This window comes from Microbispora sp. NPDC049125 (assembly GCF_040802045.1).
Taxonomy (GTDB): Bacteria; Actinomycetota; Actinomycetes; order Streptosporangiales; family Streptosporangiaceae; genus Microbispora.
This window is the reverse complement of the sequence record NZ_JBEZDW010000023.1, coordinates 1-57,302: the sequence shown is the minus strand read 5'-3', so window position 1 is coordinate 57,302 and position 57,302 is coordinate 1. Positions and strand designations below refer to the sequence as shown.

Sequence of the window (57,302 nt, the reverse complement as noted above, 5' to 3'; positions counted from 1 at the left end):
TGTTGCTGGCCACCGGCCGGTCCCGCTACGCCGACGAGATGGAACGGCTCCTCTACAACGGCATCGCCGTCAGCACCGCCATCCACGGCACCGCCTTCTTCTACTCCAACCCGCTGCAGCTGCGCACCGGCCACAACGGATCCGGCGAGGACGCGCCCGCGCAGCGGCTGCCGTGGTACTCCTGCGCGTGCTGCCCGCCCAACCTCGCCCGGCTGATGGCGTCGCTGCACACCTACACGGCCACCGGAGGATCGGACGGCCTGCAGGTGCATCTGTACGCCTCGGGCACGGTCACCGCCGGCGGGCACACCGTCGACGTCACCACCGCCTACCCATGGGACGAGACCGTCGCCATCACGGTCACCGAGACCACGCAGGCGCCGTGGACCCTGACCCTGCGGGTGCCCGCCTGGTGCACGGACGCCCGGTTGACACTGAACGGGGCGCCGGCCGGCGTCACCTCCCCTCACCAGGGCTACCTCGATCTGACCCGCACCTGGCAGCCGGGCGACCAGGTCCAACTCGTCCTGACCATGCCGCCGCGGCTGGTCACCGCCCATCACCGCGTCGACGCGGTACGCGGCAGCGTCGCACTCATGCGTGGCCCGCTCGTGTACTGCCTGGAACAGGCCGACCTGCCCCGCAGCCTGAGCGGCAACGTGCTCGAAGATCTGGAACTGGACCCCGGCAGGCCGATCGACGTCGTCACCGGCGCCCACCCGATCGCGCCGGTGACGCTGCTGACCCCGGTGCACGTGCGATCCGGCCCGGACGACGAGCTGTACAGGCCGCTCGCTCCAGACGCCCTCGCGCCACCACCGACGACGTCGCCGGCCGCGGTCCCGGCGATTCCCTACTTCCTGTGGGCCAACCGGTCCGCCGGAGCAATGCGGGTCTGGATCCCGCTCGCACCCCAGAAGCGGTGACCGGGCGGCGGACCGTCCGTCGCCTCACGCCCCCACGCACAGGGCGCTCCGGGACAGCTCGCCACTGTCCCCGTCCTGGCGGAGAACCGGCATGTCCCCACGACAGACCGACGCCGTCTGCCGGGCCCCTGGCTGTTAACGCTGACAAGCCGGGCTGACCCATGCCCAGCCGACTCTGCGGTCCTCCGGGGCGACGCACGTCCCGGGAGTGTGAACGCCCGCTTCGCTCACCGAACACAAAGGAGTTTTCACGCATGTCCCGAACAGCATCAGCCAGGGAAAGGGCAGCAGCCCTTCGCCCGGGCATGAACCGGCTCCGGGGCCGCTCCCGCCGCACAGCGGCCGTGATCGCCGCGCTGACGATCACGGCCACGGGAACCGCCCTCGTCGCTCCGCCCGCGTCCGCCGCCCCCGCATCCACGCTCGTTGTGAGCGCCGACAAGCCCTTCCGCCCGGTCTCGTACGTCGCGACGGGGTCCCTGTACGGCCTCGCCGACGACTCGACCCCCTCCGACGCCCTCGTCAAGGCCATCAAGCCGAACACGTTCGTTCAGATGGCCGTGGGGGGCAAGCAGCAGGCGAAGGGCGACGTGCTGGTGGTCGCCGGCAAGGCGGCAAGGGCGGGCGCGAAGGTCGTCAACCGCCTCTCGGACTACTACGCGGGCTGGCCGTACAAGTTCAGCTGGGACACCTGGCCGGGCGTGGTGGAGCAGCAGGTCAAGGCCGTCCAGGCGTCCGGAGCGACGAACATGGCGGCATGGGAGCTGTGGAACGAGTCGGACAACACGTGGCTCGCGTCCAACGGCACCTACGAGGACTTCTGGACGAAGACCTTCCGTCAGGTGCGATCGCTCGACCCCACCACGCCGATCCAGGGCCCGAGCTTCTCCGACAACATCAACGACATGGAGAACTTCCTGGAGAACGCCGTCGCGACCGACACGGTCCCCGACATCATCTCCTGGCACGAGCTGATCAACTCGGGCAAGATCGTGGGTGACCTCGACAAGGTCGACGCCATCATGAAGAAGCTCGGCATCAGCCCCCGCCCGATCTCGATCGAGGAGTACGCGGCGCCCTCCGAGGTCGGCATCCCGGGCTCCCTGGTCGGGTACATCGCGAAGTTCGAGCGATACGGCATCCACGACGCGGAGCTCGCGTTCTGGAACGGCTACGGCGCGCTCGGCGACCTGCTGACCGGCACCGGCGGGAGCCCCAACGGCGCCTACTGGCTCTACAAGTGGTACGCCGACATGAGCGGGGACATGGTCGCGACCACCCCGCCCAGCGCCACGACCGGCCTCGACGGCGCCGCCGCCGTGCCCGCCGACAAGAAGCAGGTCAGCGTGATCTTCGGTGGCGGCAGCGGCTCCACCGCCGTCCGGGTCGACGGACTGGACAAGCTCGACCTGGGCGGCACCGTCCACGCCAAGCTCGAGTACACCCCGTCGTACGGGCGGACCAACCCCGTCGCCGGCCCGATCACCATCTCCGACACCGTCTACCAGGTGACCGACGGCTCCATCAGCGTGCCGGTGGCGATGAACTCCGCCAACGCCTACCACCTGGTGATCAGCGGCGCCGGCACGGCGACCGCCCTTGAGAACACCTACCGGATCACCAACCTCAACAGCGGGCTCGCGCTCGCCGGCCAGGGCGCGGGGACTTCGGGAACGCTCGTCGAACAGGCCGCGGTCTCCGATGCGGCCACCCAGAGATGGACGCTGGTCTCCAGCCGCCCGGATCTGTACAAGGTGGTCAACGCGGCCGGTGACCTGGTGCTCGGGGTGAAGGACGCCGCGTCCGGCAACGGCGCGTCCGCGGTGGTGGAGACCGACACCGGCGCCGACTCCCAGCTCTGGCAGATCGTGCCGGACGGGAAGGGCCACCACAAGCTCGTGAACTACGACAACGGCCTGGTGCTGGGCGTCGAAGGCATGAGCAAGGAGCCGGGCGCCCAGGTCGTCCAGTGGAACGACACCACCGTCACGTCGTCCGGCACCGGCGGCACCCGGGTCGCCGGCAAGCTCGGCAAGGCCCTCGCGCTGTCCGGCAGCAACCAGTACGTCAACGTCCCGCGGGGCGTGGTGAGCGGCGTCACGGGCGACTTCACGATCTCGGCGTGGGTCAACCCGGCCAAGAACTCGACGTGGTCGCGCCTGTTCGACTTCGGCACCGGCACGTCGAACTACATGTTCCTCACGGTCAACAGGGGCACGGGGCTCAGGTTCGCCATCACGACCAGTGGTGGCGGCGGCGAGCAGCAGATCAGCTCCGCCTCGACGCTCCCGCTGAACACCTGGTCGCTGGTGACGGTGACCGTGTCCGGCACCACCGGCACCCTCTACGTCAACGGCCAGGTCGCGGGCACCAACGCCAACCTCACGCTGCGTCCGTCCAGTCTCGGCAACACGACCCAGAACTGGATCGGCCGCTCCGAGTACTCGGGCGACCCCTACCTGGCCGCCGCGGTGGACGACTTCAACGTGTACGGCCGCGCGCTGACCGCGGCCGAGGTGTCCGCCCTCGCGGGCGGAGATGCCGGCGCGGGCGACGTCCTGCGCTACACCTTCGACGAGAGCTCCGGAGCGGCGGTCGCCGACTCGTCCGGCAACGGACGCAACGCGACCGTCGTCGCGAGCCCGGCGCCCGCGTCCGGCGACGCCTCCATCGCGGACCACTTCTGGACCCTGACCCCCTACCTGGCCATCACGGGCGTCTCCGTCGAGGACGGCGCCAAGGTCTCCGGCACGCCGACCATCACCGTCGACCTCGGCGGCGCGGCGTCCGACGTGTCCTACACCTACATCGAGCTCAACCGCGGCGGCGTCTGGCTGACCGACAACACCAAGGCGCCCGGCAGCCACAACGACGGTCTCCACCCCAACCTCGTCGTGGACACCACCGCGTACCCGAACGGCGCCTACCAGCTCAAGATCGACGCGGTCGGCACGAACGGGCTGACCACCGAGCGGACCGTCTCCATCCAGATCGACAACCCTCCGGCGTGGGCCGCCACCAAGGTCTACAACACCGGTGACCAGGCGTCCTACCACGGGTCCGTGTGGCGCGCCCTGTGGTGGACGCAGAACCAGGCCCCCGGCGACCCGTACGGGGCATGGGAGCAGATCGTGACCACGGCGGACGGCTCCGCGGTGTGGACCCCGTCACGGATCTTCGTCGCCGGCGACCGGGCGGAATACCAGGGCGTCGTCTACCAGGCGCAATGGTGGACTCGCAACCAGACACCAGGTGCCGCCAACGGCCCCTGGAAGCGAGTCTGATGACTCCGGCCGGCTGACATGGCGGGCCGGGCGTCCATCGGGCGCCCGGCCCGCCGCTCGTCCATCACGGCATTCTCAGCCCGAGGCGGTCGTCACGGCGGGATCTCGACGTAACCGTCGCTTCCGTGTACGCGGATCCGCTGTCCGTCGGGGATCAGCCGGGTGGCGTCCACCACACTGACGACAGCCGGCAGGCCGTCCTTCACCGACGGCGGCACCGGGCTACGCGACGGACTCGGCATCGCGGTGTCATTCGTCAGCCGACCCCCGGCCCGATCCCGCCGTCGCCCGTGATCAGATCTTGCGCCGCACCGACGACGAGGAACGGCCCGCCGGCGAACGGCCTTCACGCCAGAGCGCTGGGATGTCCGCCGGGCTTGCTCCTCGATGAGTGAGGAGTGTTGTCCGGCACACCCATAGCGGCGAGTTCGGCGCGGCCTTCCGCGGCGCGATGAGGGATGAGGAGCAACGTACAGGCGCGCTCGAACCGGGCGCCGATGCGTTCCCATCCGTCGACCGATTCGATGAGCGCGTCCTGGTCGTCGTGGAGGCGACCGCCGGCGCGGGCTATGCACGCGGTGGCCCAGTAGTTCTCCGTGGTCGCGGCCGTCGCGGCCGACAGCCGTTCGGCGGCGTCCGGGAGCCCGGCGAGCACAGCCAGTTCGGCGCCTGCGGCAAGCGCGTAGGCTTCGTAGCGTCCGCGGGGGAAATCGGCGGACGCTCGCCGCACCGTCGCCGCGGCGCCCTCGGGATCACGCAGCTCGATCGCCACCCGCGCGTCCACAAAGGCGCCGAACGAAGACAGCCGGACCTGGGCGGCGTGGGCCGCACCGGCGACCTCATCGATCCGCGAGCGCCACAACCGGAACCGCCCGACGTCGCCGCGTAGCCCGTATGCGAGGGCGACTGAGGCGACGGCGGGGGAGAGCCAGCCGGCAGCCGGACGGCCGAGCCGTTCCCAGCCGTCCCACATCCGGGTGGCGTTGCGCAGCGCCTGATCGAACTCCCCGATCAGTACGAACGTGGGGATCAGCCGGCTGGCTCCCAGATAGGGGTGGTCGCCGATGAGGTCGTCGTCCTGGATCAGCCTGGCGGCCGACAACGCCGCGCGAAGGTCGCCGACGGCGATCGCGTCGGTGGTCGCGACGTGGAGAGCGTCGATGATCTCGACTGCTGAGTGCGGGTCGTCGCGGTCCATCCTGGCGACGAGTTCCAGGCGTTGGCGAGTCAGGTGGTGGGCTTTGCGGCGATGGCCCGCGAGGGAAGCGGCGGTGCCGACGGCGTCGAGGCTGGCGCTGATGAGGACGGGGTCGCCTGTGGCCCGTGCGGCGGCCTCCGCGACGTCGGCCAGGGCGGGGTCGGGGTTGAACTTGTCCTCGTTGGCGATCCACGCCGCCGCGGCGGCGACGGCGGCCGCGACAACCGGTTGCCGTGGGTCCGCGACGGCGATCGCGTCGTCGAGCAGATGGCGCAGCTGATGGTGCGCGATGTCCTCAGGAAACGACGCCGGGAACCGGCCGGCCATCTCGACCGCGCGGGCGGTGGCGACGGCCTGGCCGTTCACGTCTCCCGCTGCCGCCGCGCGTTCGGCCGACGCCAGCAGCAGCCGGAACACCTGAAGCCCGGAAATGGTGTCCAGCGAGCACTCCGCCGCGCTGCGCAGGTCTCGGGCCGCGTCGAGGGGAGTCGGGGCGAGGTCAGCCGCGAGCTGATAGTGGGCCAACGACTCCGCCAGGAATCTCCGCGCATAACTGAGGTGTCCCAGGCTGCGCGCCAGCCGGTGCGCGACCGGTGCGCAACCCGCCGGTGCGTCGGCCACGGCCGCGCGCAGATCGTCCGCGACGGCATCGAACTGCGAGCGCCACTGACCGCCCAGACGCGCTTCCAGGTCGGCAGCCGCCGTCGCGGCCCAACGCAGGTGCCGTTCGCGCACGTCGGCTCGTTCGCCGCGTGCCTCGAGCTGATCGGCGGCGAACGCCCTTACCGTTTGCAGCATGCGCCACCGGCTCACGTCTCCACGTAAGTGGACGATCAGGCTCTTGTCGACCAGGTGGCCGAGGACATCGGCGACGGCGCCGTGGCTGAGGTCGCCGGCGACCGCCTGGGCCCCGGCGAGGTCGAACGGGCCGAGGAAGATGGACAGCCGGCGGAACAGCCGTTGCTCCTCTTCGGTGAGCAGCTGGTGGCTCCAGCCGATGACGGCGCCGAGGGAGCGGTGGCGCTCGTCGCCGCCGCGCCCGCCCGTCAGCAACCGCAGTGTGTCCTGCAGTCCCGCGGTCAGGCCGGTCGCGCCGAGCGAGGCGATCCGGGCGGCGGCGAGTTCGATCGCCAGCGGCATGCCGTCGAGCCGGGCGCAGATTTCCGTCACGGTCGCCGGATCGGCGGTGAACTCGGGATCGGCCGCCGCGGCCCGATCGCGGAAGAGCGCTTCGGCGTCGGACGCCAACGGCAGTGGCGCCACAGCCACCACCTGCTCGCCGGCCACCCCGAGGCGTTCGCGGCTGGTCGCGAGCAGCCGTAGTCCCGGACAGGCTGCCAGTATCCGTTCGGCGAAGCCGGCCACCGCATCGGGCAGGTGCTCGCAGTTGTCCAGAACCATGAGGATTCGTTCCCGGCCAAGGCGCTCGAAGACGACATCTTCGAGGGCCTCGCCGGGACGCTCGGTCGCCCCGCACGCCGCGGCAACGGCCTGAGCGACGAAACCGTCACGGACGGGGACGAGGTCGACGAACGCGCAGCCGGCCGGAAACGATGGTGCGGCGGCCTCCGCGATGACCGCGGCCAGGCGGGTCTTGCCGACACCGCCCGGGCCGAGGAGCGTGACCAGGCGTTTGTCGACCAGCGACCGGAGAACGGCGGCACGTTCGCGACCTCGCCCGATGAAGGTGGTCTCCGCCGGCGGCGGTCCGGCCGTCCGGCCGGTCGCCGACGCGGGTTCGACCCGCGCGGTCCTGGTCTGCTGGGCGAAAGTCACCAGGTCGCGGCGGGTCTTTGCGCCGAGTTTGCGTAGGAGTGACGAGACGTGGCTCTCCACTGTGCGCACGGAGAGGTGAAGGTTGCCCGCTATCTCGGCGTTCGGGAGCCGATCTGCGAGCGCGTCGAGGATCTCGGCTTCACGCCGGGTTATGCCCGTGGGATATGGCCTCTTCACGGGATCATCATGGCTGAACTCGTCCGGCGGCGGCACCGCGGCGCGCGCCGGGCGCGGACCCGCGTGCCGCGCCCTCCGCCCGGTGGCGTCGCGTACCTGAACCGTGCCCGGACCGGGACGGCCCGGCGGTGGTCGAGGTGGACCAGAGGTGGTGTCCGCCGGCGGCTCAGGCGGCGAAGAACTCGGCCAACGCAGGTGCTATCGCGGCCGCGTCGACGTTATGGGGCTGACCGGGCAGGGTGACGCGCCGCGCGTCGGGGACGACGTCCGCCACGGCACGCGCGGCAGCGGTGAGCCACGGCGTGGTCCCGCCGTCGAGGACCAGCGTCGGCACGGGCACCGCCGCGATGCGCTTCGCGGGCAGGGAGAAGTCGCCGGTGATCATCGCGTCGTAGATCAGGGTGTGCGCGACCGCCTCGTTGTCCTTCCAGAACGGCATGTCACGCATCGGGGCGACGAACTCGGCCGGCATGCCCACCGCTGTCGTGAGGAACAGTTCGACCATGTCGCCGCGACGGTCCTCGGCCAGCAGGTCGGCCAGCTGTCGCCGGTATGTCGCGGGCACCGGCGCTCGGCTGTCGTCCACGATGTACGGCGGCTCCCACACGGCCAGCCTGCCGACCGGCAGACCGCGGGCAGCCGCCTCCAGCGCGATCATGCCGCCACCGGACGTGCCGTACAGGCAGACCGGCTGGTCAGCCTCCGCGATCACCGCTTCGAGGTCTTCGAACTCCCGGTTGACCGCGTACGGTGCGGTGTCGCCGCTGTCACCGTGCCCGCGCCGGTCGTAGTTGTAGACGGTGAAGGTCGCGGCCAGCAACTCGACCAGCGCGTCGTTGGCGGACCGGTCGATCGGCCCCCCGCCCACGAGGACGAGCGCCGGGCCCTGTCCCACCCGGTCGAAGGCGATGCTGGTTCCGTCGGCTGAGATCGTCTTGTTCATGTGTGGTGCCTCCTTGGCATCGACCCGCTTGCCACAACCCTGAACCTCCACACGACCGCCGGCATCCGTGGTCACCACGGATATCGCCACGGACCTTCGGGGGGATCCGCGGGCGCGAAAGGTTCCGTGCTCGGCACGGATGTCCCAGGTGGAGCGCCGAGGCAGGCTCAAGGCGTACCCCGGATCACCCTGACGACGACCCCGGCCGACGATCGTCCCGGCCGGCATGGCGAACAGAACACAGGAGCATTCCATGACCCAGACCCATGCGGCCGCCCCGGCTCAGGCGGTCCGCCCCGCACCCTCGAACGGCACGCACGTCCTGCTGCGGTACGGCGCCCTGGCCGGTCCCCTGTACATCGCCGTCGCCACGGCCCAGGCGGTCCTCCGTGAGGGCTTCGACATTCGCCGGCACGCCGTCAGCCTGTTGAGCAACGGCGACCTCGGCTGGATCCAGATCACGAACTTCCTGCTCACCGGTGTGCTCACCATCGTCGCGGCGGCCGGTGTCCGCGGCGCCCTGCGCGGCCGGCCGGGCGGGACGTGGGCGCCGCGTCTGATCGCCTTGTACGGCGTGAGCCTCATCGGAGCCGCCGTCTTCAGGGCCGACCCCTCCTTCGGGTTCCCGGCCGGCACACCCGCCGGCCCTGGTCCGGTGAGCTGGCACGGCCTGTTGCACCTGCTCTGCGGCAGCATCGGCTTCGCCGGTTTCGTCGCCGCCTGCCTCGTCATCGCCCGCTACTTCGGCCGGACCGGCCGGCGGGGCTGGGCCGTCTCCAGCCGTGTCACCGGCATCTTCTTCCTCGCCGCCTTCATCGGGATCGCTTCCGGCGCCGGCAAGGCCCCGATCAACATCGCCTTCACCGTCGCGATCGGCCTCGGCTGGATCTGGCTGACCGCCGTCACCGTACTCCTGCGACGAGCCGGCGCCTGAGGGTCCGAACCCTCATCCGCGTCGCCCGGAAGCCGGTTGGTGCACGCCGGCTTCCGGGCTTTCGCGCGTCCCTGTCACGGTCCCGGTGCTGCTGACGCCGGGTCCTGCCCCGTGCCGTCCTGGCGCCGTTTGAGGCCGGCGGCAATTCCGTCGATGAGGATCCGCAGGCCGTCCTCGAAGGTCTCGTCGCTGTCGCCGCTGTCCCGGATGGCCGCCGCCAGTGTCGGGGTGGCCTGGAAGACGTCCGCGGGTTGATCACTGACCGGCTGCTTGTCTGCGGGTTCGTCAGGTTCGGCGCGGCGCCGCGGCAACGCTTGTTCGTCGAGGACGAATCCGTTGACGTAGCGGCTGAGTGTCCCGATCGCCCGCAGTGCCTGCGCCGCGGTGAACCCGTTCGCGACGAGGGCCGCGAGTTCCGCCTCGAATCTCAGGAGCAGGTCGGGCCCGGGGCGGGTGCCGGCCACCAGCCGGGCTCCGTCCCGATGCGACAGCAGGATCCGGCGTCGCTCCCGGCCTCGCCTCGTGAGCCAGAGCTGCCAGGACTCGCCTGGGTGCGGCGGTCCGAAGTCCTGTCGCGCCTGCAACACCTGGGCCATCTCGTCGAGAAGTGCCTGCTTGTTCGGGAAATGCCAGTAGAGGGCCGGGTTCTGCACACCCAGGTCGGCGGCGAGCCGGCGCACCGTCACCCCCTCCAGGCCCACTTCGTTCAGCAGCTCCAGCGCCGCGTTGACGATGGTCGTTCGATCCACGAAGCCCTCCCGATCCCGCCCCATTGACGACTTAGCAACGCTAAGGCTACCGTGATGACACAGGCATTTAGCAACGCTAAGGAGACTCCATGTCGGACACCGATCACCGCGCGATCACCGCGAGGTACCTGCTGGCCGGCGGCCTGGCCGCCCCGCTCTTCGTCGTGGTGGCGCTCGTCGAGAGCGCCCTGCGTGCCGGCTACGTGTGGCAGGACCGGTTCGTCAGCGAACTCAGCCTCGGGGATTCGGGCTGGATCCAGGTCACCAACTTCCTCGTCACGGGAGTGTGCCTGCTGGCTTTCGCAGCGGGCCTCCGGCGAGTCCTGCCCACCGGCAAAGGGCGGCGAGCCGCGCCCGTCCTTGCCGCCGTATGCGGCGCGGGGCTCATAGTCGCCGGGCTGTTCACGATGGATCCGTCGCCCGGCTATCCCGTCGGCGGCACGGTGCCCGCGCACCCCACCGTGCACGGCCAGATTCACGGCTACGCGCCCTTCGCCGTCTTCCTCTCGCTCGCCGCGCTCAGTTTCGTCCTGGCTCGCCGGTTCGCGGGGGAGGCGGCGCCGCGAGTATGGATGTGGTACAGCATCGCCACCGGCATTCTCGTGCCGGCGACCTTCATGGCGGGCGCCGCGACGTACGACTTCGTCACCCAGACCGGCCATAACCACGGCGTGTGGCAGCGGATCAGTCTGGCCATCGGTTTCGCCTGGCTCGGCGTGCTGGCCGTGCGGCTCATGCGTGAGCACGCCGGCTCCCGGCGCGAAACCCCCTCGCCGGTCGCGGGCGGCGTGAAGCCGAACCGGTAGGCGAGGACCGGCAGGTGGCGACGCGCGCCGCGTGGCGTCGCCCGCGGCCGTTCGGGTCAGTGCCGGCTGAAGGGGCCCCACCGCTTGACGGCATAGGAGTCGGCACGCCGCTCGATCTCCAGGGCCGATCGGCCGCTGAAGTGCGCGGGCAGTACCAAGGCGGTGGTGTCGGCGGCCCAGTCGAGCAGGCCTCGCCGAGTGGCACGGGCCTGGGCCGGGTTCTCGCAGAAGCAGCTGTCATGGCCGTGGTGGTGCAGCTGCAACGGGGTGTGGATGATGTCGCCGGCGAACAGGGCCCGGTCGCCACCGGACTCCAGCTTGATCACGGAGTGGCCCGGCGTGTGCCCGGGTGCGGCCTCCAGGCGCAGGTTCCCGTCGATGGTGTGCGTGCCCTCCCACAGAAGTGCCTGTCCGGCGGCGTGCACCGGGGCGATGCTGTCCTCGAAGGCGTACTCGTTGACGCTGCCGGAGATGCCCGGGTTGTTGTCCGGGTTCCAGTGGTGGAAGTCGACGGCCGGCATCAGATAGGCGGCGTTCGGGAAGGTCGGCACCCACTGGCCGTCGACCAGGCGGGTGTTCCAGCCGACGTGGTCGAGGTGCAGGTGTGTGTTGACGACCAGGTCGACGTCTTCGGGCCGGACTCCGGCCGCGGCGAGCCGGTCGAGGTAGTCCAGCCGCTGCTGGTGCCAGGGCTCGACGGCGGGACGGTTCTTGTCGTTGCCGATGCCGGTGTCGATCAGGATGACGCGGCCCTCGCTGCGCAGCACCCAGGTTTGCATGGCGACGTGCACCATGTCGTCGTCGGCGCCGAGGTGGTCGGGAACGAGCAGGTCGCGGTGCTCTTGCCAGGCTTCGTCCGGCATGGTGGGGAAGAACGCCCGGGTGGGCATGATCGGGCCGTGTGTCTCCTCGACGCGGGTGACGGTGACGTCGCCGAGCTTGATCTCATGCATGGTGTGTGTGTCTCCAAAGGTCAGCGGCGCGGCAGGGTGGCCGGCGCGCCTGGGAAAGCAGGGGAGGGAGTCAGCCGGTCATTTCCGCGCCGGCGCGTCGGGCTGGTGGTCCTGGGCGGCGCTGGCCCGTCCGGCGGCCGCGCTGTGAACGAGCAGCGTCATCGCGGCGTGCGAGGGCGAACCGGGCTCAGTGGTGGCGACGACCACGGTTTGGTCGTCGGCGGTCCACAGCGTCTGCTGGGTCACCCGCATGGTGCCCACCAGCGGATGCCGCATCTCGTAGACCGCGTCGCCGCCGGCCTTGACCCGGTGGTCGGCCCACATGGCGGCGAACTCCGGGCTCTTGACCGTCAGCTCCCCGAGCAGCGCGGCCAGCAGCGGGTCGTCCGGGTGGCGCCCGGAGACCATCCGCAGGGTCGCCACCACGGCACGCGCCTTGGCGGCCCAGCCGGCGTACAGGTCACGTGTGTGTGCGTCCAGAAACACCAGTCGCGCCATGTTGGGCCGCTGCCGCGGTGCATCCGGACTGTCCGGGGCCAGATGACCCGCGTACAGGGCGTGTCCCGGCGTGTTCCAGGCCAGTACGTCGCCGCGCCGGCCGAGCACCACCACGGGCACGTCGCCCAGCGTCGCGATCAGCTGACGCGTCGCGGGGCTGACCCGTTCGGGCCCGGGCCGCCGCCCGGCGCCCCGGCGGCGGCCGCCGGAGGCCAGCTCGTGCAGGTGCCGGCGTTCCGCGTCGTCCAGCCGCAGCGCGCCGGCCAGCGCGTCCAGCACCTCGGGCGAGGCGTTGGACGCCTGGCCCTGCTCCAGCCGCGAGTAGTACGACGCGCTCACCCCGGCCAGCAGGGCCAGCTCCTCCCGGCGCAGCCCGGGGACCCGGCGCCGGTCGCCGTAGGTGGCGACCCCCACGTCCTCGGGCCGCAGCTGTGAGCGCCTGGTCTGCAGGAACTCGCCGAGCTGTCGTCTCGTGTCCATGGCTCACAGTATTCGTGGCCGGTTCGCGACCCAGCCACACCTTGCCAGGGATAGGCAGAACGACGCGGACCGCCGGCCGGACCCGTCGGCCACGAGCGGCTTCACGAACCGGTCGTGACCGAGGGGCGGGCGGGGGTGCGCGTCGGGGCGGCCAGGTACAGGCCGAGCACGATGAGACCGGTGCCGCTCATCGCGAGGATCGCCGCCAGGGTGAGAAGACCCGTGACGATGCCGCCGAGCGCCGGCACGATCGCGCCGGCCTCGACGTCGGCGCTGACGCCGGGCGAGCCGTCGGCGTTCATGAGGACGACCGTCCACTGGCCGGGCTCGGCGTTCCAGACGAGGGTGGCGCCGTCCGACTCGGCCGTCCAGAACGCCTGGCCGAGCGGCGCGGCGGGTGCCCGGGTCCCGGCGGACCGCGAGTAGTGCGGGCCGGCGCTCCGGTCGAGTCGCCGCACCTGGTCGTGGGCGACGTCCGCGAGGTAGGCGTCGGCCGCGGACGACGGGGCGACGCCGATGAAGAGGGGTTCGTCGCCGTGTGCGATGACGCGGACCCGGCCGAGGGAGTCGTGCAGGAAGCGCACGCCCTGCGCGGTCAGGGTCACGTCGTCTGATGTGATGGCGTACGCGTCGGTGGTGAGGCGCCCGGCGTTCACGGAGACGAAACCGTCGGGACCACGAGCGGCGTTGAGCGTGGCGGCACCGATCCCGGCGAACAGGGTGCCGATCGCGGCCAGCGCCAGGACGGAACCCGACAGGACGGCCGTGATCGCGCCGCCGGTCCAGCGGTTGGCGGGCGCGTGCGGCGACTCCACCGGCGGGGCGCCCTCGGTGGCCGGTTCGCGTTCGCCGGCGTCGAAGCGGAACGGCGGGTAGGCGTCGGTCATGAGGGCCGCGTACGCGGCGACGCGCAGTGCCCAGCGGTTCATGCCGAGCACCACGTCGAAGATGCCCCGCGGGTAGCGGCCGGTGAACAGCAGGGCGACGGCGGCGATGAGGACCAGGAGGCCGATGAGCCCGCCGAAGTCGAACTGCCAGGACGGGGCGTACCGGTCGCCGACGAGCACGCCGCCGCTGACGAACAGCGCGACGACCAGGTAGTGGGGCAGGGCCAGCAGCCACTTGACGAGCCACAGGCCGCGGCTCAGCGGGGTGTCGAGCCGGCCCTCCACACGTACGGGATGGTTCCGCACGATTCTCAACCTCCCGGCATCGGGAATCGGCTGCTTCCAGCGCACCACCTGGCGCGCCGCGTGCTAAGGCGGCGAACGGCCCGGCCCTGGTGGCGATCGGCCTCATGTCGTCCGGACCTTCGCCGCCCGCCGCGGGCCGTCCGGCCCTGATCCGGGCGCCTCCCCGGTGCGCAGACTGGACGTCTTCGGAGGTGAGAGCCATGACCGTCGTGGTCGTGCGGCTCACGGCGTCCCACGTCCCGTGGTGGTCGTGCCCGCCACGCGGCGCGATGAGGATCCGTCGACCCAGTGAGAGGAGATGAGCGCTCATGCGCGCGCTCGTCGTGTACGAATCGATGTTCGGCAACACCAGGACGATCGCCGAGGAGGTGGCGGCCGGGCTGAAGGCCCACATGCCCGTCGAGGTCGTGGAGGTCGGCGCCGCCACCGCCGATCTCGCGGACGACGTCGGCCTGCTCGTCGTGGGCGGGCCCACGCACGCGTTCGGCATGTCCCGGGCGAGCACCCGCAAGTCGGCGGCCGACCAGGCCGATGGCGTGCTGGTGTCACGTGGCGACGGCGTCAGGGAGTGGCTCGACGCGCTGCGCGTGAGCGCTCCCGTCGTGGCCGCGGCGTTCGACACGCGGGTCCGGGTGGCGTTCATGTCAGGGTCGGCCGCACGGAGGATGCACAAGATCCTGCGCCGGCGCCACCTGCGCATGGCGTGCCCGCCGGAGAGCTTCTACGTGACGGGGACCAAGGGCCCTCTGGAGGACGGCGAACGCGTGCGGGCTCGCGATTGGGCGAGCGCCCTCGCCGAGGCCGTCACATCCCAAGTCGCCTGACGGGCGAAGACCGGGCGTCACGTCCTTCACGCCGGCCGGCATCGTCGCGTGTCTGCCCGGCGATCGCCGGCCGAGCTCCGCGAGCGGGAGGACCTGACCCCGATCGACACATGAGGAGGTCAACGATGACCAGATGGAAGGCGCTGTCCGACCGGCAGCGCACCGTGTTCCTGATTCTCGCCTCGACCGAGATGGCCCTCACCGCCACCGCCGTGGTGGATCTCTGGTGCCGGCCACAGGCGGCCGTTCGCGGTTCGAAGGCGCTTTGGTGGCCGGTGATCTTCGTGCAGCCCTTCGGCCCGGTCGTCTACCTGTGGAGGGGACGCCGTTGCGACTGAGGCATCCGCCGGGGCGGAGACCCTCCCTCGATCGGGCCCCTCGGCCCTGCCCGGCCGACGATGGAGCAGAAGGTCCCACGTGTCAGGGACGTTCGGTACCGGCGCGCGGCGCCCACGTGAGCTGCGATGGGAGGAGGCACATCGAAGGAGGGGAAGACGATGGCAGGACACATCGTGGTCGGTGTCGACGGATCCGTCCCGGCGACGGCGGCCGCGGAGTACGCCGCTGAGGCCGCTGCTCGCGGCCATGCCACCTTGAGGATCGTGCACGTCCGTGAGCCGTTGGCCGGAACCCAGGCATGGCAGGACGTGGACGGACTCGACGCGGCGATCCAGCAGTACGGCGAGGGAGTCCTCGCCGCGGCCGAGCGGCATGCCCGCGAGAGGGCTCCCGAAGTCGAGGTGTCGACCCGGCTGGTATCCGGAGACGTGATCGAGCGACTCAAGGACGAGGCCGTCGACGCCGACGAGCTGGTGATCGGCAGCAGGGGCATGGGCGGCTTCGCCGGCCTGATCCTCGGCTCGGTGAGCCTCGGCGTCGCCGGTCACGTGCCAGGTCCGATCGTCGTGGTCCGCGAGCCCGCGCGGCGCGCGTACGGCGAGATCGTGGTGGGGTTCGACGGCGGCCCGCGGGCGGAGGCGGCCCTGGTCTACGCGTTCGCCGAGGCCGGGCGGCGGTCCGCGCGGCTCAAGGTGGTCTACGCCTGGCAGATGCCGGCGTTCTACCCCTTCGCGGCCGGCTACAACGACCTGCTGCGAGGCGTGTTCGACGAACGAGCCGCCGTCGTCAGCGAGCAGCTCACGCCCTGGCGTGACAAGCACCCGGACGTCCTGGTGGAAGAAGAGGCGGTCTGCGGCCACGCGACCCACGCCCTCGCCGAGGCGTCGCGCACCGCCGACCTGGTGGTCGTGGGCTCGCGGGGACTCGGCCCGATGGGCGCCGCGTTCCTCGGATCGGTCGGGCACGGACTGCTGCACCGGGCGCACTGCCCGGTCGCCGTCGTGCGCTCGGGGAAGGAGGAGCGATGAGCGTTCTGACCGCGGGCGACGTGATGAGCCGGATCGTCGTCACCGTGACGCCGCAGGAGTCGCCGCTCATGGCGTGGGAACTGATGCGGCGTGCGGGCGTCCACCACATCCCCGTCGTCGACGACCACCGGCGCCTCCACGGCATCCTGACCTTCCAGGACCTGGCCATGGGCTGGTCGGGCGCGCTGTCCGATCTCGCCCGCCGGGAGGTCCGCGACTTCCTCAAGGCCGGCCGCCTGCCCCGCGTCGGCCTGGACCGGCCGATGGACGTGGTCGCGTCCGTCATGCTCGACGCGGGCGTGGACGCGGTCCCCGTGGTCGACGGCCATGGACGCACCGTCGGCCTGATCACCGTGGTCGACATGCTGCGCGTGGTGGCCGGGCGGGTGAAGAAGGCGGCGGGCGAAGGAGAGGTGGGTCCGGCGCTGTTCCGCCTCGAACCCGTCCTGGGCCGATGACCCGCGGGTGACGCCGGGAGACCTCGCAGTGGGTCTCCCGGCGTTCCTGTTCCGGCGTTCCTGTTCCGGGGCGTCTCCGGGGCGTCTCCGGGGCGTCGTGAAGCCGGCCCCGCAGCGGGCGGGGCCCGGCGGCCCCGCCCGCTTTCGCCATGGGTCAGTGGGCCTGCCACGCCGGCAGGTCGTCCTCGTCCCAGCCGAGCTCGTCGACGACCTTCACCACGCCGTTCACCCGCTGGGTCATGCGGACGGCCAGCTCCGCCTCGCTGCGGTTCGGCGTGCGCCCGGCGAGGGTGACGACGCCATCGGCCACGGTGACGGTCAGGCGGTCGGTGGTGATCCACCTGGCCGGCTTCAGCACCTCGTCCATGACCTCGGTGACGATGTCGTCGTCGTCCCTGACGAACACGCGGAGCAGGTCGCCGCGGCTGACGATGCCGGCCGGACGGCCGTCGTCGTCGAGGACGAGGAGCCGTTTGACGTTCTGCTCGTCCATGACGCGCACGGCGCGAACCACGGAGACGCCGGCGCGCACGGTGGCGGCGGGAGTCGTCATGAGGTCGCCTGCCGTCGTCGCCTCGGCCTTGCGGCGGGCGTCGTATCCCGTGGTGCGGTCGGCGCGGGTGCGGCTGGGCGACTCGTAGCACTCGCGGTAGTACAGGTCGCGGAACTCCTCCTTGCGCAGCAGGTCCGCCTCCGAGATCACCCCGGCGACGCGGCCCTCGGCGTCCAGGACGGGCACCGCGCTGATCTTGTTGTCGACGAGCGTGCGGGCCACCTCCTTGAACGGCATCGTGGCGGGCACGGCCGTCACCTCGCGGGTCATGACGTCTCTCACGTTCACGCGCATGGTCTTCTCCTTGTCACGCGTCGGCCGACAACGCCGCCCGGCCCGCCTCAAGGCGGGCCACCGGCACTCGGTAGGGGGAGCAGGACACGTAGTCGAGTCCCGCGTCGTGGAAGAACCGGACGGAGGCGGGGTCGCCTCCGTGCTCGCCGCAGACGCCGATCCGCAGGCCGGGCCGGGCCTGCCGGCCCTCGTCGACGGCCAGGCGCACCAGGCGTCCGACGCCGCGCCGGTCGAGCGTCTCGAACGGCGACTCGTCGAAGATTCCCAGCCGCAGATAGGCGGGGAAGACGGATCCTTCGACGTCGTCACGGGAGAAGCCCCACGTCATCTGCGTCAGGTCGTTGGTGCCGAAGGAGAAGAAGTCGGCCTCGGCGGCGATGTCCGCGGCGGTCAGCGCCGCGCGGGGCACCTCGATCATCGTTCCGACGGGCACGCCTCGATGGACGTCCCGCAGGACCCGTACGGCTTCCGCCTTCACGGCGGCCAGCTCGCGGACGTCGCCGACCAGCGGCACCATGATCTCTGGCCGGGGGTCGCCGCCGGCGGCGGCGCGTTCGGCCGCGGCCTCGGCGATGGCGCGGACCTGCATCGCGAACAGGCCGGGGACCAGCAGCCCGAGGCGCACGCCACGCAGGCCGAGCATCGGGTTGCTCTCGCGCAGGCGGCGCACCGCGGCCAGGAGCCGCCGGTCGTGCTCGCCCGTCGCGCCGAGCAGGTCCTCCAGCGCGGGGAGGAACTCGTGCAGCGGCGGGTCGATGAGCCGTATGGTCACCGGCCGGCCGTCCATCTCGGCCAGGATGCGGGTGAAGTCGGCCCGCTGGAGCGGCAGCAGCGCGTCCAGCGCCGCGCGCACCTCGTCGTCTCCCTCGGCGACGATGAGCCGCTCGATGAGGGCGCGCCGCTCGCCGAGGAACATGTGCTCGGTGCGGCACAGCCCGATTCCGGCGGCGCCGAAGCGGCGGGCGCGGGCGGCGTCGCCGGGGGTGTCGGCGTTGGCGAGCACGTCGAGGCGGCGCAGGGCGTCCGCGTGCGAGATCAGGCGGTGCACCGCGGCGACGAGGGGTCCCGAGGCGGCGTCGAGCTCGCCTTCGAAGTACTGGACGACGGGGGAGGGGCGCACGGGCAGCTCGCCCGCGTAGACCCGTCCGGTGGTGCCGTCGACGGAGACGAGGTCGCCTTCGCGGACCACGACGTCGCCGGCGCGGAATTCGCGCCGTTCCTCATCGACCTCGATGGGTGCGCCGCATACGCAGGTGCGGCCCATGCCGCGGGCGACGACGGCGGCGTGGGAGGTCTTGCCGCCGTGGCTGGTGACGATGCCGCGCGCGGCGAGCATGCCGGGCAGGTCGTCGGGGTTGGTCTCGCGGCGCACGAGGATGACGGGGTCGCGGGCCTCGGCGGCGCGGCGGGAGTCGAAGACGGCCCGGCCGCAGGCCGCGCCGGGGGAGGCGGGGACCCCGGTGACCAGGGGCCGGGGGGCGCCGGTCAGGTCGAAGCGGGGGAACATCAGCTGGGCCAGCCGGTTGCCGTCGACGCGGCGAAGGGCCTCGTTGAGGCTGATCACGCCCTCGTCGACGAGCTGGACGGCGATGGTGAAGGCCGCGGCGGCGGTGCGCTTGCCGACGCGGGTCTGGAGCATCCAGAGCGTGCCCTCTTCGATGGTGAACTCGATGTCGCACAGGTCGCGGTAACGGGCCTCCAGCATTCCCATCGCAGCGGTGAGCCGCTTGAACGAGCGCGGGTCCAGCGTCGCCAGCTCCTGGAGCGGCAGCGTGTCGCGGATGCCGGCGACGACGTCCTCACCCTGGGCGTTCGGCAGGTAGTCGCCGTAGACGCCGCGGGCGCCGGTGGCCGGGTCGCGGGTGAAGGCGACACCCGTCCCGGACGAGGGGCCGCGGTTGCCGTAAACCATGGCCATGACGTTCACCGCGGTGCCGAGGTCGTCGGGGATGTGCTCGGCACGGCGGTAGACGCCCGCGCGTTCGGTGTTCCAGGACCGGAAGACGGCCAGGACGGCGCCTTCGAGCTGCTCACGCGGGTCCTGGGGGAACGGCGTGCCCGTCTGGTCCTGGTAGATCAGCTTGTGGTCGCGCACGATCGCCCGCAGATCGGCCGCGCCGAGCTCCGGGTCGGTTCGAACCCCGGCCGCGTCACGATGCGCGGTCAGCGCCCGCTCGAACAGGTCGTGCGCGATGCCGGCGACGGTGGAGCCGTACATCGAGATGAGCCTGCGGTAGCAGTCCCAGGCGAACCGTTCGTCGCCGGAGGCGGCGGCCAGGCCGATGACGGTGGTGTCGTTGAGGCCGATGTCGAGGATCGTCTCCATCATCCCGGGCATGGAGAACTTGCCGCCGGAGCGGACCGACAGCAGCAGCGGGTCACCGGGGTCGCCGAGCCGGCGGCCCATGGTCTCCTCCACGCGCCGCAGGTGGTCGCCGATCTCGGACAGCAGGCCGTCGGGGATCTCGTTCAGCTTGAGGTAGGCGCGGCAGGCCTCGGTGGTGATCGTGAATCCCGGCGGGACGGGCAGGCCCATGCGGGTCATCTCGGCCAGGTTGGCCCCCTTGCCGCCGAGCAGGTCCTTCAGGTCCTTGCCGCCGTCGGCGAAGTCGTAGACGTAGGTCATGTCGGTTACTCCTCACTGGGAGAGGCGCTTGGGAGGCCGTAGTAGGCGGCGCGCATGAGCTCACGCATGTCGCCGAGCATCGGCATCCGGGGGTTGGCGGGGGCGCACTGGTCCTCGTAGGCGTTGCGCGCCTGTCGGGGGAGCTGGGCGAGGAACTCCTCCTCGTCGACGCCGAGCGCCTGGAACGACGGCTCGATGCCGACGGCGTCCCGCAGGCGTTCGACGGCGGCGGCGAGCTCGTCGGCGCCGCCGTCGATGCCGATCGCGTGGGCGATCTCGGCGAACCGCTCGGGGGCCCGGTAGCTTTCGTATTTGGGCCATCCGGTCGGTTTGGCCGGGACCGTGCCGTTGTAGCGGATGACATGGGGGAGAAGGACGGCGTTGGTCCGCCCGTGCGCCACGTGGAAGGTCGCGCCGAGGGTGTGCGACATGGCGTGGACGATGCCGAGGAAGGCGTTGCCGAACGCCATGCCGGCGATGGTGCCGGCGTTGTGCATGTGCTCGCGCGCCCGCGGGTCGGCGGCGCCGTACTGTACGGCCCGCTCCAGGTTGGCGAAGATGAGCTTGACGGCGTGCAGCGCGAGCCCGTCGGTGAAGTCGCTGGCGTAGACCGACACGTACGCCTCGATGGCGTGGGTGAGGGCGTCGAAGCCGCTGTCGGCGGTGACGACCGGCGGCAGGCCGGCCGCCAGGACCGGGTCGATGATCGCGACGGTCGGGGTGAGCGCGTAGTCGGCGAGGGGGTACTTCTTGCCGGTCGCGGTGTCGGTGATGACGGCGAACGGGGTGACCTCGGCGCCGGTGCCCGACGTGGTCGGCACGCAGACCAGGCGGGCCAGGGCGCCGAGCGGCGGGAACTTGAAGGCGCGCTTGCGGATGTCGAAGAACTTCTGCCGCATGTCGGCGAAGACGACCTCGGGGTGCTCGTAGCGCAGCCACATGACCTTGGCGGCGTCCATGGCCGATCCGCCGCCCAGGGCGATGACGGTGTCGGGTTTGAAGGCGCGCATCAGCTCGGCGCCCCGGTCGACGGTGGCGACGCTCGGCTCGGGCTCGACGTCGTCGATGATCTGCAGCGCGACGCGTTCCGGACGGCGTTGCAGGACGGTGATGATCTGGTCGACGTAGCCCAGGCGGGTCATGGTGGCGTCGGTCACCACGGTGACGCGGTGCACGTCCGGCATGTCGGCGAGGTAGCGGATGGCGTGCGGCTCGAAGTAGATCTTGGCCGGCACCTTGAACCACTGGAGGTTGTTGGTGCGCCGCCCGATCCGCTTGATGTTGAGCAGGTCGATCGCCGACACGTTGTGCGAGACGGAGTTGCGGCCGTAGCTGCCGCAGCCGAGCGTCAGCGACGGGATGAACGCGTTGTACATGTCGCCGATGCCGCCCTGCGAGGAGGGTGCGTTCCAGATGATCCGCACCGCCTTGACCCGCTGTCCGAACTCCTCGGCGAGCAGCTCGTCGCGGGTGTGGATCGCGGCGCTGTGGCCGAGCCCGCCGAACTCGACCATCCGCTCGGCCAGCACGATGCCCTCCTCGCGGCTGTCCGCCCTGAGCACGGCGAGCACCGGGCAGAGCTTCTCCCGGGTCAGCGGCTCGGCCGGGCCGACCCCGCCGGCCTCGGCCAGGATGATCGAGGTGCCGTCCGGGACCGTGAAGCCGGCCTGCTCGGCGATCCACGCGGCGGGCCTGCCGACGACGTCCGGGTTCAGCACGCCGCCGGGGAACAGCAGCTCCTCCAGCTTGCGCTTCTCCTCGGGCGTCGCCCGGTGGGCGTGCAGGCGGGCGAACTCCGCCAGGGCGTCCTCGTACAGGGAGGCGTCGATGATCACCGCTTGCTCGCTGGCGCACACCATGCCGTTGTCGAAGGCCTTGCTCAGCACGACGTCGTTGACCGCGCGCGGCAGGTCGGCGCTGCTCTCGATGTAGGCGGGCACGTTGCCCGCGCCGACTCCCAGAGCGGGCTTGCCCGCCGAGTAGGCGGCCCGGACCATGCCGTTGCCGCCGGTGGCCAGGATGGTGGCGACGCCGTCGTGGCGCATCAGCGCGGTGGTCGCCTCCAGCGACGGCTCGGTGATCCACTGCACGCAGTGCTCGGGCGCGCCCGCCGCGACCGCCGCGTCCTGTACGGCCCGCGCGGCGGCGGCGCTGCACTCCTGCGCGGCCGGGTGGAAGGCGAAGATGATCGGGTTGCGCGTCTTCAGCGCGATCAGCGCCTTGAAGACGGTGGTCGAGGTCGGGTTGGTGACCGGGGTGATCCCGGCGATCACGCCGACCGGTTCGGCGATCTCCACGATGCCGCTGATGTCGTCGCGGCCGATCACCCCGACCGTCTTCAGCTCCGCCATGCTGTTGGTCACGTGCTCGCAGGCGAAGATGTTCTTGACCGCCTTGTCCTCGAACACGCCGCGCCCGGTCTCACGGACCGCCAGCTCGGCCAGCTCGGCGTGCTCGTCCAGGGCCGCCACGGACGCCTTCTTGACGATGTGGTCGATCCCCTCCTGCGTGAAGCTCGCGTACTCGTCCAGAGCCTTGAGTGCGTTTCCCACCAGTAGGTCGATCATTGCCGCTCACCTCGGGCGCGTGTCGTGTCCTGCCGTCGCGTCCAGCATTTCGATCAGCGGAGGACGGCGCCGGAGCCCAAAGCCCCCACCCCGTAGGACCTTCGGCACATGCCGGGTCTCCGGCGGGATTGCGACGGTTGAGGCGCCCGACGAAGGAGGCCTCCGATGCGCGTCGTCAACGCCGTGGTGCGCTGGTTGCTGCTGTCCCCGCTGCACGATCTGCTGTCCCGGGGAGTGGCCCTGCTGCTGATCACCGGCCGCCGTACCGGCCGCACCATCGCCGTTCCCGTCCAGTACGCCGAGGACGGCGACGTCCTCACGATCGTCAGCAGGCGCGAGCGGCTGTGGTGGCGCAACCTCGTCGGCGGCACCTCCGTGCGGGTGGTCCTGCGGGGGCGCGTCCACGAGGCCTACGGCTCGGCGTCCCCGGACGCCGGGGCGGTGCGGGCCGCACTTACCCAGATCGGGCAGCCGCCGGCGCGCTTCCTGGACGACGGCGTGGCCGTCACGATGGTCGTCGGCCGCGCCGAGCCGCGTCCGGCACCCGGTGGCCTGTGGCGGCGCTGGTTCACGGTGGTCACGCTGGGCGAGCTGGCGGGCTTCGCGATCCCCGCCGTGGTGGCCGCGTCGGTCGCGTCGGCGGGATCGGCACTGCTGCAGGCACTGGCCATCGTGGCCGCGGGTGTGGCGGAGGGGACGATCCTGGGCCTCGCCCAGGCGTACGCGCTGCGGTCGGCGTTGCCCTGGGTGCCCACGACGGCGTGGGTGCGGGCCACGGCCGGAGGAGCCGCGATCTCGTGGACGATCGGAGCCGTCCCCGTCGTCTTGGGCGACCGGTTCCTCGATCTGCCGCCGCTCGGGCTCATCGTGCTGGGTGTCGCTCTGCTGACCGCCATGGGCGGGCTGCAATGGCGGGTGCTGGCCGGCCGGCTGCCGCGTTCGGGGTGGTGGGTCGCGGCGACGGCGGGCGCGTGGCTGACGGCGCTGGGAGTCTTCCTGGCGGTGACGACGCCGCTGTGGCGGGAAGGCCGGCCGGGCTGGCTGATCTCCGCGATCGGCGTACTGGGCGGCGGCGCCATGGCCGTGACCGTGGCGGCGCTCACCGGGCTGGCGTTCACGAGGCTGGCGGCCTCGGAACACGAAGACCGCGCGCCCGTCCACGCGGCCTGAATGCAGCCCTGACACCTTCACTGCCCGCTGCAGCTGCTCGATGAGGAAGTCTCGGCGGTCCCGCTCGCGCTGGGCGTCGAGCTGTCGCTGAAGGTTCTCGGTGGCGGCCTGACGTTCCTCGGCGAGGCGGCGGTCGGCGTCCTCGCGGTCCTGCTGGCGCTGCACGACACCCTGCTCGCGTTCACGCTTCGCGGCCCTGATGGTGACGACGAGGCCGGCGACCGCGACGCAGGTGGCCAGGAGTGTGCCCCATCCCTGGAGCTGGTCGGTGAGCTTGGTGTCGTCGCGGGCCTTGCGTGCGGTCTCGTCCGTTCGGTCGTGGACGCGGTGGCCGCAGGAGCAGCGGAAGGTGGCGTAACCGGTGGTTCCCGTTCGACGAACCAGCTGTCGCCGGCCGTTCCCGATCGTGCACGACGAACTCCCGCCGCTCGGCCGCGACGATGACGCCGGTGATCACGGCATCGGAGGAGCGCTCACCGACGAAGTGCGACGCTGTGGCCGCGATCAATGGCGGCTCACCTAGATGGAACGGAGGCCGTGCGCGCGGAGCTGCGCGTGGACCCTTTCGAGCAGTGCCGCGTCGGGAGCGGGCACGTCGGCGAGCGGGAACTCCAGCCCGAGCTTGTGGTACTTCTCCGCCGCCATCCGGTGGAACGGCAGGACGTCCACGTGTTCGACGTTCCCCAGCGTGGCGACGAACCGGGCGAGGGCGTCGACGTCGTCCGGGGCGTCCGTCAGGCCGGGGACGAGCACGAAGCGGATCCACGCCGGCCGCCCGAGTTCCGACAGGCGGCGGGCGAAGCGCAGCGTCGGTTCGAGGTCGACGCCGGTGAGGGCGCGGTAGCCGTCCGGGTCGGCGGACTTGATGTCCAGCAGGACGAGGTCGGTGTCGGCCAGGAGGGCGTCGGAGGCGCGGTCACCCAGGTAGCCGGATGTGTCCAGCGCGGTGTGCAGGCCCAGCTCGCGGCTGCGTCGCAGCAGGCCGGCGGTGAAGCGGTGCTGGAGGAGTGGTTCGCCGCCGCTGACGGTGACGCCGCCGCCGGCGACGGTGATGAAGCGGCGGTACTTGCCGACTTCGGCCATCACCTCCTCGACGGTCACGCGGCGGCCGTCGCGCATGCGCCATGTCTCGGGGTTCTGGCAGTACAGGCAGCGCAGCGCGCATCCGCCGGTGAAGACCACGAAGCGGGTGCCGGGGCCGTCCACGCCGACCGACAGGTCCCAGGAGCTGATCACGCCGGTCCCGGCCGGGGGAGGCGGCGGGCGCAGTTCGCCCGCCGCCTCGGCCAGGGTGGCCTCCCTGGCGTCCATCACAGGGAGCCGTGGAAGGTGCGGTCGACGACGTCCTGCTGCTGTTCCCGCGTCAGGCGGACGAAGTTCACCGCGTAGCCGGACACGCGGATCGTCAGCTGCGGGTAGTTCTCCGGGTGCTCCATCGCGTCCAGGAGGACGGCGCGGGTGAGGACGTTGACGTTCATGTGGAAGCCGCCCGCGTCGATGTACCCGTCCAGCACGCCGACGAGGTTGGTGATCCGTTCGGTCGAGGTGCGGCCGAGTCCTTCGGGTGTCACCGTGTTGGTCAGGGAGATGCCGTCGCGCGCCTCGGCGTACGGCAGCTTGGCGACCGACAGCGCCGAGGCGATCATGCCGTGGCGGTCGCGGCCGTTCATGGGGTTGGCGCCGGGGGCGAACGGCTCGCCGGCGCGGCGGCCGTCGGGGGTGTTGCCGGTGTGCTTGCCGTACACGACGTTCGAGGTGATCGTCAGGACCGACTGGGTGTGCTCGGCGTCCCGGTACGACGGGTGCTCGCGCACCTTGGCCATGAACGAGCGCACCAGTTCGACGGCGATGGCGTCCACGCGGTCGTCGTTGTTGCCGAACGCGGGGTAGTCGCCCTCGACCACGTAGTCGACCGCCAGCCCGGACGCGTCGCGGATGACGCGCACACGTGCGTGCTTGATGGCCGACAGGCTGTCGGCGGCCACGGACAGACCGGCGATGCCGCACGCCAGGGTGCGTTTGACCGGGTAGCTGTGCAGCGCCATCTCGACGCGCTCGTAGGCGTACTTGTCGTGCATGTAGTGGATGACGTTCAGCGCGTTCACGTATGTGCGGGCCAGCCAGTCCATCATCCGGTCGAAGGCGGGGGCGACCTCGTCGTAGGACAGGTAGTCGCCCTCCAGCGCCGGGACCGCGGGGGCGACCTGCTCGCCGGTCATCTCGTCGCGGCCGCCGTTGACGGCGTACAGCAGCGTCTTGGCGAGGTTGACGCGGGCGCCGAAGAACTGCATCTGCCTGCCGACGGGGGCGGCCGACACGCAGCAGGCGATGGCGGTGTCGTCGCCGTAGGCCGGGCGCATCAGGTCGTCGCTCTCGTACTGGATGGAGCTCGTCTCGATCGACAGGGCGGCGCAGAACCGTTTGAACGGCTCGGGCAGCCGCGGCGACCAGAACACGGTCAGGTTCGGCTCCGGCGCGGGGCCCAGATTGCGCAGCGTCTGCAGGTAGCGGAAGCTCGTGCGGGTCACCAGCGGCCTGCCGTCGGCGCCGATGCCGCCGATCGACTCGGTCACCCAGGTGGGGTCGCCGGAGAACAGCTGGTCGTATTCGGGGGTGCGCAGGAACCGCACGATCCGCAGCTTGATCACGAAGTCGTCGATCAGCTCCTGGGCCTGCTCCTCGGTGAGCAGCCCTTCGGCGAGGTCGCGCTGGATGTAGATGTCGAGGAAGGTCGAGGTGCGGCCCAGCGACATCGCGGCGCCGTTCTGCTCCTTGACCGCGGCCAGGTAGGCGAAATACGTCCACTGGACGGCCTCGCGGGCGGTGGCCGCCGGGCGGGAGACGTCGTACCCGTAGGCGGCGGCCATCTGGCGCAGCTCGCCCAGGGCGCGGATCTGCTCGCTCAGCTCCTCCCGGTCGCGGATCACCGCGTCGCTCGCGAAGGCGTCGTCCAGGCCGTGCAGCTCGTCCTTCTTGGCGTCGACGAGGCGGGTGATCCCGTACAGGGCGACGCGGCGGTAGTCGCCGACGATGCGGCCGCGGCCGTAGGCGTCGGGCAGGCCGGTGACGACCCCCGAGCGGCGGGCGGCGCGGATCTCGGGGGTGTAGGCGTCGAAGACGCCGTCGTTGTGGGTCTTGCGGTGCTTGGTGAAGATCTCCTTCACCAGCGGGTCGAGCGTGTAGCCGTAGGCGGCCAGGCCGCTGGCGACCATGCGCAGCCCGCCCTGCGGCATGATCGCCCGCTTGAGCGGCGCGTCGGTCTGCAGGCCGACGATCAGCTCCCGGTCCCGGTCGATGTACCCGGGGGCGTGCGCGGTGATCGACGAGGGCGTCGAGGTGTCCACGTCGTACACGCCGCGCTCGCGCTCCCGCGGCAGGAGGGCGGCGATCGCGTCCCAGACGGCCCGGGTCCGCTCGGTCGGCCCGGCGAGGAACGTCTCGTCGCCGGTGTACGGCGTGTAGTTGGCCTGGATGAACGCCCGGACGTCGATGTCCGCACGCCACCCGGTCCCGCGGAAACCGTGCCACGCGGTGATCGGGGCCATGTGCTCGCGATCCATGGTGACCGTCATCGGAAACCCCCTCCTATCGGCCTCTGAGGCCACCCTGGCCCCGGGGCGTGTGTTCCACAGGGAGCGGAGGTCACCGATCAGTGGGACGAAGGTCCTTCCGCGGAGACCGCTCATGACGTCGCGGACCGGCATCACGGGGGACTCCGTCACTTCATCGGCTCATGACGGCGGCGATGACGACGAGGGCCGGAAGTCCCCCTCTGCCGTGCCTGTTCGCCCCTACGGCCGCCGCCCGCCGCGCCGGACGATCGGGTCAGCGACGGTCTGGGAGGAATCATGATGAAGATCGGTATCAACGGGTTCGGGCGGATCGGCCGCGCGGTGCTCCGGGCCGGCCTGGCGCAGGGGCTCGACGTGGTCGCGATCAACGACCTCGCCGACCCGGAGGCGCTGGCCCACCTGCTGAAGCACGACTCGACGTACGGAACCTACGACAAGCCCGTCGAGGTCGCGCCGGGCGCGCTGATCGTCGACGGCCGGCGCATCCCCGTCACCGGCCACCCCGAGCCCGCCGGCATCGACTGGGAGGCGTACGGCGTGGACCTCGTGATCGAGGCGACCGGCCGCTTCCGCACCCGCGCCGACGCCGAGATCCACCTGAAGAACGGGGCCCGCAAGGTCCTCGTCAGCGCGCCCGGCAAGGGGATGGACGTCACCGTCGTCCCCGGCGTCAACGACGCCGCCTACAGCCCCGGGCTGCACCAGATCATCTCGATGGCGTCCTGCACGACGAACTGCGTCGCCCCCATGGTCAAGGTCCTCCATGAGTCGTTCGGCCTGGTGAAGGGCTTCATGACGACCGTTCACGCGTACACGGGGGACCAGCGGCTGCTCGACGCGCCGCACAAGGACCCGCGCCGCGCGCGTTCGGCGGCCGTGAACATCGTCCCGACGACCACCGGGGCGGCGCGCATGGTCGGCGAGGTCATGCCCGAACTGAGCGGCCGGCTCGACGGCATCGCGCTGCGCGTCCCCGTGGCCGACGGGTCGCTGACCGACCTGTCGGCCGTCGTCGCCCGCCAGACCAGCGTCGAGGAGGTCAACCACGCCTTCGCCGAGGCGGGACAGAGCCGCATGGCGGGCGTGCTGCGCTACAGCACCGCGCCCCTGGTCTCCAGCGACGTCGTCGGCGACCCCGCGTCCTGTGTCTTCGACTCGCCCCTGACGCAGGTCGACGGCACGCTCGTGAAGGTCTTCGGCTGGTACGACAACGAGTGGGGGTACGCCTCCCGTCTCACGGAGATGGCCGCCCGCATCGCCGCCGAACGCTAGCCGCGCACAACGGCCCGGCGGGCGGCCCGGCGCCCGCCGGGCTCCGCCGTGTCGTCCCCGCGGCTCCGCCGTGTCGTCCCAGCGGCTCCGCCGCGTCGTCCGCGCCGCTCTGCCGCCGGACACGTCCGATGGGCCCGGCGTGCTGGGACCTTCGGCCCTGGGGCTCCGGGCCGGCGCGCGGTGCCATGGAGGAGACGAAGGAGGAGTCATGAAGGATGTCATCGTCGTCGCCGTCGACGGCTCCCCGGCCTCACTGGCGGCCGTCGAATGGGCGGTCGACGACGCGGTGCGCGTCCGCGCACCCCTGCGCATCGTCCACGTGGTGGACCGGTTCCCGTACGAGATCACGAAGTTCCCCGATCCCGGCCTCGGCGATCATCTCGCGCGCACGGCCGCCCGGATCCTGCAGAAGGGGCGGGAGACGGCGCTGGACCGCAATCCGGGGGTGGCCGTCACGACGGCGATCCTCGAGGGCAGGCCCGCCCGTGCGCTGTGCCAACAGGCCGGAGAGGCGGCCGAGCTCGTGCTCGGAACCCGGGGCATGGGCGGCTTCGCCGGAGCCGTCGTCGGGTCGGTCAGCATGCACGTGGCGGGTCACGCCCCTGGACCGGTGGTCGTGGTGCGGCACCTGCCCGAGCCGGCCCGCGGTGAAATCGTGGTCGGTCTCGACGACTCGCCCGCGTGCCGGCCCGCGCTCGCCTACGCCTTCGAGCAGGCCCGGCGGCGCGCGAGCTCGATGCGGGCCCTGCACGCGTGGCAGATGCCCGTGCACGTCTACGCGCCCGAGATCCCCTACGACATGGACGAGATCCGCACCGCGCAGCACGCGGTGGCGGCCGGGCTGCTCGGCGAATGGCGCGAGGAGTATCCCGACGTCAAGGTCATCGAGGACGTGCGGTGCGCGCACGCGGTCGAAGCCCTCGTCGACGCCTCGTCCGGCGCGGATCTCCTCGTCGTCGGCTCGCACGGCCGCGGCGCCCTCGGCTCCGCCGTCATCGGCTCCGTCAGCCGCGGAGTGCTGCACCACGCCCACTGCCCTGTCGCGGTCGTGCGCGGCAGGACCTGAGCTCGAAGGAGCAAGCCATGTCCATGGAAGTCAGGCACGTGATGGGGCATGTCGCGATCGCCGTCCACGAGGACGCGAGTTTCGCGGAGATCGTGTCGACCCTCCGCAGGTTCGCCGTCGGGGCGGTCACGGTCATCGACCGCGACCGGCGCCCGGTGGGCATCGTGTCCGAGGACGACCTGCTCCTCAAGGAGATCGGGACCGCCCGGGGCGGCCTGCTGCCGCTGACCAGGGAACGGCGGACAGAACGCCGTAAGTCGGCCGCCGTCACCGCCGGGGACCTGATGACCTCGCCGGCCATCGTCGTCACCCCCGGCACACCGGTACGCGACGCCGCCGAGAAGATGCACGCCAGCCATGTGAAGCAGCTCCCTGTGATCGATCCGGTCACGGGGCGGGTCTGCGGCACCCTTCACCAGTCCGACGTGCTGCGGGTGTTCGAGCGGCCGCTCGGCGAGCTGCACGACGAGATCGTCGCTCTCGTCCGCGACCAGCTGGGGCTCGATCCCGGCGCCCTGGCGTTCGACGTCGTGGGCGGTGTGGTCACGATCACCGGAGAGGCGATGGCCGATGACGTCGAACGGCTGGTCCGGGCCGTGCGCCGGGTGGACGGCGTCGTGGCCGTCGTACCGGAGGTCGAGACCCGCCCGCGCGGGGAGGCGGCCGTCTACCCCCCGGTCTACTGACGCGGACGACGCGCGAGGCCGGCCCGACGGTGCTCGTCGGGCCGGCCTCGTCGTGTGCTCAGGCGCCTCCTTCGCACGCTCCGCGGCCGGGTCGCCGCGCGGGTGGCGCCGCCCGGGGGCCCGCGGCGAGGAGGACCAAGGTCCCGATCGAACGGGCCGCCCGGCTCTACGGACGGCCCCGGCCGATGGGCGACGCTGCCGGAAGTCCCTCTATGACTTGGAGTTTCCGTGGACGTCCTGGACCTGTCGCGATGGCAGTTCGGCATCACGACCGTCTACCACTTCCTCTTCGTGCCGCTGACGATCGGGCTGTCGCTCCTCGTGGCGGGCATGCAGACGGCCTGGCACCGCACCCAGAACCCAGCCTATCTGCGGATGACCCGCTTCTGGGGCAAGCTCTTCCTGATCAACTTCGCGATGGGCGTGGTGACGGGCATCGTCCAGGAGTTCCAGTTCGGGATGAACTGGAGCGCCTACTCCCGCTTCGTCGGCGACGTCTTCGGCGCCCCGCTCGCCATGGAGGGGCTGATCGCCTTCTTCATGGAGTCCACGTTCCTCGGACTGTGGATCTTCGGCTGGGACCGGCTGCCGCCGCGGATCCACCTGGCCACCATCTGGGCGGCCTCGATCGGCACCGCCGTCTCGGCGTACTTCATCCTGGCCGCCAACTCCTGGATGCAGCATCCCGTCGGCTACCGTCTCAACCCCGTCACCAAGCGGGCCGAGCTGACCGACATCTGGGCGGTGCTCACCAACTCCACGACGCTCGTCACGTTCCCCCATGTGATCTTCGGCGCGTTCGTCACCGCGGGCGCGTTCGTCGCCGGAATCAGCGTCTGGCAGCTCGCCCGGAAGACGGACACCGCCCTCTTCCGCACCTCGGCCCGGCTGGCCATGGTCGTCAGCCTCGTCGCGGCCGTGGGCGTCGCCCTGTCCGGCCACTGGCAGGCCCAGATCATGACCGAGCAGCAGCCGATGAAGATGGCCGCCGCCGAGGCCCTGTGGGAGGACGAGACGTCCGCCGGCTTCTCCCTGTTCGCCGTCGGCGACGTCGAGAACGGCCGCAACAGCGTGAACCTCCAGGTCCCCGACGGACTGAGCCTGCTGGCCACCAACTCCCTGGACGGCGAGGTCGAGGGGATCAACGACGTCCAGGCCCGCTACCAGGCCCGGTACGGCCCCGGCGACTACCGTCCCGTCATCGGTCTCGCCTACTGGTCGTTCCGCCTCATGATCGGGTTCGGGGCCCTGGCCGGGCTGCTGGCGCTGGCCGGGCTGTGGCTCACCCGCCGCGGGCGGCTGCCCCGGAGCCGGTGGTTCACCCGGGTCGCCGTCCTCGGCATCGGCCTGCCGTTCCTGGCCAACTCGCTCGGCTGGATCTTCACCGAGATGGGCCGCCAGCCGTGGACCGTCTTCGGGATCATGCGCACCGCCGCCGCCGTCTCCCCGGGAGCCGACGTCGCCGAGGTCGCGATCAGCCTGACCGGCTTCACCCTCGTGTACGCCGTGCTGGCGGCCGTCGAGGTCCGGCTGCTGCTGAAGTTCATCCGCCTGGGTCCCGGCCCCGAGTCCGGCGCCGCCCCCGCCGAGCCGCTTCCCGCCCTCTCGTACTAAGGACCCGTACCCATGGAACTCACGACCGTCTGGTTCGTGCTCATCGCGGTCCTGTGGACCGGCTACTTCGTCCTTGAGGGCTTCGACTTCGGCGTCGGCGTTCTGCTGCCGTTCCTCGCCCGCGACGAGTCCGAGCGGCGGCTCGTCGTCGCGTCGATCGGACCCGTCTGGGACGGCAACGAGGTGTGGCTGCTGGTGGCCGGCGGCGCGACGTTCGCCGCCTTCCCCGAGTGGTACGCCACCCTGTTCAGCGGCTTCTACCTGCCGCTGTTCCTCATCCTGCTCGCGCTGATCGCGCGCGGCGTCGCCCTGGAGTACCGCAACAAGAGCGACAGCACGCGGGGCTGGGACCGGGCCTTCTTCTGGGGCTCTCTCGCTCCCGCGTTCCTCTGGGGGGTCGCGTTCGCCGACATCGTCCACGGCGTGCCGCTCAACGCCGCGCACGAGTTCACCGGGGACCTGTTCACCCTTCTCAGCCCGTACGCCCTGCTCGGCGGCGCGGCGACGCTCACACTGTTCACCTTCCACGGGGCGGTCTTCCTCGCCCTGCGCACCACGGGGGAGCTGCGGGCGACGGCGACGCGGCTGGGCCGCCAGGTCGGCATGCTCGCCCTCCTCGTCGGCGGCGCGTTCCTGCTGATCACCCAGCTCGGCACGGGCAAGCCCGTCACCTGGGCGGCCGCGGCCGTCGCCGCCGCCGGCATCGCGGGCGCGCTGATCGCCATGGAACGCGGCAGGGACGGCTGGGCGTTCACCGCCAACGCGCTGGCGATCGTCGCGGTCACGGCGACGCTGTTCGGGGACCTGTGGCCGAACGTGATGCCGGCCCTCGATCCCGCCAACAGCCTCACGGTGCACAACGCCAGCTCGACACCGTACACGTTGACGGTCATGACCTGGGTGGCCGCGATCTTCACGCCCGTGGTGCTGCTCTATCAGGGGTGGACGTACTGGGTGTTCCGCAAGCGCCTTACCACCGGCCCCTCAGATCGGGTCGTTGGTCCCTGACCTCCGCCGCCGGGCGATGCTGGACTGAGCTCATGACGAACCGACTGCAGTCCGTGGTCCAGGCCGCCGTGTGGGCGCCGTCCCTCCACAACACGCAGCCCTGGTCCTTCGTCATCGAGGACGAGGAGATACGGCTGCGTGCCGACACCGGCCGGCGGCTGCGCGTCTCCGATCCCCGCGGACGGGAACTGATGCTGAGTTGCGGCGCAGCCCTGTTCAACATGAGGATCGCGCTGCGCGCCCTCGGCCGGGAGGCCGTGGTCCGCGTGCTGCCCGACCCGGACCGGCCGGTGGTCCTCGCCACGGTCCGGGAGGGCGAGCCGTGCGAGCCGGACGAGCGCACGCGGCTGTTGCACGCCGAGATCGTCCGCCGCCGCACTCACCGCGCCGGTTTCGCGCATCTGCCGATTCCCGGCCCGCTGCTGGACGCGCTGGTCAGGCAGGCCGAACAGGAAGGGGCACGGCTCACGTTCGTGGGCTCCGAGCCCGTGGTCCGCGTCCTGGCCGCGCTCACGGCGGCGGCCGAGGAGGTCCAGGAGCAGGACCGCGCCCTCAGCCTGGAGCTCGCCCGCTGGAGCCGCCCGCCCGGCACGCGCCACTCGGACGGCGTCGCCCCCCATGCCTACCCCAGCGCGCCCCGCCGGACGTACCCGCATTTCAGCCAGCGCGACTACGCCCACGGCCACGCCTGGGGCAGCCACGACGACCAGCGCGCGGCCACTTCGACCGGCCGCGTCGCCCTGCTCACGACGCCCGGCGACGAGCCGGGCGACTGGATCGTCGCCGGCCAGGCCCTGCAACGGGCTCTGCTGTACGCCTCGGCCCACGGCGTCGGGGCCGCCTTCCACACCCAGGCCCTCGAACACGGGCATCTGCGCGCCTTCATCCGCCAGGAGGTGTGCTCCGGCGAGCACCCACAGATGATCATGCGGCTGGGCTATCCGCTGACCGAGGCGGCCGCCGTACGCCGCCCGATCTCCGAGGTCCTGGACAGGCGGTGATCAGCCCCTGGATCGGCGTGGAAGCACTCCACGGGGGGCGTTTCGGTATCTTGGTGCACAATGTGGCCATGACCATGGACGAGCCGCATCCGCTGATCCCTAGCATGCGGCTGGACGAGCTGCTCGCGGAGCTCCAAGGGCGCCTGAACGCCGTTCTCGCCACGCGTGACCGCGTGCACACGTTGCTGGAGGCGGTCGTCCTCATCGGCAGCGACCTGGAGCTGGAGACGGTGCTGCGGCGCATCGTGGAGTCCGCGACCCGGCTCGTCGACGCCAGCTACGGCGCGCTCGGCGTCATCGGCGAGGAGAACACGCTGCTCGAGTTCATCCCCGTGGGGCTCAGCGAGGAGGAGATCGAGCGGATCGAGCACTGGCCTCACGGGCTGGGGCTCCTCGGACTGCTGATCAAGGAACCGCGCCCGTTGCGGCTGGCCCGGATCGCCGACCACCCCGCCTCCTACGGGTTCCCCCCGGGTCACCCGCCGATGGGGTCGTTCCTTGGCGTGCCCCTGCGCGTACGCGACGAGGTGTTCGGCAACCTCTACCTGACGGAGAAGCGCGGGGGAGCGGAGTTCGACGAGGAGGACCAGGCCGTCGTCACCGCGCTGGCCACCGCCGCCGGCGTCGCCATCGAGAACGCCCGCCTGTACGAGGACACCCGCCGCCGGGAGATCTGGCTTCAGGCGTCGTCCGAGGTCACGACCAGCCTGCTGTCGGGCGCCGGCCCTCAGGCGGTGCTCAGCCAGGTGGCCCGCCGCGTCCGCGAGATGGCCGACGCCGACGTGACCGCGCTGCTCTTCCCCACCGAGGACGGCGCCTCGCTCCGCGTCATGATCACCGAGGGCGACGACCACCTGGAGGGCGTGGAGTTCGCCATGGCGGGGTCGATGTCCGGACGGGCGTACCTCAGCGGGGAGTCGCAACTGGTCAGCGATCTGAGCGCCAGCGGCCTGGCCGACGACGACATTCCCGTCGGACCCGGAGCGGCCGTGCCGCTGGGCAAGGCCGGCGCGGTGCGGGGCGTCGTCGTGCTGGGCAAACGGTCCGGCCGGCTGCCCTTCACACCGTCGATGCTGCGCATGCTGCACGCGTTCGCCGACCAGGCCGCGATCGCCCTGGAGCTGGCCGAGGCCCGTCAGGACGCCGAGCGCCTCGGTCTGCTGGAGGACCGTGACCGCATCGCCAAGGATCTGCACGACGTCGTCATCCAGCGCCTGTTCGCCACGGCGATGACGCTGATGAGCACGGTGAAGCTGATCGACCGGCCGGAGGCCGCCACACGGGTGCGGCACGCGATCGACGAGCTCGACGAGACGATCCGCCAGATCCGTTCCACGATCTTCGCCTTGCAGTCGCCCGAGCGCGGCACCGACTCCGGTCTGCGGGCACGCGTCGTCGAACTGGTCGAGAGCGCGCGCGGGCACCTGGGCTTCATGCCGGGGCTGCGGATGGAGGGGCAGCTCGACAACGACGTGCCGGCGCCGGTGGCGGATCACTTCCTCGCCGTGCTGCGGGAGGCCATGTCCAACGTGGTCCGGCACGCGAAGGCGTCCAAGGTGGACGTGTCCGCCGAGGTCACGGGCGGCGTGCTCACACTCGTCGTACGGGACGACGGGATCGGGATTCCCGCCGACGGCCGCCGCAGCGGGCTGCAGAACCTGCGAGAGCGTGCGGCCCAGCTCGGCGGGACCTTCGCGGCGGAGCCGGCCGACGGGGGCGGGACGCGCCTGTGCTGGAGCGTCCCGGTCAGGTGACGCGGCGGCCGGAGACCCGATCGGCCTTCACCACGGCTTTCACCACGGCGAAACGCGGGCCGGCGCCACGGGCTCAGGGGCGAGGGTCACCTCAATCGTGCCGTTCCGCCTTCAAGCGGGCCGCGAACGCGGCGGCCTGGGTGCGCCGGTGCATGCTCAGCTTGCTCAGCAGGCTGGAGACGTAGTTCTTGACGGTCTTCTCCGCCAGGAACATGCGCGTGCCGATCTCCCGGTTGGTCAGGCCCTCGCCGATCAGTTCGAGGATGTGCCGCTCCTGGTCGGTCAGCGCGGCCAGCGGATCCTTGTACGCGGCCTGGTCCCGCAGCCGCTGCAGCATGGTGGCCGTGGTCTGCGGATCCAGCAGCGACTGCCCGGCGGCCACGGTGCGGACGGCGCCGATCAGGTCGGAGCCGTGGATCTGCTTGAGCACGTAGCCGGAGGCGCCCGCCATGACGGCCTGGAACAGGGCGTCGTCGTCGGCGAACGAGGTCAGCATCAGGCAGGCCAGCCCCGGCACCCGGCTGCGGACCTCGCGGCAGACCTGGACGCCGTCGCCGTCGGGCAGCCGTACGTCCAGCACCGCGACGTCGGGCCGCAGAGCCGGGATGCGGGCGATCGCCGATTCGGCGGTCCCGGCCTCGCCGATGACGTCGATGTCGTCTTCGGAGTCCAGGAGGGCCGCGACGCCGCGCCGGACAACCTCATGGTCGTCGAGGAGGAAAACGCGAATCATGCTCTTGAAGGTAGGCCTCCTTCGACCCGCTTCGATAGGGACCAAGGTCCCTATCGAAGCTCCAGTCACGCGGCAACACTCGAGACATGGACACCTTGGAGAGAGTCGACGCCTACTGGCGCGCCGCCAACTACCTCGCCGTCGGCCAGATCTACCTGCTGGACAACCCGCTGCTGACCGAGCCCCTGGAGCCGGAGCACATCAAGCCCCGCCTGCTCGGCCACTGGGGCACCACGCCAGGCCTGAACTTCTGCTTCGCGCATCTGAACCGGGTCATCGGCGAACGAGGCCAGGACATGATCTACATCGCCGGCCCGGGACACGGCGGACCGGCCGCCGTGGCGCACGCGTGGCTGGAGGGCTCCTACAGCGAGACCTACCCGGACGTGTCGCAGGACGCCCCGGGCATGCGACGCCTGTTCCGCCAGTTCTCCTTCCCCGGCGGCATCCCCAGTCACGTCGCCCCGGAGACGCCCGGTTCCATCCACGAGGGCGGCGAGCTCGGCTACTCCCTGGCCCACGCCTACGGCGCGGCGTTCGACAACCCCGGCCTGGTGGTGGCCTGCGTCATCGGCGACGGCGAGGCGGAGACCGGGCCACTGGCCGCGAGCTGGCACTCGAACAAGTTCCTGGACCGCGAGCGCGACGGCGTCGTGCTGCCGATCCTGCACCTCAACGGTTACAAGATCGCCAACCCGACGGTCCTGTCCCGCATCCCCGAGGCCGACCTCGTCAAGCTGATGGAGGGGTACGGCTACCGCCCGTACATCGTCGGAGGCGACGACCCGGCGGTCATGCACCCGCTCATGGCGGAGACGCTGGACGCGATCTTCGACGAGATCGCCGCCTACAAGCGCGGTGAGACCGACCGGCTGCCGATGCTGGTGCTGCGCACGCCCAAGGGATGGACCGGGCCCAAGGAGGTCGACGGGCTGCCTGTCGAGGGCACATGGCGCTCCCACCAGGTGCCGCTGGCGAACGTCCGCGAGAACGCCGGCCACCGGGAGATGCTGGAGCAGTGGATGCGCTCCTACCGTCCCGAGGAGCTGTTCGACGAGGCGGGCCGTCCCGTGCCGGAGATCCTGCAGACGGTCCCCGGCGGCGACCTGCGCATGAGCGCGAACCCGCACGCCAACGGCGGCGGACTGCTGCGCCCGCTCATCCTGCCCGACTTCCGCGCGTACGCCGTCGACGTGCCCGCACCCGGGACGGCCCTCACCGAGCCCACCCGCGTGCTCGGCCGCTTCCTGCGCGACGTGATGGCCGCCAACGAGCACAACTTCCGGATCATGGGCCCGGACGAGACCGACTCCAACCGCCTCTCGGCCGTCTTCGACGTCACCGACCGCGCCTGGAACGCCGAGATCCTGCCCACCGACCAGCACCTCGCGCGCGGCGGCCGCGTGATGGAGGTGCTGAGCGAGCACCTGTGCCAGGGCTGGCTGGAGGGCTACCTGCTGACCGGGCGCCACGGCCTGTTCAACTGCTACGAGGCGTTCATCCACATCATCGACGCCATGTTCAACCAGCACGCCAAGTGGCTCGACACCACCCGCGACATCGCCTGGCGGCGGCCGATCGCCTCGCTGAACTACCTGCTGTCCTCGCACGTGTGGCGGCAGGACCACAACGGCTTCAGCCACCAGGACCCGGGCTTCCTGGACGTGGTGGTCAACAAGAAGGCCTCCGTCGTACGGGTCTACCTGCCGCCGGACGCCAACACCCTGCTGTCGGTCGGCGACCACTGCCTGCGCTCCCGCGACTACGTCAACGTCATCGTCGCCGGCAAGCAGCCCGTCGCCGACCTGTTCACCATCGACGAGGCCGTCACCCACTGCACCCGGGGCCTGGGCATCATCGACTGGGCCTCCAACGACCAGGGCGGCGAGCCCGACGTGGTCCTGGCCTGCGCCGGCGACGTCCCCACCCTGGAGACGCTCGCCGCCGCGGCCCTGCTCCGCGAGCACCTGCCCGAGCTGAAGGTCCGCGTCGTCAACGTCGTCGACCTGATGCGCCTCCAGCCGCCCTCCGAGCACCCCCACGGCATGCCGGACGCCGAGTTCGACGCCCTGTTCACCACCGACAAGCCCGTCATCTTCAACTTCCACGGCTACCCGTGGCTGATCCACCGCCTGACGTACCGCCGCACCGGCCACCACAACATCCACGTGCGCGGCTACAAGGAGGAGGGCACCACGACCACCCCGTTCGACATGGCCATGCTGAACGACATCGACCGCTACCACCTGGTCATGGACGTCGTCGACCGCGTCCCCGGCCTGGCCGTCGGCGCCGCCCACCTGCGCCAGCGGATGTCCGACGCCCGGCTGCGGGCCCGCGCGTACACCCGCGACCACGGCGAGGACCTGCCGGAGATCCGCGACTGGACCTGGAGCCGATGACCACGCTCCCGGAGCGGACCTGGGCCTGCCTCACCGGGGCCCAGGCCGCTCGGTCGCCGGCCGGGCACGGCGGCGATCCGCCGCGTCCCGTCCACGACCGCTCACGGGCTCACGGGCTTACGGGCTCTCGGCCAGTTCATAACCGGTTTCCTCGATCGCGGCGCGTACTTCGGCGATGTCGAGGCTCCGTTCGCTGGTCACCGTGACAGAGTCGCGTTCGATGTCCACCGCCACGGCGGTGACGCCCGAGATGCGTTCGAGCTCCTGGGTGACGAAGCCCGCGCAGTGTCCGCAGGCCATCCCGATCACGGTGTAGGTCCTCACAGTCATGACGGCGCCTGCCCAAGGCCGGACGTCTCCGTCGCCGGCTGCCCGGAGCCGGCCTGGACGCCCGCCTCCGCGTCGGCGGCGTCCCCGGCCTTGACCGGTACCAACCGGGTGAGCATGTGCGCCTGGCGCATCCGCCCGTCGTCGGCGAACCGCCCGAAGAAGCACACCTCCGTACGGCCTTCCCGCTTCCGGTTCTGGAAGTGCAGGGTGTAGCGGGCGGCGATCCGGTCCCCGTCGGCTATCGCCTCGTGCACCTCCCAGCGAGCGCTGATCTGATGCTTGCGTGCCGGACGGGCGTGTGCGATGAGCCTGGCCCGGTCCATCCGGGAGCCGTCGGCGATCTGGACGATGTCGGGTGTGTGGTAGCGGTCGACGACGACCGCCACGTCCTCGCCGCCGCGCACCAGGTCGTTCATGAAGGAGGTGAAGAAGCCGGCTATGAACTGCTCTGGGTCGATGCCGTCGAGTGCGTGCACGCTACCCCCGTCTGGCTGCGGTTTCTGCGCGAAGCTTTACGGGCTGTAAGATATAGTCGCCCCAATAAGTTTGGCAAGATGTAAGAGATGAGTCTGCCGCCGATGCGCAACCGCCGTGCCGACGCCCGCCGCAACAGGAACGCCATCGTCGAGACGGCGGCCCGGCTGCTCGACACGCAGCCGGACGCCAGCCTCGACGCCATCGCCGCCGCCGCCGGAATGACCCGGCAGACCATCTACGCCCATTTCCCGTCACGGGAGCACCTGATGGCGGCCGTCGTCGACCGGATCACCGAGGACGCCGTCGCGGCGATGGACGCCGCCGAGCCGGACGCCGGACCGGCCGCGGACGCGTTGATGCGCGTACTTCAGGCCGGCGCCCAGACCGCGGAGCGGTACCCCGTCCTCACCCGGCGCATCGGTTCCCTCCCGGTGAGCCCGGAGGCCGACAGGGAACGCCACGCACCCGTCGCCGATCGGATCAGCCGGGTCATCCGGCGCGGCCAGGAGAGCGGAGAGTTCGACGACCGGCTCCCGTCCGGCTGGCTCGCCGCGGTGATCATCAAGATCGGCCACGCCGCGGGCGAAGAGGTGAAAGCCGGCCGGATGTCAGGCGCCGAGGCGGCAGAGGCGCTGCGCGCCGTCATGCTCCGGGTGCTCGCGGCCTCAGACTGAGGTCGCCGGACACGGATGGACCAAAGCCGGGGTCGTGAAAGCCGGGCGCGTTCAGCGCGTCGAGCGGACGAGGTCGCTCTCATAGGCCGCGATGACGAGGTGCGCGCGGTCTCGTGCCTGGAGCTTGCTCAGCAGGTTGCCGATGTGTGTCTTGACGGTCTTGACCGAGATCGTGAGTCTCGCCGCGATTTCGTCGTTGGAGAGGCCGCGTCCGACCCAGGTGAGGACCTCGGTCTCCCGCTCGGTGAGAGCGTCCAGGCTCGCCGATCCGGCACACGGAGGCTGGGCGATGTACGCCTCGATGAGGCGTGCCAGGACTGTCGGAGCGAACAGCGACTCGCCCCGATGAGTCCGGCGGATCGCGTCGAGGAGGGTGTCGGGATGGGAGTCCTTGAGGAGAAAGCCGCCGGCGCCGGCTTGGAGGGCGGCGCGGACGTACTCGTCGAGTTCGAACATCGTCAAGACGATGATCTTCGTGTGCGCGGTGTCTGGGTTGGCCATGATGTGGCGGGTGGCGGCGATTCCGTCGGTGCCGGGCATCCGGATGTCCATGAGGATGACGTCGGGGCCCACTTCGGCGCTGAGTGCGACGGCCTCGTCGCCCGTGCCCGCCTCGCCGGCCACCGTCATGTCGGGATCGGCGTTGATGACGGCCGCGAGGCTGTGACGCAGCAGCGGCTGGTCGTCGGCGATGACGACCCGGATCGGCGTTCCGCGGTCGCTCATGACGTCCGGGCCTCAGGAATACGGGCCTCGGGAATACGGGCCTCGGGAGTACGGGCCTCGGGAATACGGGCGGTGACGCGAAACCCGTTCCCGGCGTGCTCAGCCTGAAAGGTCCCGCCCATGGCGGTGACGCGTTCCCTGAGCCCCTCGATCCCGTGCCCCGCTCCCGGGTGAGGCGTCCATCCGTCCACGGGGCCTTCGTCCCAGACGGTGGTGACGATCCAGTCGCCGTCGCGGCGGGCATGGACGGTCGCGGCCGTGGGGCCGGCGTGCCGAGCGGTGTTCGTGAGGGCTTCACGCACGACGGAGCAGATCGCGAGCTGGGCCCCGGAGCTGATGCCGGCGATCTCGCCGAGCTCGACGGTGACGGTCGGGCCCGCTCTTTCGGCGTCCTCGACGATGGCCGGCAGGTCGCGGAGCGATTCCGCGGGCCGCAGAGGCGCGGCCGTGCCAGCCGAGTCACGCAGCACGTTGAGCATCCGGCGTAGCTCCGTCGTGGTCTGCCGGCCGATGCGCTCGATATCCGACAGCGCGGCGGAGCTGTCGTCTTCCGTGCCGGGATGGCGCGCCGCGCCCGCCCGGACGGTGATCAGCCCAAGGCCGTGGGAGACGATGTCGTGCAGCTCGCGGGCGATTCGCAGCCGCTCGGCTTGTGTCGCGCGTTCGCCGGCCCACGCCGTCAGCCGCGCCTCGTACGCGATCCGCTGCCGTCGCGCGCTGAACAGCGCCACCACGGTGACCGTCAACGCCAGCGTGGCGATCGCGATCGGGATGACGACCGCGGCGGGGCCGTCGCGGCCGACCGCGAGAAGGGTGAGCAGGAGGACGACGTGAACGGCGATGGTCAGCGGCCAGACCCGCCGCCTGGGTTCTGGAAGTACGCCCGCCGCCTTCACCTTCCAAGTCTAAGGACTCGGGGGTGAGCAAGGCATCGGTCCAGGGTCGGAGAGGCCCGGGTCTGAGCCGCAGGACCAAGGCCCGCCTTCGGCCCCATGACAGCGGGGCGTGCTCCGAGCTCAGATGTGAGCGTGATTACGATCGAGAACCTCGTCAAGCGGCGAGGCTCCGCAGACATTCTGACCGGCGTCGGCTTCCAGGCCCGCCCCGGAAGGGTGACCGGGTTCCTCGGCCCGAACGGGGCGGGCAAAAGCTCCACGCTGCGCATTCTGCTCGGCCTGGACCGGGCGACATCCGGCACGGCGCTCATCGGTTCTGTCCCGTTCGTACGGCTTCCCGATCCGCTCCGCACGGTCGGGGCCATGCTGGACGGCTCCGGCGCGCATCGGGCGCGGACGGGCCGGGCGCACCTGCGGTGGGTGGCCCGCTCGGCGGGACTGCCGCGTGCGCGGGTCGACGAGGTGCTTGAGGTCGTGGGCCTGACGAACGCCGCGTCGAAGCGGGTCGGCGGCTACTCCCTTGGCATGGGGCGCCGCCTCGGGCTGGCGGCGGCGCTGCTCGGGGACCCGGAGACACTGGTCCTGGACGAGCCGGTGAACGGGTTGGACCCGGAGGGCATCCGGTGGATGAGGACCTTCCTTCGCGAACGCGCCGCGTCCGGCCGGACTGTGCTGCTGTCCAGCCACCTGATGGGAGAGCTCGCGGAAACGGTCGACGACGTCGTGATCATCAACCGGGGCAGGGTCGTGGCGGACGGCACCCTCGAAGAGATCACCGGCTCACACCGCACCCTTGAGGACGCGTACTTCGCCCTCACCACCGGCGGCGCGCGATGAGGGTGCTCGCGGCAGAGGCCTCGAAGCTCGTCTCGCTGCCGTCGGCGTGGATCGCGATGGCGGCCGGGGTGCTCGTGCCGAGCGTGATCGCCGCGATCACCGCCTCCTCGGCCCTTGACGCGATCAGCCGCGGCGCGAAGACCGCCGCCGGGGTGGACACCGGCTATCAGGAACTGGCTTTCGGCGTGGTCGGAGTGATCGTCCTCGGCGTCGTCGGCGTCAGCAGCGAGTACTTCACCGAGAGCGCGGAATCGGGAGGCGGGCGGCAGATCACCACCAGCCTGACCGCCGTCCCCTCCCGCCTGCGGCTCCTGCTCGCGAAGATGTCGGCCATCGCAGTCGTCAGCGCGTTGCTCGCGATCGTCGCGGCGGCGGCCACCATGGGCGCCGTGCGGGTGGCACTCGGAGAGCACGCCCCGGCGTTGGGGGCGGAGGACATCGCGCGGCTGGCCGGCGTGGTCTGCTACTGGGTCTACACGGCGCTCCTCGCCTGCGGAGTCACCGTGCTCACCCGCCACGGGGTCGTCCCGCTCGCGCTGCTCATCACGAACACCTCGGTGGTCAGCGTCACCTACTTGCTGACCAAGATCACGACGCTGGCGAACTATCTGCCCGACATGGCCGGGGTCCGTATGTTCATACCGAAGCTCGGCGGCGACTCCGTCGAGATGAGCCCGCTCACCGGAGGCCTGGTCATGACCGCCTGGGTGACGGCGCTGCTCCCGATCGCCGCCATTGCGTTCACGCGGAGGGACGCATGACCACCGTCCCCGCGCCGCCGGTTCGAACCCGCGGCCGGGAAGCGGCCCAGGCGCTCACGGCGGAGCTGTCGAAACTCGTCTCCCTTCCGGCGACCTGGCTCACGGCCGGAGGCGCTCTGGCGGTGAATCTGATCCTCACGATCGCTTTCACGGCCGCCGGTCTCCGCGGCTCGACCGGCACCAAGAGCGCACTGGACGTCGGACTGGCATCGATCGGTTACGCGCAGGCCGGGTTCGTCGTCCTCGGCGTCCTGGCCGCCTGCTCCGAGTACACCGGCGGCCAGATCCGGACCACGCTGACGGCGATGCCACGCCGCGCCCTCCAGTTCACCGCGAAGCAGCTCGCGGTGGCGATCGTCGTGCTTCCCGCGGCGGCGATCACCGCCGCGTCCGGAGTGATGCTCACGGCCGGTGCGCTGGGCGACACGGCCACGCCAGTGACCTCGGGTCATGTCGCGGGAACGCTGAGCGGCGTGACGGCGTACCTCGTGCTCACGACCTCGATCAGCGTGGCGGTCGGCGTCCTGGTGCGTCAGACGCTCGCGGCGGTCGTCGTCCTGCTGGGGTACCTCTTCGTCGCCGGGCCGCTCCTGCGTGACCACGCCGCTGCGGCGAAGTACCTCCCGGACAGCGCCGGATCCGCCATGTGGTTCCCGGTGGCCGGCAACTCGGACGCGGTGACGCCGGCGCACGGTGCGTTGCTTCTCACGGCCTGGACCGTCGTCCTCATCGCCGTCGCCCTGCTCGGGTATCGCCGCCGGGACATGTGAAGCCTCCGGGGCCGCCGGCCGAGAACCGCAGTGGCCGGCGGCCCTCAGCTCGGCAAAGTGAGGACGCCCCGGGCGACGACCGTGGTGAAGCCGCCGACGGAGACGCGCTGGAGGCGGCCGTCCCGGATGTGGGCGGTGGCCTCGATCACGCTGGGGCGCCCCATCCGCACCCCCTGGTGGATGCGGAGGCTCAGGGCGGTGTGGACGCCGGCACGCCGCCGGGCCAGCCCGGCGGCCAGCCCGGCGGCGGCGGAGCCCGTCGCCGGGTCCTCCTCCACGCCAAGGGCGGGGACGAAGGACCGTGCGTAGATGTGGTCCTGGTCGCGGGACTCGACGGCGAAGACGTAAAGGTGCGGGGACCAGCCGCCCGCGATGCCGGCCGACCACCCCGCCCGGTTGAGCACGGCGCGATCGACGGACTCCCGGCTTTTCAGCCGCACGTAGCAGAACCTCAGCCCGACGCTGCCGTACCAGCAGCCGACGATGTCCTCTTCCGGCAGTGACAGAGCCGTCGCCACCGCCTCGGGTGACGGTCCGGAGCCGGGAGATTCGAACGGCGCCGTGGTGGTGAAGCGGCTGAACGCGCCGTCGACCTCCACGCTGATCGGCCCGACCTCCTCCTCCAGGATCAGCGTCCCACCGGTGCGCGTCACATCGACGTGCCCTTGCGTCGCCAGCACGGACGCGGTTCCCACGGTGGGGTGCCCGGCGAAGGGCAACTCGGAGGCGGGGGTGAATATCCGCACCTTGCGGGTGTTGCGCGGATCGTCGGGAGGGAACACGAAGGTGGTCTCCGAGAAGCCGAACTCTTTGGCCACGTCCTGCATCCGCCGATCGGACAGCCCGCGCGCGTCCGGGAGGACGGCGAGCTGGTTACCTCCGAACGGGGCCCGGGTGAACACATCGGCGATGCAATAGCCGTATTCGGTGCTCATCCGACGACGGCGTCCATCTCGACGACCGCTCCGAGGGGCAACGCCGCCACGCCGATGGCGGTGCGCGCCGGGTAGGGAGCGGTGAAGAACCTCTCGTACACGGCGTTGACCGCCGCGAAGTCGTCCATGTCCCTCAAATAGACGCCCACGCGGATCACATCGTCCAGACTCCGGCCGGCGGCCTCCACCACCGCGGTCAGGTTCCGCAGGACCTGCTCGGCCTGAACGGCGGCGTCACCTTCGCGGAGCGCGCCCGTGGTGGGGTCCTGGGCGATCTGCCCGCTGACGAAGACCAGTCCGTCGCGGCGGACGGCCGCCGAGAACGGCCCGGCCGGCTTTGCGATCTTTCCGGTGGTGACGACGTCACGTGACACGAGATCATGCTCCTTCGTCCGGCGGGTCATCCGGCCGCCAGGCGCTCGGACTGGCGATGCAGCGTTCGCAGGCGGTCGAGCAGATGGGCGGTGTCCTCGGAGCCGAAGGCGCCTTCGATCCGCCGCTGGACCGCGATCCAGTGCGGGCGGCTCTCGGCAAGTCTCCGCGCGCCTTCGGGGGAGGCCTGCACGAGACGCCGGCGGCGATCCTGGCCGACCTCGACGTGGAGCAGCCCGGCCTTGGCGAGCGCCTCGACCTCTCGCGAGCAGGTCGTGCGCTCCAGGGCCAGACGCGCCGCCAGCCGGGTGATCGTCATCGGCCCCTCGGCGTCCAACCGGGAAAGGATGGAGTAGGAGGCCGCCCGCAGGCCCGCGGGCGCCAGCGCCTGGTCGTAGAGGCGAGCCACCGAACGGGTGGCCATCCGCAGGGTGGAGCACACACACGCCGTCTCCGCAGGTTCCATGATTCAGTGTATATACACGCTTTTGGGTACCGTCAACGGCTCGCAGGGGGCCACCTCGGCCCGTACGCCGCAGTGCGTGGCAGGTGATCCGGCCGCGTCGGACAGGCCGCGGACGGAGAGCGGACCGTGCGACCGAGGCGCGGGGGAGTGGCTCTGGCGGCACCGGGCTCCGGTGCGACGGCGGCCTGTCTGAAAGTTACAGCGGTATCCGTCCTGGAACAGCGAATTCGAGCGGGCCGCACCCCTTTCCGTTGACGCACTCCTGCCTCCTCCCTAGCGTGAGGGCCCCCGTGGGGTGATCGGCATTTGTTTGTTAGCGCTAACAATGAGGGAGGTCCAAGCGCGAGGAAAGGCAGTACTTTCCGAAGTTTCCTACCGGCCCGCCCGCCGTTCATCCATAGCCGTGCCCGCCCTCCCCACCCGTTGTCCCTGTCTTCATCCCGCGGCCGTCGAGGGCGGCGAGGCGGCCGTGACGTCGCCCGTGGCATCCGGGCGGCCGCAGCCCACCATGTTGGAGGTCTCGTGTCATCCCCATCGCTCAACCGCCGTCAGCTCTTCCAGGCCGCCGGCATCGCCGTGGCCGCGTCGGCCGTCGGGCAGGTCGCCGGCACGTCGGCCGCCGAGGCCGCGGTCGCCCCGGCCCGGGCCGACATCGGCGTGTCCGCCTATCTGTTCGACCTCGGGCAGGTCCGGCTCACCTCCGGCCGCTGGCTGGACAACCAGAACCGCACCCTTTCCTATCTCCGGTTCGTCGACGTCAACCGGTTGCTGTACAACTTCCGGGCCAACCACCGGCTGTCCACCAACGGCGCCGCCTCGAACGGCGGGTGGGACGCCCCGTCATTCCCCTTCCGCACCCACATGCAGGGGCATTTCCTCACCGCGTGGGCCCAGGCGTACGCCGTGCTCGGCGACACCACCTGCCGGGACAAGGCCACCTACATGGTCGCCGAACTCGCCAAGTGCCAGGCGAACAACGGCGCCGCCGGGTTCGGCGCCGGTTACCTCTCCGGTTTCCCCGAGTCGGACTTCAGCGCCCTCGAAGCGCGCACGCTGAGCAACGGCAACGTGCCGTACTACTGCGTCCACAAAACCCTGGCCGGCCTGCTCGACGTGTGGCGCCTGATCGGCAGCACCCAGGCCCGCGACGTGCTCCTCGCGCTCGCCGGCTGGGTGGACCAGCGCACCTCCCGGCTCAGCTCCAGCCAGATGCAGAACATGCTGGGCACCGAGTTCGGCGGCATGAACGCGGTGCTGACCGACATCTACCAGATGACGGGGGACGGACGCTGGCTCACGACGGCCCAGCGGTTCGACCACGCGGCCGTGTTCAACCCGCTCGCCTCTAACCAGGACCAGCTCAACGGCCTGCACGCCAACACGCAGGTGCCCAAGTGGATCGGCGCCGCACGGGAGTACAAGGCGACCGGCACCACCCGCTACCGGGACATCGCGAACAACGCCTGGAACATGACCGTCAACGCGCACACGTACGCGATCGGCGGCAACAGCCAGGCCGAGCACTTCCGCGCCCCCAACGCGATCGCCGGATACCTCAGCAACGACACCTGCGAGCACTGCAACACCTACAACATGCTCAAGCTCACCCGCGAGCTGTGGCTGCTGAACCCCGGCCAGGCGTCCTACATGGACTTCTACGAGCGGGCGCTGTTCAACCACATCATCGGCGCGCAGAACCCGGCGGACGCCCACGGGCACATCACCTACTTCACCCCCCTCAAGCCCGGTGGCCGCCGCGGGGTCGGCCCGGCGTGGGGCGGCGGCACGTGGAGCACCGACTACAACTCGTTCTGGTGCTGCCAGGGAACCGGGGTGGAGGTCAACACGAACCTGGTGGAGGCCATCTACTCCTACAACGGCACCACGTTGTTCGTGAACATGTTCCAGCCGTCCACACTGAACTGGTCCCAGCGCGGCATCACGGTCACCCAGACGACGTCCTATCCGGCGAGCGACACCACGACCCTGCAGGTCACCGGCAGCGTCGGCGACTCTTGGACGATGCGGATCCGCATCCCCGCCTGGACGTCGGGCGCCACGATCAGCGTGAACGGCGTGCAGCAGAGCGTGGACACCACGCCCGGCTCCTACGCCACCCTCACCCGCTCGTGGACCTCCGGCGACACCGTCACGGTGCGCCTGCCCATGCGCGTGGTCATGAAGGCCGCCAACGACAACGCCAACGTCGCGGCGATCACCTACGGTCCGGTCGTACTGTCGGGCAACTACGGCAACACCTCGCTGTCGGCGCTGCCGACCCTGACCACCTCGTCGATCACCCGGACCAGCACCACGGCGCTCACCTTCACCGCCACCGCCAACAACGCGACGGTCAACCTGATCCCCTTCTACGACGCGCAGGGGCACAACTACACCGTCTACTGGAACGCCACAGGGCAGAGCACCGGCGGGTCGGGAAGTTACCGGCTGGTCAACGCGGCCAGCGGCCTGTGCCTCGGCATCCAGAACATGTCCACCGCCGACGGCGGTCTCGCGCTGCAGTGGACCGACAACGGCACCGCGGACCACAACTGGGTGATGATCACCGACGGCAGCGCCGTGCGGTTCCGCAACGTCAACAGCGGCAAGGTGCTGGGAGTGGAGAACATGTCCACCTCCGACAACGCCCGCGTTCTGCAGTGGTCAGACAACGGCACCGCCGACCACCGGTGGACATTGGTCGACAACGGCGACGGAACCTACAAGATCCGCAACGTGAACAGCGGCAAGCTGCTCGCCATCGCCAACAACTCCACCGCCAACGGCGCGCAGGCCGTCCAGGACTCCGACAACGGAACCGCCGACAACCGGTGGCGATTGGTGGCCAACAACTAGAACCGTTCTGGCGGACCGGTGCCGTCGAGCACCCGGCCGGGCAGGCCGGCATCCGGGAGCTCGCACGGCACCGGCATCGGCCCGAACAACCCAGTGCCGAGCCTGATGATTCATGCATTGTTATCGTTAACAGGAAAGCCTTTTCTTTCCCTCTGACTGGAAACGCAAATCAGTCGCTCCGAGGAATTCTCATCGAATCGATCGGCATTATTGCGTCTCCATTGCGGGCCGGGTCATCCGCGAGAATGCGAGTTTCGCCGCTGGCGCCGACCACTCTCCGCAGCACGTACCTTCGGGAGCACTCATGAAAATTCCACGTGTTCGGCTCTTGCTGGCCGCCGGAGTCGCCGCCCTGGTGAGCGTGGCCGGCGCGCTGACCGCGACCACCGCCCAGGCCGCCGTCGGTTGCCGTGTCGACTACGCGGTGACGAACCAGTGGCCGGGCGGCTTCGGGACGAACGTCACCATCACCAATCTCGGTGACCCGATCAACGGCTGGCAGCTGACCTGGTCGTTCACCGCAGGGCAGACGATCACCCAGTTGTGGAACGGCTCGGTGACACAGTCGGGTGCCCAGGTGACGGTCACCAACGCCGCCTACAACGCGGCGCTGGGCGGCGGGGCTTCCACGAGCTTCGGCTTCAACGGCGCCTGGAACGGCAGCAACCCCGTGCCGGCGTCGTTCACGCTCAACGGCACGACCTGCACCGGCGTGACCGGCTCGCCCAGCCCCTCGCCGAGCCCTTCGCCGAGCCCTTCACCCAGTCCCTCGCCGAGCCCGTCTCCCAGCCCTTCACCCAGTCCGTCTCCCAGCCCTTCACCTTCGCCTTCACCGGCGACGGGCAACCTGCCGTGTGACATCTACGCCGCGGGCGGCACGCCGTGCATCGCCGCGCACAGCACGGTGCGCGCGCTCTACCGCTCCTACAGCGGCAACCTGTACCAGGTGAGGCGCTCATCCGACAACACGACCAGGAACATCGGCGTGCTGACCACGGGCGGAGCCGCCAACGCCGCCGCCCAGGACTCCTTCTGCTCCGGCACCACCTGCGTCACCACGATCGTCTACGACCAGTCCGGGCGCGGCAACAACCTCGGCTACCAGGGCTCCGGCGGAGTCGGCGGCGCCGCCGGCCCCGCGAGGGCGGACACCGAGTCGCTGACGGTCGGGGGCAGCAAGGCCTACTCGCTCTACATCAACCCCGGCAACAGCTACTGGCGCAACGGCTCCTCCACGGGCGTCCCCACCGGCAGCGCCCCCGAGGGCATGTACATGGTGACCAGCGGCACGCACTACAACAGCGGTTGCTGCTTCGACTACGGCAACAGCGAGACGACCCGGCGGGCCGACGGCGCCGGCGCCATGGACGCGATCTACTTCGGTTCGAGCTGCTGGTTCGGCGGGTGCTCGGGATCCGGTCCCTGGGTCCAGGCGGATCTGGAATACGGGCTCTACCCCGGGGGCAGCTCCTCCTGGAACCCGAACCAGAGGACCTTCCCCAACAAGTTCGTCACCGCGATGCTCAAGAACAACGGGACGACGCGATTCGCGATCAAGGGCAGCAACGCCCAGTCCGGCAGCCTCTCCACCCTCTACGACGGCTCACTTCCCCGTGGGTACAGCCCCATGAGGAAGCAGGGGGCCATCATCCTGGGCAGCGGCGGTGACTGCTGCATCGACAACAGGAACCAGAGCCAGGGAACCTTCTACGAAGGAGCCATGGTCTCGGGTTACCCGTCCGACGCGACCGACAACGCGGTGCAGGCCAACATCGTCGCCGCCGGTTACCGCTAGAGACCGCATGACGATCGCCCGACGGCGGGACGTCCGGCGGACCGGTGTTCAGCGACCCCGCTGAGGTCCTCAGGCCGTCCACGTCCGGAGGTCGCCCGATGACCGAGGCCTTCCTCCTGGAAGGCTTCGCGAAGACCCCGGTGTCCCGTGGAGATCTCGTCAGCTCCGCGGGACACCGGCACGTGGGGAGCCGGGAGCCGAGGCGTCAGGGGATCCGGCGTCCGTGTGCGTCCGGGACTCCCGACTTGCGGAAGAAATAGGCGTTGATCTGGTCACGCCATTCCTCCGCGCAGCGGAGCTGCTCGTCGAGGAGCTCGCTGACCCGGGCGTGCACGTCCGGGGGCACCGGACCGGCGCCGGCGAGCTTCGCCCACAGCGCCCGGGTCTCGGCCACCTGCTCGACGCCGGCGAAGTGGGTGTCGTAGATGTGCTGGATCACGGTGGACCCGCTGTGCAGCACATGCCCGTACGGGACGTGGTGGAAGAACAGCAGCAACTCGTCGGGGCACTGTTCGAGCGACTCGTACACCTCCGACCAGGGCGGCGGGTACTGGCCGGTGAAGCCGGTGCCGGTGGCGCGGGTGCGGTCCACGCCGACGCCGTCGCGGTCGGCGAAGTGGTAGGTGCCCCACGGCGTGTACTCGTACCCGTCCACGTCGGGGCCGTAGTGGTGCCCGGGACGCACCATGAACCCGACGCCGAGCGGCGCCGTGTACCGCTCGTAGGTGCGCCACGAGCCGTCCATGACAGCATGCAGGGTGCGTCGCAGCCGCTCTGCGTCGCCGGTCTCCGCCGGCGCGAAGGTGAGATCGATCCACTCGTCGAGGATCGCGCCCGGGTCGGTCCACGGCGCCCAGGCGAGCCGGCCGAACGCGTACAGGTTGGCCTGCGCCAGCGGGTGGCCGGTCCAGTAGGGGTCGTCGCCCACGTTGGACACCCCCACCAGGCAACCCGTCTCGTCCGCCGTCCACCCGTCGTGCTCCGTCCCGATGTCGTCGCGGTCCGCCGCCGCGCCCGCGACGATGCGCGCCACGTCGGGTCCCGCGGGCCCCCAGGGACGGAACGCCAGCACCTCGCTCCACATGGGGGCGAGGTAGCACACGTGCCGCTGCTGGCCGGTGTACTCCTGGGTCACCTGGAGCTCCACAGCCACGCGGGTGGCGGGCATGGCCGCGATGAGCGGAGAGGACGGCTCCCGCACCTGGAAGTCGATCGGGCCGTGCTTCACCTGGAGGATCACGTTGCCACGGAAGAGCCCGTCGAGGGGCGTGAAGTGGTCGTAGGCCGCGCGGGCCCGGTCGACGGACCGGTCGCGCCAGTCCTGCCGGTGGTTGTACACGAAGGCGCGCCAGTGGACGACCCCGCCGAACGGCGCCAGGGCGTCGGCGAGCACGTTCGCGCCGTCGGCGTGGCTGCGCCCGTACGCGAACGGGCCGGGCTGCCCTTCGGAGTCGGCCTTCACCACGTAGCCGCCCAGGTCGGGGATCGCCTGGTAGACCCGTTCCGTGGTGCGCGCCCACCACTCGCGCACGTCCTCGTCGAGCGGGTCGGCGGTCGGCAGCCCTCCCAGGGCGATGGGGGAGGCGAACCCGGCCGACAGGTGCACCCGCACGCCGTACGGCCGCAGCCGATCGGCGATCGCGGCGACGTCGCCCAGCCGGTCGGTCAGCAGGTGGGCCTCCGTGGCGTGCACGTTCACGTTGTTCACCGTGATCGCGTTCACCCCGCACGCGGCCAGGAGCCGCCCGTACGCGCCGACCCGGGTGAGATCGCCGCTCAGGGCGCCGTCCCGCCAGAAGATCGAGCCGCCCGCGTAGCCGCGCTCGACCTGGCCCATCACGGGATGCACGTCGACGTTGTCCCAATGGTCGAGCATGCGCAGCCGCATCGCGGGCCGGTGGCGCTCCAGCGGCCTGGCGGCGCCGAAGGCCGGCTTGCCGAGCCGTACGACGTGGAACAGGCCGTAGAGCAGCCCGGCCGGCTCGTCGGCGAGCACGACCGTGACGCCGTCGTGCCGGGCGATCAGGAACCCCTCGTCACCGATCCCGGGGCCGGCGTCGCCGTACCGTCGCCGCGACCGCTCCCGCACCGCCTGGACGGCGTCCGGCGGCGACTGCGCCGTGGAGAGCGCGAACACGAGGTCGAACGCCCCGTCCGCGCGGTCACCGCGAGCCGTCTCCCGCGTGTCCAGGTCGCCGGTCACGCCCGGATGCCGCAGCGCGCCGCCGTACGCGGCGCAGGCGCGCGCCACCTCGTCCCGCACGGTGCCGACGAGCAGACCTGCGCCGAGCACGAGCGTACGGCGCGAGCCGATCGCCCGGAACGCCTCCGGCGGCAGCCACGCCGGGTGGACGCCGGTCGGTTCGGGAATGGTCACGAAGGCTCCTTCGGCCGGATCGCGCAGCATGACCGGCCCCCTCGGTCACCGGCGCATCCGCCCGGTGATGAGGGGCCGCAGCCGCCACACGTTCGGGCAGCGGCGTTCATCCTGTCAAGGACGCGCGGAGCCGCCGGACATGTCATCGTCCGTGCCGGACGGCCGCACGGCCGGCTTCGCCCCCTGACCAGCGCGCCGGAGAGGGCTTCCCCCGGTAAACGGGTGGGGGAGGGCGCCCCACGGCCCCGGGGTGAAAATTACATCCCTATGACTGCTCGCTTCCGGCCGCGCTCTCCCGGTGCTCGTGGGCGGCGGCGAGGATGAGGTAGGCGCTGGCCGTCCAGGTGTAGGCGCGGTCGCGCAGGCCGGTCCCGCTGCGGGCGTCGAAGTTCTCCGCGAACCCTGACTTCTCACACAGAGCACGGAAACGCGCGCTGATCTCGTCGGCCAGGTCCGCGTAGCCGGCGCGGCGGAGCCCGTCTTCGATCAGGACGGTCGAGGGCGCCCAGATGGGCCCGCGCCAGTACCCGTCGTCCAGGTAGTGGGGAGAGGTCGGCAGCTCCGTGGCGAGCCCGAACACGGTCAGGTGCTTCTCGATCCGGGCGGCCAGCAGGTCGCGGACGGACGCGGGGAGCTCGTCCCCCAGGACGATCGGCATGAGGTCGAGCAGGCTGTCGCTGGACCAGGTCCGTCCCGAATGCACGCCCCGGGTGACGAACCGGTCGCCGTCCCACAGCTCGGCGATGAGCGCGTCGCGCATGCGGCCGGCCGCCTGTGTCCAGCGGTCCGACGCCTCGGGCCGGGCCAGTTCGCCGGCCAGGCGGGCGAGTTCCCGCATCTGGAGAACGAGGAAGGCCGCCAGGTCGGCGGACTCGACGAGGCGCTCGGCGTCGAAGGTGGTGGCGTTGTCCCAGCCGCTGTCGTTGCCGTGCTGGTAGTGGGCGAGCTCACGGCCCGGGGCGCGGCGGGCGGTGAGCCAGAAGGTGGTCCATCGCTCCAGCAGCCGGTAGACCTCGGCGGGCTCGCCCTCGTGCAGAGGGCGCAGCCGTCCCAGTGCCCACCCGTGGATCGGCGGCTTGACGAAGTTGTAGAGGACCTCGGAGTGGGTCACGGAGTCGGGCAGCGCGCCGGCGGCGTCCTGGTGGTCGAACACCAGCCGGAACTGGTCCCATGCCAGCTCGGGAAGGCCGCCGGCGAGAGCGATGGCGTTGAAGCAGTGGTCCCAGCTCCACACCTTGTCCATCCAGTGCTTCGACATCAGCACCGCCGGCCGGGTGACGAACCCGGCCGGACGCACGGTGGCCGACCACAGGACGTAGGCGGCCAGGTCGGCCGCGGGAGTGCGGTCGCTGCGCCAGGGGGTGACCGTGTCGCGGAACGCCTCGAAGGCGGCCCGCGCGGAGGCCGCCACCTGCTCGAAGTCCTTCGTCTCGGCGTAGGGGGCGCGGGCCGTCTCGTATTCCTCGACGGCGATCTCCCACTGCCCGCCGTCGCCGGTCAGCACGACGCCGCGTTCGGCCGTGCCGAGGGTCTGGGATCCCAGCGGCTCGGCCCGCCCGGCGAGCAGGGTGATCCGATAACGGCGCCCCGTCTGGTACAGGGTGAAGACCCACGAGCCGTCCCCGGGCTCGGCGTAGAAGTAGGGGCCGCTGAACGGCGTGAGGGCCGGGTCGGCCGCCAGCAGGCGCAGCCCGAGCCCCTCGCCGCGCACCCGTACGGTGTCCTGGTTCTCGTAGGCGAGGTCGATCCGGCCCGTCTCGTGGGCCCAGGTGAGCCGGTGCGGTGCGGCGGTGACGGTCGTCTCGGCGCGGACGCCCTCCACGGTGGGGATCAGCTGCAGGATCGGATGCATACCGGTCTGGTGCGACACCAGATGGACATCCTGCGCGTAGGTCTTCTCCCCGATCACGGGAGAGAAGCCGAACCACGATCCGCGGAAGCTGAACGGGATCTCCTGCAAGGAGAACACCGGGCCTGCGGCGACGGTCATGAAGTGGGAGTCCCTTCGAGCAAGATGGTGGGAAGGACAGAACGGGGGCGGTTCCCCGCGTCCGTCGTCGGCCGTGCGGCCGGGTCTAGTGCTTCACCGCCCCCGCGGTGACGCCGGCGGCCACGTAGCGCTGGGCGATGACGAGGAGCACGGTGGCGGGGATGGAGGCGATGACGGCGGTGGCCATGATGGCGTTCCACTGCTGGTTGTTGTTGCCGATGTAGTGGTAGATGCCGAGGGTGATCGGCTGGTGGCCGCCGCCGCCGTCGAGGGTGCTGGCGTAGACGAAGTCAGACCAGGCCCACAGGAACGTGAACAGCGACACCGTGATGATCGAGTTCCGGCTGACGGGGAGCACGACCGACCAGAACGTGCGGAGCGCACCCGCGCCGTCCACCCGGGCCGCCTGCACAAGTTCCTCCGGGATCCCGGACATGAACGTCGTGAAGATCAGCACCGCGAACGGCACGGCGAGGGTCGAGTCCGCCACGATCAGGCCGGGGACGGTGTTGATCACACCCGCGCTGAGGAAGATGGCGTAGAAGCCCATCGCCATGATCACCCCGGGGATCATCTGCGCGATCAGCAGCACGAAGCTGAGCACGCCGCCGCCGCGGGGACGCAGCTTGGCCAGCGAGTACGCCGCGGGCGCCGAGACGGCCAGGGTCAGCGCGACGGTGCCGATTCCCACGATCAGGCTGGTGGCCAGATAGGGGCCCTGCTGTTCGATCGCCAGCCGGTAGCCCTCCAGCGTCCCGTTCACGGGGAACCAGTAGGGCGGGCTCTTGCGCATGTCCTGGTCGCGGGTGAACGACACATTGATCATCCAGTAGACCGGGAACAGCATCAGGGCCGTGAACACCAGGCCCAGGCCGGTCCGCCACCAACTGCGGTCCGTCGCCGTCATGCCGCCACCTGCCGTCGCTGCAGGCGGATGTAGACGAGTCCGAAGGCCAGGGCCATCACGATCAGCAGGTTGCCGACCGCCGCGCCCGGGCCGAAGGCCGGCAGCAGGTTGCCGAACCCCAGCCGGTAGGACCAGGTGGCGAACGTGGTGGAGGAGCCGCTCGGCCCACCCTTGGTCATGATCCAGATGATGTCGAACACCTTCAGCGTGTAGACGAGGCCGAGCAGCAGCGTGATCGCCGACACCGGCCGCAGCAGCGGGAAGGTCACCCTCCAGAACCGGTTCCAGCCCACCGCGCCGTCGAGCGCGGCCGCCTCGTAGATGGACGGGTCGATCGCCTGGAGGCCGGAGTACAGCACGACCAGGTTGAACGGGATGCCGATCCAGATGTTGGCGATGATCACCGACCACAGCGACCAGTCCGGCGACGTCAGCCAGTGGACGGGGCCGACGCCGAAAGCGCCGAGCACGGCGTTGACGACGCCGGAGTCGCTGTTGAGCATCCACGACCAGGTCGAGGACGACACGATCAGCGGGAGCAGCCACGGCACCAGGAACAGCGCCCGCAACGTGGCCGACAGCCGGAAGTTCTTCAGGAAGAACATGGCCAGGGCGAGCCCGATGGTGAACTGGAAGGCCAGGGACACCAGGGTGAAGACGATGGTGTGCCACAGAGCCGGCCCGAACGTGGCGTCGCTGATGACCTGGGCGTAGTTGGCGAGCCCGGTGAACGGGGCGTCGCCCTGCACGAAGGAGCGAACGGTGTAGTGGCGCAGGCTCAGCTCGATGTTGCGGTAGAGCGGGTATGCGTAGAACACGATCAGGTAGACGGCGATCGGGACCAGGAAGGCCCATGCCGTCCACTGACCGGCTGTTCGCCGGCGCACGACTCCGCGCCGCCCTCCCCGGGACGGTGCCGCCGGACGCCGTCCCCGCCGGTCGCGTTGGCCGGCGACCGGGGGAGACGGCGTCTGTGCTACATGGTTCATGCTGTCCTTCATCCCTCGGAGGACGGAAGCCGGCCCGGGGCGTCGGCGAGCCCCGGACCCACTCCGCGCCTCGTGTCTTACTGGGTGGCGCTCGCCGCGGCGGTCTGCGCGTCGGTCATCGCCTGCTGCGGGTTCTTCGACCCGCTCAGCGCCGCCTGCACCGCGCCCCACATCGGCTCGGAGATCTTCGGGTACTTCGTGCCGAGATCGTCGCTGGTACGGCCCTTGGCCGCGTTGACCGCGTCCACCCACACCTTCAG

46 protein-coding genes and 2 pseudogenes (1 of these 48 running past the window's edge) are annotated in these 57,302 nt (G+C 70.9%); 23 read left to right on the top strand and 25 right to left on the bottom strand.

Annotated elements, in window-relative coordinates:
* Positions 1-926, top strand: the end of a protein-coding gene (locus tag AB0B72_RS24860) for a glycoside hydrolase family 127 protein (protein WP_367741326.1). It extends 1,021 nt beyond the left edge of the window; only the last 926 of its 1,947 coding nucleotides appear in the window; its start codon lies beyond the left edge, outside the window; the stop codon is at positions 924-926.
* A 305-nt stretch (positions 927-1,231) separates the two neighbouring features.
* Positions 1,232-4,210 (top strand): LamG-like jellyroll fold domain-containing protein, encoded by a 2,979-nt coding sequence (locus tag AB0B72_RS24855; RefSeq protein ID WP_367741325.1) that lies wholly within the window; start codon positions 1,232-1,234, stop codon positions 4,208-4,210.
* A 92-nt stretch (positions 4,211-4,302) separates the two neighbouring features.
* Here the strand turns inward: AB0B72_RS24855 and AB0B72_RS24850 are convergent, their stop codons facing one another.
* The 3 genes from AB0B72_RS24850 to AB0B72_RS24840 all read right to left on the bottom strand — a co-directional run bounded on the left by AB0B72_RS24850 (position 4,303) and on the right by AB0B72_RS24840 (position 8,304).
* A complete protein-coding gene (locus AB0B72_RS24850) occupies positions 4,303-4,452 on the bottom strand; it encodes a hypothetical protein (RefSeq protein ID WP_367741323.1) in 150 nt (49 codons plus the stop codon).
* Between the two features lie 104 nt (positions 4,453-4,556).
* Entirely contained in the window at positions 4,557-7,361 is a 2,805-nt protein-coding gene (locus tag AB0B72_RS24845; protein WP_367741321.1) for a LuxR C-terminal-related transcriptional regulator, read from the bottom strand.
* Between the two features lie 166 nt (positions 7,362-7,527).
* A complete protein-coding gene (locus AB0B72_RS24840) occupies positions 7,528-8,304 on the bottom strand; it encodes an alpha/beta fold hydrolase (protein WP_367741320.1) in 777 nt (258 codons plus the stop codon).
* Positions 8,305-8,557: 253 nt separating this feature from the next.
* Here AB0B72_RS24840 and AB0B72_RS24835 point away from each other — a divergent pair, with 253 nt between their 5' ends.
* Complete coding sequence (locus tag AB0B72_RS24835) at positions 8,558-9,238, top strand: DUF998 domain-containing protein (protein ID WP_367741319.1); 681 nt, start codon at positions 8,558-8,560, stop codon at positions 9,236-9,238.
* Positions 9,239-9,312: 74 nt separating this feature from the next.
* On the opposite strand, the gene AB0B72_RS24830 is transcribed toward AB0B72_RS24835, so the two are convergent.
* Positions 9,313-9,987, bottom strand: a complete 675-nt coding sequence (locus tag AB0B72_RS24830; RefSeq protein WP_367741318.1) for a TetR/AcrR family transcriptional regulator C-terminal domain-containing protein — start codon at positions 9,985-9,987, stop codon at positions 9,313-9,315.
* Positions 9,988-10,076: 89 nt separating this feature from the next.
* Here AB0B72_RS24830 and AB0B72_RS24825 point away from each other — a divergent pair, with 89 nt between their 5' ends.
* Positions 10,077-10,793: a DUF998 domain-containing protein gene (locus AB0B72_RS24825; protein ID WP_367741317.1), complete on the top strand. Its 717-nt coding sequence runs from the start codon at positions 10,077-10,079 to the stop codon at positions 10,791-10,793.
* 56 nt (positions 10,794-10,849) lie between these two features.
* Here the strand turns inward: AB0B72_RS24825 and AB0B72_RS24820 are convergent, their stop codons facing one another.
* From AB0B72_RS24820 to AB0B72_RS24810, 3 genes are all read right to left on the bottom strand, one after another.
* On the bottom strand, positions 10,850-11,746 hold the full coding sequence (locus AB0B72_RS24820) for an MBL fold metallo-hydrolase (RefSeq protein WP_367741316.1): 897 nt from the start codon (positions 11,744-11,746) through the stop codon (positions 10,850-10,852).
* 78 nt (positions 11,747-11,824) lie between these two features.
* Complete coding sequence (locus tag AB0B72_RS24815) at positions 11,825-12,724, bottom strand: helix-turn-helix domain-containing protein (protein ID WP_367741315.1); 900 nt, start codon at positions 12,722-12,724, stop codon at positions 11,825-11,827.
* A 101-nt stretch (positions 12,725-12,825) separates the two neighbouring features.
* Positions 12,826-13,917 carry a DUF4389 domain-containing protein gene (locus AB0B72_RS24810; RefSeq protein ID WP_367741314.1) on the bottom strand — a complete coding sequence of 364 codons (1,092 nt, stop codon included), beginning with the start codon at positions 13,915-13,917 and terminating at the stop codon, positions 12,826-12,828.
* Positions 13,918-14,225: 308 nt separating this feature from the next.
* Between AB0B72_RS24810 and AB0B72_RS24805 the strand changes: the two genes are divergently transcribed.
* The 4 genes from AB0B72_RS24805 (at position 14,226) to AB0B72_RS24790 (ending at position 16,566) form a co-directional block, all read left to right on the top strand.
* Positions 14,226-14,741, top strand: a complete 516-nt coding sequence (locus tag AB0B72_RS24805; RefSeq protein WP_367741313.1) for a flavodoxin family protein — start codon at positions 14,226-14,228, stop codon at positions 14,739-14,741.
* A 125-nt stretch (positions 14,742-14,866) separates the two neighbouring features.
* Positions 14,867-15,079, top strand: a complete 213-nt coding sequence (locus AB0B72_RS24800; RefSeq protein ID WP_367741312.1) for a hypothetical protein — start codon at positions 14,867-14,869, stop codon at positions 15,077-15,079.
* Positions 15,080-15,238: 159 nt separating this feature from the next.
* Positions 15,239-16,108 (top strand): universal stress protein, encoded by an 870-nt coding sequence (locus tag AB0B72_RS24795; RefSeq protein WP_367741311.1) that lies wholly within the window; start codon positions 15,239-15,241, stop codon positions 16,106-16,108.
* Complete coding sequence (locus AB0B72_RS24790; protein WP_367741310.1) at positions 16,105-16,566, top strand: HPP family protein; 462 nt, start codon at positions 16,105-16,107, stop codon at positions 16,564-16,566. Before AB0B72_RS24795 ends, AB0B72_RS24790 begins: the two co-directional genes overlap by 4 nt.
* A gap of 154 nt (positions 16,567-16,720) precedes the next feature.
* Here the strand turns inward: AB0B72_RS24790 and AB0B72_RS24785 are convergent, their stop codons facing one another.
* Genes AB0B72_RS24785 through adhE form a run of 3 tightly spaced genes read right to left on the bottom strand, consistent with a single transcriptional unit; the run spans position 16,721 to position 22,606 of the window.
* Positions 16,721-17,413 (bottom strand): CBS domain-containing protein, encoded by a 693-nt coding sequence (locus tag AB0B72_RS24785; protein WP_367741309.1) that lies wholly within the window; start codon positions 17,411-17,413, stop codon positions 16,721-16,723.
* A gap of 13 nt (positions 17,414-17,426) precedes the next feature.
* Positions 17,427-20,039: a pyruvate, phosphate dikinase gene (gene ppdK / locus AB0B72_RS24780; protein WP_367741308.1), complete on the bottom strand. Its 2,613-nt coding sequence runs from the start codon at positions 20,037-20,039 to the stop codon at positions 17,427-17,429.
* A gap of 5 nt (positions 20,040-20,044) precedes the next feature.
* A complete protein-coding gene (gene adhE / locus AB0B72_RS24775) occupies positions 20,045-22,606 on the bottom strand; it encodes a bifunctional acetaldehyde-CoA/alcohol dehydrogenase (protein ID WP_367741307.1) in 2,562 nt (853 codons plus the stop codon).
* A 165-nt stretch (positions 22,607-22,771) separates the two neighbouring features.
* Between adhE and AB0B72_RS24770 the strand changes: the two genes are divergently transcribed.
* Positions 22,772-23,776 (top strand): nitroreductase/quinone reductase family protein, encoded by a 1,005-nt coding sequence (locus AB0B72_RS24770; RefSeq protein ID WP_367741306.1) that lies wholly within the window; start codon positions 22,772-22,774, stop codon positions 23,774-23,776.
* Between the two features lie 519 nt (positions 23,777-24,295).
* On the opposite strand, the gene pflA is transcribed toward AB0B72_RS24770, so the two are convergent.
* Positions 24,296-25,087: a pyruvate formate-lyase-activating protein gene (pflA, locus tag AB0B72_RS24765; protein ID WP_367741305.1), complete on the bottom strand. Its 792-nt coding sequence runs from the start codon at positions 25,085-25,087 to the stop codon at positions 24,296-24,298.
* A complete protein-coding gene (pflB, locus tag AB0B72_RS24760) occupies positions 25,087-27,321 on the bottom strand; it encodes a formate C-acetyltransferase (RefSeq protein WP_367741390.1) in 2,235 nt (744 codons plus the stop codon). The genes pflA and pflB overlap by 1 nt, the downstream gene beginning before the upstream one ends.
* 306 nt (positions 27,322-27,627) lie before the next feature.
* Here pflB and gap point away from each other — a divergent pair, with 306 nt between their 5' ends.
* From gap to AB0B72_RS24725, 7 genes are all read left to right on the top strand, one after another.
* The gene (gene gap / locus AB0B72_RS24755; protein WP_367741389.1) at positions 27,628-28,620 is read left to right on the top strand and encodes a type I glyceraldehyde-3-phosphate dehydrogenase; all 993 of its coding nucleotides are present in this window, start codon (positions 27,628-27,630) and stop codon (positions 28,618-28,620) included.
* Between the two features lie 208 nt (positions 28,621-28,828).
* Positions 28,829-29,686 (top strand): universal stress protein, encoded by an 858-nt coding sequence (locus AB0B72_RS24750; RefSeq protein WP_367741304.1) that lies wholly within the window; start codon positions 28,829-28,831, stop codon positions 29,684-29,686.
* A 17-nt stretch (positions 29,687-29,703) separates the two neighbouring features.
* Complete coding sequence (locus AB0B72_RS24745) at positions 29,704-30,372, top strand: CBS domain-containing protein (protein ID WP_367741303.1); 669 nt, start codon at positions 29,704-29,706, stop codon at positions 30,370-30,372.
* Positions 30,373-30,600: 228 nt separating this feature from the next.
* Positions 30,601-31,986: a cytochrome ubiquinol oxidase subunit I gene (locus tag AB0B72_RS24740; RefSeq protein ID WP_367741302.1), complete on the top strand. Its 1,386-nt coding sequence runs from the start codon at positions 30,601-30,603 to the stop codon at positions 31,984-31,986.
* Positions 31,987-31,998: 12 nt separating this feature from the next.
* Positions 31,999-32,994 carry a cytochrome d ubiquinol oxidase subunit II gene (cydB, locus tag AB0B72_RS24735; protein WP_367741301.1) on the top strand — a complete coding sequence of 332 codons (996 nt, stop codon included), beginning with the start codon at positions 31,999-32,001 and terminating at the stop codon, positions 32,992-32,994.
* Positions 32,995-33,026: 32 nt separating this feature from the next.
* Positions 33,027-33,995, top strand: a complete 969-nt coding sequence (locus AB0B72_RS24730; RefSeq protein ID WP_367741300.1) for a hypothetical protein — start codon at positions 33,027-33,029, stop codon at positions 33,993-33,995.
* Positions 33,996-34,063: 68 nt separating this feature from the next.
* Entirely contained in the window at positions 34,064-35,749 is a 1,686-nt protein-coding gene (locus AB0B72_RS24725; protein WP_367741299.1) for a GAF domain-containing sensor histidine kinase, read from the top strand.
* Between the two features lie 91 nt (positions 35,750-35,840).
* Here the strand turns inward: AB0B72_RS24725 and AB0B72_RS24720 are convergent, their stop codons facing one another.
* A complete protein-coding gene (locus AB0B72_RS24720; protein ID WP_367741298.1) occupies positions 35,841-36,482 on the bottom strand; it encodes a response regulator in 642 nt (213 codons plus the stop codon).
* A 77-nt stretch (positions 36,483-36,559) separates the two neighbouring features.
* Here AB0B72_RS24720 and AB0B72_RS24715 point away from each other — a divergent pair.
* Positions 36,560-38,884, top strand: a pseudogene (locus AB0B72_RS24715) (phosphoketolase); the annotation flags it as partial.
* Between the two features lie 117 nt (positions 38,885-39,001).
* Here the strand turns inward: AB0B72_RS24715 and AB0B72_RS24710 are convergent.
* Both AB0B72_RS24710 and AB0B72_RS24705 read right to left on the bottom strand, forming a co-directional pair.
* Entirely contained in the window at positions 39,002-39,214 is a 213-nt protein-coding gene (locus AB0B72_RS24710) for a heavy-metal-associated domain-containing protein (protein ID WP_367741297.1), read from the bottom strand.
* Positions 39,211-39,690, bottom strand: coding sequence for a nuclear transport factor 2 family protein (locus tag AB0B72_RS24705; protein ID WP_367741296.1), 480 nt, complete (start codon positions 39,688-39,690; stop codon positions 39,211-39,213). The genes AB0B72_RS24710 and AB0B72_RS24705 overlap by 4 nt, the downstream gene beginning before the upstream one ends.
* A gap of 87 nt (positions 39,691-39,777) precedes the next feature.
* Between AB0B72_RS24705 and AB0B72_RS24700 the strand changes: the two genes are divergently transcribed.
* A complete protein-coding gene (locus AB0B72_RS24700) occupies positions 39,778-40,365 on the top strand; it encodes a TetR/AcrR family transcriptional regulator (RefSeq protein WP_367741295.1) in 588 nt (195 codons plus the stop codon).
* A 51-nt stretch (positions 40,366-40,416) separates the two neighbouring features.
* Here the strand turns inward: AB0B72_RS24700 and AB0B72_RS24695 are convergent, their stop codons facing one another.
* A complete protein-coding gene (locus AB0B72_RS24695) occupies positions 40,417-41,091 on the bottom strand; it encodes a response regulator (RefSeq protein ID WP_367741294.1) in 675 nt (224 codons plus the stop codon).
* Positions 41,088-41,987 (bottom strand): sensor histidine kinase, encoded by a 900-nt coding sequence (locus AB0B72_RS24690; protein ID WP_367741293.1) that lies wholly within the window; start codon positions 41,985-41,987, stop codon positions 41,088-41,090. Before AB0B72_RS24690 ends, AB0B72_RS24695 begins: the two co-directional genes overlap by 4 nt.
* A 132-nt stretch (positions 41,988-42,119) precedes the next feature.
* On the opposite strand from AB0B72_RS24690, the gene AB0B72_RS24685 reads away from it, so the two are divergent.
* The 3 genes from AB0B72_RS24685 to AB0B72_RS24675 are packed head-to-tail and all read left to right on the top strand — an operon-like array spanning position 42,120 to position 44,355.
* Complete coding sequence (locus AB0B72_RS24685) at positions 42,120-42,824, top strand: ABC transporter ATP-binding protein (protein WP_367741292.1); 705 nt, start codon at positions 42,120-42,122, stop codon at positions 42,822-42,824.
* On the top strand, positions 42,821-43,585 hold the full coding sequence (locus AB0B72_RS24680) for an ABC transporter permease (RefSeq protein WP_367741290.1): 765 nt from the start codon (positions 42,821-42,823) through the stop codon (positions 43,583-43,585). Before AB0B72_RS24685 ends, AB0B72_RS24680 begins: the two co-directional genes overlap by 4 nt.
* Positions 43,582-44,355 (top strand): hypothetical protein, encoded by a 774-nt coding sequence (locus AB0B72_RS24675; protein WP_367741288.1) that lies wholly within the window; start codon positions 43,582-43,584, stop codon positions 44,353-44,355. Before AB0B72_RS24680 ends, AB0B72_RS24675 begins: the two co-directional genes overlap by 4 nt.
* 44 nt (positions 44,356-44,399) lie before the next feature.
* On the opposite strand, the gene AB0B72_RS24670 is transcribed toward AB0B72_RS24675, so the two are convergent.
* The 3 genes from AB0B72_RS24670 to AB0B72_RS24660 are packed head-to-tail and all read right to left on the bottom strand — an operon-like array spanning position 44,400 to position 46,128.
* A complete protein-coding gene (locus tag AB0B72_RS24670; RefSeq protein WP_367741287.1) occupies positions 44,400-45,290 on the bottom strand; it encodes a PhzF family phenazine biosynthesis protein in 891 nt (296 codons plus the stop codon).
* Positions 45,287-45,664 (bottom strand): Rid family detoxifying hydrolase, encoded by a 378-nt coding sequence (locus AB0B72_RS24665; RefSeq protein ID WP_367741286.1) that lies wholly within the window; start codon positions 45,662-45,664, stop codon positions 45,287-45,289. The genes AB0B72_RS24670 and AB0B72_RS24665 overlap by 4 nt, the downstream gene beginning before the upstream one ends.
* Positions 45,665-45,690: 26 nt before the next feature.
* A complete protein-coding gene (locus AB0B72_RS24660; protein ID WP_367741285.1) occupies positions 45,691-46,128 on the bottom strand; it encodes a MarR family winged helix-turn-helix transcriptional regulator in 438 nt (145 codons plus the stop codon).
* A 522-nt stretch (positions 46,129-46,650) separates the two neighbouring features.
* On the opposite strand from AB0B72_RS24660, the gene AB0B72_RS24655 reads away from it, so the two are divergent.
* Both AB0B72_RS24655 and AB0B72_RS24650 read left to right on the top strand, forming a co-directional pair.
* Complete coding sequence (locus AB0B72_RS24655) at positions 46,651-48,984, top strand: beta-L-arabinofuranosidase domain-containing protein (protein ID WP_367741284.1); 2,334 nt, start codon at positions 46,651-46,653, stop codon at positions 48,982-48,984.
* Positions 48,985-49,288: 304 nt separating this feature from the next.
* Positions 49,289-50,779, top strand: coding sequence for an arabinofuranosidase catalytic domain-containing protein (locus AB0B72_RS24650; RefSeq protein WP_367741283.1), 1,491 nt, complete (start codon positions 49,289-49,291; stop codon positions 50,777-50,779).
* Positions 50,780-50,984: 205 nt separating this feature from the next.
* Here AB0B72_RS24650 and AB0B72_RS24645 read toward each other — a convergent pair whose 3' ends face one another.
* The 5 genes and pseudogenes from AB0B72_RS24645 to AB0B72_RS24625 all read right to left on the bottom strand — a co-directional run.
* Positions 50,985-53,156 carry an alpha-glucuronidase gene (locus tag AB0B72_RS24645; RefSeq protein ID WP_367741282.1) on the bottom strand — a complete coding sequence of 724 codons (2,172 nt, stop codon included), beginning with the start codon at positions 53,154-53,156 and terminating at the stop codon, positions 50,985-50,987.
* Positions 53,157-53,421: 265 nt separating this feature from the next.
* On the bottom strand, positions 53,422-55,146 hold the full coding sequence (locus AB0B72_RS24640) for an amylo-alpha-1,6-glucosidase (RefSeq protein ID WP_367741281.1): 1,725 nt from the start codon (positions 55,144-55,146) through the stop codon (positions 53,422-53,424).
* 85 nt (positions 55,147-55,231) lie between these two features.
* Positions 55,232-56,053, bottom strand: coding sequence for a carbohydrate ABC transporter permease (locus AB0B72_RS24635; RefSeq protein ID WP_367741280.1), 822 nt, complete (start codon positions 56,051-56,053; stop codon positions 55,232-55,234).
* Positions 56,050-56,940: a carbohydrate ABC transporter permease gene (locus tag AB0B72_RS24630; RefSeq protein WP_367741279.1), complete on the bottom strand. Its 891-nt coding sequence runs from the start codon at positions 56,938-56,940 to the stop codon at positions 56,050-56,052. Before AB0B72_RS24630 ends, AB0B72_RS24635 begins: the two co-directional genes overlap by 4 nt.
* Before the next feature lie 179 nt (positions 56,941-57,119).
* Positions 57,120-57,302 (bottom strand): annotated as a pseudogene (locus tag AB0B72_RS24625) (sugar ABC transporter substrate-binding protein); the annotation flags it as partial.

What these genes read in the sequence shown, in the direction of transcription:
- AB0B72_RS24805 (WP_367741313.1), top strand. Translation starts at nt 14,226, where the DNA reads ATGCGCGCGCTCGTCGTGTACGAATCGATGTTCGGCAACACCAGGACG.
- AB0B72_RS24800 (WP_367741312.1), top strand. Translation starts at nt 14,867, where the DNA reads ATGACCAGATGGAAGGCGCTGTCCGACCGGCAGCGCACCGTGTTCCTG.
- AB0B72_RS24695 (WP_367741294.1), bottom strand. Translation starts at nt 41,091, where the DNA reads ATGAGCGACCGCGGAACGCCGATCCGGGTCGTCATCGCCGACGACCAG.
- AB0B72_RS24770 (WP_367741306.1), top strand. Translation starts at nt 22,772, where the DNA reads ATGCGCGTCGTCAACGCCGTGGTGCGCTGGTTGCTGCTGTCCCCGCTG.
- AB0B72_RS24840 (WP_367741320.1), bottom strand. Translation starts at nt 8,304, where the DNA reads ATGAACAAGACGATCTCAGCCGACGGAACCAGCATCGCCTTCGACCGG.
- AB0B72_RS24850 (WP_367741323.1), bottom strand. Translation starts at nt 4,452, where the DNA reads ATGCCGAGTCCGTCGCGTAGCCCGGTGCCGCCGTCGGTGAAGGACGGC.
- AB0B72_RS24660 (WP_367741285.1), bottom strand. Translation starts at nt 46,128, where the DNA reads ATGGAACCTGCGGAGACGGCGTGTGTGTGCTCCACCCTGCGGATGGCC.
- pflB (WP_367741390.1), bottom strand. Translation starts at nt 27,321, where the DNA reads ATGGCCCCGATCACCGCGTGGCACGGTTTCCGCGGGACCGGGTGGCGT.
- AB0B72_RS24720 (WP_367741298.1), bottom strand. Translation starts at nt 36,482, where the DNA reads ATGATTCGCGTTTTCCTCCTCGACGACCATGAGGTTGTCCGGCGCGGC.
- adhE (WP_367741307.1), bottom strand. Translation starts at nt 22,606, where the DNA reads ATGATCGACCTACTGGTGGGAAACGCACTCAAGGCTCTGGACGAGTAC.
- AB0B72_RS24795 (WP_367741311.1), top strand. Translation starts at nt 15,239, where the DNA reads ATGGCAGGACACATCGTGGTCGGTGTCGACGGATCCGTCCCGGCGACG.
- AB0B72_RS24790 (WP_367741310.1), top strand. Translation starts at nt 16,105, where the DNA reads ATGAGCGTTCTGACCGCGGGCGACGTGATGAGCCGGATCGTCGTCACC.
- ppdK (WP_367741308.1), bottom strand. Translation starts at nt 20,039, where the DNA reads ATGACCTACGTCTACGACTTCGCCGACGGCGGCAAGGACCTGAAGGAC.
- AB0B72_RS24785 (WP_367741309.1), bottom strand. Translation starts at nt 17,413, where the DNA reads ATGCGCGTGAACGTGAGAGACGTCATGACCCGCGAGGTGACGGCCGTG.
- AB0B72_RS24725 (WP_367741299.1), top strand. Translation starts at nt 34,064, where the DNA reads ATGACCATGGACGAGCCGCATCCGCTGATCCCTAGCATGCGGCTGGAC.
- cydB (WP_367741301.1), top strand. Translation starts at nt 31,999, where the DNA reads ATGGAACTCACGACCGTCTGGTTCGTGCTCATCGCGGTCCTGTGGACC.
- AB0B72_RS24730 (WP_367741300.1), top strand. Translation starts at nt 33,027, where the DNA reads ATGACGAACCGACTGCAGTCCGTGGTCCAGGCCGCCGTGTGGGCGCCG.
- AB0B72_RS24835 (WP_367741319.1), top strand. Translation starts at nt 8,558, where the DNA reads ATGACCCAGACCCATGCGGCCGCCCCGGCTCAGGCGGTCCGCCCCGCA.
- AB0B72_RS24700 (WP_367741295.1), top strand. Translation starts at nt 39,778, where the DNA reads ATGAGTCTGCCGCCGATGCGCAACCGCCGTGCCGACGCCCGCCGCAAC.
- AB0B72_RS24710 (WP_367741297.1), bottom strand. Translation starts at nt 39,214, where the DNA reads ATGACTGTGAGGACCTACACCGTGATCGGGATGGCCTGCGGACACTGC.
- AB0B72_RS24680 (WP_367741290.1), top strand. Translation starts at nt 42,821, where the DNA reads ATGAGGGTGCTCGCGGCAGAGGCCTCGAAGCTCGTCTCGCTGCCGTCG.
- AB0B72_RS24820 (WP_367741316.1), bottom strand. Translation starts at nt 11,746, where the DNA reads ATGCATGAGATCAAGCTCGGCGACGTCACCGTCACCCGCGTCGAGGAG.
- AB0B72_RS24855 (WP_367741325.1), top strand. Translation starts at nt 1,232, where the DNA reads ATGAACCGGCTCCGGGGCCGCTCCCGCCGCACAGCGGCCGTGATCGCC.
- AB0B72_RS24750 (WP_367741304.1), top strand. Translation starts at nt 28,829, where the DNA reads ATGAAGGATGTCATCGTCGTCGCCGTCGACGGCTCCCCGGCCTCACTG.
- AB0B72_RS24635 (WP_367741280.1), bottom strand. Translation starts at nt 56,053, where the DNA reads ATGACGGCGACGGACCGCAGTTGGTGGCGGACCGGCCTGGGCCTGGTG.
- gap (WP_367741389.1), top strand. Translation starts at nt 27,628, where the DNA reads ATGAAGATCGGTATCAACGGGTTCGGGCGGATCGGCCGCGCGGTGCTC.
- AB0B72_RS24650 (WP_367741283.1), top strand. Translation starts at nt 49,289, where the DNA reads ATGAAAATTCCACGTGTTCGGCTCTTGCTGGCCGCCGGAGTCGCCGCC.
- AB0B72_RS24825 (WP_367741317.1), top strand. Translation starts at nt 10,077, where the DNA reads ATGTCGGACACCGATCACCGCGCGATCACCGCGAGGTACCTGCTGGCC.
- AB0B72_RS24640 (WP_367741281.1), bottom strand. Translation starts at nt 55,146, where the DNA reads ATGACCGTCGCCGCAGGCCCGGTGTTCTCCTTGCAGGAGATCCCGTTC.
- AB0B72_RS24745 (WP_367741303.1), top strand. Translation starts at nt 29,704, where the DNA reads ATGTCCATGGAAGTCAGGCACGTGATGGGGCATGTCGCGATCGCCGTC.
- AB0B72_RS24815 (WP_367741315.1), bottom strand. Translation starts at nt 12,724, where the DNA reads ATGGACACGAGACGACAGCTCGGCGAGTTCCTGCAGACCAGGCGCTCA.
- pflA (WP_367741305.1), bottom strand. Translation starts at nt 25,087, where the DNA reads ATGGACGCCAGGGAGGCCACCCTGGCCGAGGCGGCGGGCGAACTGCGC.
- AB0B72_RS24670 (WP_367741287.1), bottom strand. Translation starts at nt 45,290, where the DNA reads ATGAGCACCGAATACGGCTATTGCATCGCCGATGTGTTCACCCGGGCC.
- AB0B72_RS24675 (WP_367741288.1), top strand. Translation starts at nt 43,582, where the DNA reads ATGACCACCGTCCCCGCGCCGCCGGTTCGAACCCGCGGCCGGGAAGCG.